Consider the following 53,747-nt stretch of genomic DNA (forward strand, 5'->3'; position numbering starts at 1 on the left):
TATTCGGCGGCAAGCCGTTCGCCCGTCACTCGCGCTTGTTCTTGCCCGGCTTCGGTGAGCTGTGAGGGGGCCCACCCTTGCATGCGTCGCTCCCGATTCCAGTGCGTCTCGCCGTGGCGGACCACCAACACTCTCATTCGAGTGGGCAGAGGGTGGGCGGAGAAAAGAGTGTTATCGCTGCGTCCAGCGCAGGAGCAACAGGGTGCCTTCGAACAGCGCAATCATCGTGGCGGCGACGATGATGGGGGCCATCCCCGTCGGGTCAGGACTGAACAGGAACGCAATCCCCGCGAACGCCCCCCAGAAGTAGAGGCGACGGTCTGCCAGCCACTTGCGGGTGGTCAGCCCCATCATGATGGCGAGCATGACCATGAGCGGAATCTGGAAGATGAGCGCGAAAAAGCCCATCAGCAACACGATGAGGTTGAACGTCTCGGTCAGGCCGTAGGCGACGGTCGCTGCTCCCTGCGTGTAGTAGGTGAAGTAGGTGAAAATCGTCGGGAGCACGAGATAGAACGCGAACGCGACGCCGATGAACGCGAGGATGAGACTCGTCGGGACGGCGGCGAGGTAGTAGCGGCGCTCGTGTTTGTAGAGGCCGGGGCGCATGAACAGATACGTCTCGTAGACGAACACGGGGAGCGCGATGACGAACCCGGCGAGCGTGGCGACCTTGAGCCGGGCGAGCAACAGCGCGAGCGGGTGGTACACCCGCGGGCGGGCAACGTCGGTGCCGGGGAGGATGTTGTTCCAGAGGAAGTTGATGATCTGGTCTGCGAAGGGAAAGACGATGCCGCTCACGACGGCCATGAGAATGAGGACGATGCCGGTGCGCCGCACCATCTCCTCTATGTGCTCTGCAAGTGGCATCTCCTTGTCAGAAGAGGGGCCCTCGCTGACGATGCCGCCGTCCTCTTCTACCGCCGGAGCCGAGAAGTGGTCAGCCATCGTCTCTCTCCTCCGCTACTCCCGTCATTACACGAGGGTAGTCCGGCCAACGTTTGTAAGCTTTCTTCTCCGCGCAGAGAACAAGATTGATAACTCAGACCGGGCTACGTTCGCCAGATACGGGGATGTCTGGAGCGATAGACGACGACACGAAACGCGCTGTCGCAAGCGGGCGCGAAACGCTTGGCGCGATGCTCAGCACCGCACAGACCCATCTACAGAAGGTGTTCATCGTGTTCGTCATCGGGCTGATGGGCACCATCTACGCCCTGCGTAAGTTCGTCTGGGTGCAACTCAAAGCCGACCTGTTCTCGAAACTCGGTGACAACGTCGCTTCCCAGACCGACGTGATTGCAGTCACGCCGTTCGACGTGATTCTGTTACAGGTGAAAATCGGCCTCGTCGTCGGCGCGCTCCTCGCGCTCCCCTTCCTCATTTACTATTCGCGCGATGCACTGCGCGAACGCGGCCTCTGGCCCACCCAGCGCATCGGCTTTTGGAAACTCGCGTTCGTGCTCACGCTCAGCTTCGTCCTGTTCGTCGCTGGCATCGTGTACGCCTACTTCCTGTTTTTCCCCCTCATGTTCGAGTTCCTCGCCGGGAACGCGATTAAAGGCGGTTTCCAGCCAACGTACTCCATCGTCCACTGGGCGCAGTTCGTCTTCTTGCTCACCGTCTCCTTCGGCCTCGCCGCCCAGCTTCCACTGGCGATGAGCGGCCTCGCCTACATCGAAGTCGTCCCCTACGAAACGTGGCGCGACAAGTGGCGTCACGCCGTGGTCGCCATCTTCGTCTTCGGCGCGCTGTTCTCGCCGCCAGACCCCTTCACCCAAATCATGTGGGCCGTGCCGCTGCTCATTCTCTACGGCTTTAGCCTCATGCTCACCAAGGTCGTCGTCTCGACGCGGCGGTCGCGGAAGGCCCCCGACGCGGCGAGCGCGGGCGACCCCGCAGACATCGACATCGAACCGCTCGACGCTGCCGCGGTCTACGCCGCACCCGCAGAAGTGTTCGCCGCCATGTCCGAAGACGAGGCGCTCCAACACGCGAGCGCCGCGATGCAAGATGACGACGCGGACAAGGCCCAAGCCATCTTAGACCGCTTCGACGAGGTACAAGAGGCGCTCGAAGCAGAGCCGGTCGAAAACGGCGCGACGGCGGCCGCGGCCAACGACATGGCCGAAGCCGACGCCGCAGAAGCGCCCGTCGAAACGGAAGCCGACGTCGAAGCGCGAGAAGAGCGGGAACGCGAAGAGTCGAGCACGCTGACGCGCACGACGACGGGCATTTTCAACGCCTTCTCAGAGGACGAGAAATCCGAAGACGACATCGGTGGCTACTACTACGACATCGCGTTCATCTTGGACAGTCTCACGTCCAAAGCGTTCTGGCTGGTCGGGACGTTCATGCTCGTCCTCGCGTCTGTGTTCGTCTTCCTCTACCAAGGTGGGATTGGCCTCATCAAGGCCGACTTCCTGCGTCGCCTGCCAGAAGCCGTGCGCCCCGAAGAGGTGGGCATCGTCGCGCTCCACCCCGTCGAGGCGCTCATCTTCGAGGTGAAAATCGCCACGGTGCTCGCCGCCGTCTCCATCATCCCCGTGTTGCTCTACTTCGCGTGGCCCGCGCTCAAGGAGCGTGGCTTCGCCCGTGGCAACCGCAACGTCCTGCTCGTCTGGGGGCTGTCGCTGTTCGTCGGCATCATCGCCGGCAGCGCCATTGGCTACTCCTACATCGCGCCAACGGTCATCTCGTGGCTGACAAACGACGCGATTCAGGCGAACATGATAATCTCCTATCGCATCAACGCCTTCGGGTGGCTGGTGTTCCTCACCACCGCCGGGGTTGGCATCCTCGCCATGATTCCGGTCACGATGTTGCTGTTCCACCGCGGGCGCATCATCACCTACCGCACCTTCCGCGGCCGGTGGCGCGAGGTCACCATCGCTGTCCTCGCGATTGCTGCGTTTGGCGCGCCCGGGGGGATGTTCATGATGTTCATCCTCTCGATTCCGACGCTGCTTGCCTACTTCATCGGGCTTGGGCTGCTCTGGGTCGTCACGCTCGGCGGCCGTCGCATCCCCGAGAAAAAGCAAGCGGGTGCGGACTAGTACAGGTTTAAGTAATCGAGTCGTAATTTTTTCATATGCCTAAAATCAGCGTTGAGGTCCCACAGGAACTTCTCTCAGACCTCGATGCCCACGTCGGAGACGAGGGAAAATTTGTCAACCGCAGCGAGGCGATTCGTGCGTCGATTCGGAAAATGCTCGATTTACTGGATGAAATTGACGACCGACACGGGAGAATCGAGGATGAGTGACGGGGACGATATCGTCGTTATCTCGCTTGCGTCTCTCTTCATCACTGCGCTCGTCACCGCCCAACTCACCGCCTCGAAGGTGCTCGCCTTTTCCATTCCTTTCTCGCTTCCCTTCACTGGCAACACGCTCACGCTCCCCGGCGCGGCGCTCGCCTACGCGCTCACCTTCTTCGCCTCTGACTGCTATGCCGAACTCTACGGCCGAGAGCGTGCGACTCGCCTCGTGAACATCGGCTTTGTGATGAACTTCATCATGCTCGCGCTCGTCTGGACGACGATTCAAGCGCCGACGTTCCAGTTTTCGCCGGTTGATGCCGGAACCTTCGCACAGGTGCTCGGCGCGAGTACGAACATCGTCATCGGCAGTCTCGCCGCCTACATCGTGAGCCAGAACTGGGACGTGTTCGCGTTCCATAGAATCAGAGAGTACACCGACGGCGACCACCTCTGGCTCAGAAACATCGGCTCGACCGCGAGCAGCCAGATTATCGATACCGTCATCTTCGTCACGCTCGCCTTCCTCCTCGTCCCCCAACTCCTCGGGACGGGCGCACCACTGCCCCTGCCGCAGGTCGCGGGTCTCATCATCGGCCAGTACGTCCTCAAACTCCTGATTGCGTTCGCAGACACGCCCTTTGTCTACGCCGTCGTCGGCTACGTCCGCTCGCGTGAGGAGGGCGCAGAAACCGGCGGCTTCGTGTTCGACTAACGCATCTTGCGTTTTCTACCCTACCGCAGCCGAGAGCGACGCCTCCCACAACCTCGGCAGTCTCGTGTTCGTAAAAATGACTGGCTCGCAGACTAGTTGTCGATGCGCTCTGCGAAGCCAAAGCGCGGCTTGATGTCCGTGACTTTGACTTCCACCGTTTCGCCTTCTTCCGTGCCCGGAACGAACAGCGTGTACCCCTCTAATTTAGCGACGCCGTCGCCTTCCTTGCCGACGCTCTCGATGGTGACTTCGACGCGGTCACCCTCGCGGACGGGCGAGGTGAGAAAGCCTTTGGCGACCAGATAGAGTTCGGAGGATTCGTCACGCGAGGCGTCGGGGTGGATGGCGCGGACGTATTTGAACTCTTTTCCCATGTCCTCGCGGAGCGGTTGGACGTCTTGGCCGTCGAAAATCTTGGCCACGAAGTCGCCGCCGGGGGCGAGGATATCGATTGCCGTCTCGAACGCTTGGCGAGCGAGGTACGCAGAGCGGGCGGAGTCCAAGCTGTACTCGCCGGTCATGTTCGGTGCCATGTCGGAGATGACGACGTCGGCCTCGCCTGCGGTCTCTCTCACCGCGTCTTTGATTTCGTCGGTCGTCATGTCGCCTTTGATGGTCTCCACGCCGTCGATGGGGTCGATGCGCTGGAGGTCGACGCCGATGACCGTACCCGAGGGGCCGGCCAACTCGCTTGCGACCTGCAGCCAGCCGCCGGGGGCGGCCCCGAGGTCGACTACGGTGTCACCTTCGTCGATGAGGTGGGCCTCGTCGTTCAGTTGTTTCAGCTTATAGGCGGCCCGCGACCGGTAGCCTTCCTGCTTCGATTTGTTGTAGTAGTGGTCTTTGCGTGGCATCTGATTGCCGTGGCGTAGGGAACGGGGCTTCTTACGCCCTTCGACCCACAGAAACGGGGCTGTGGGTGGTCGAGCGGAGCGAGAACAGCCCACTCATTCGGGCGTTGCGTCACCCGATTCTGGCTTCTCGCCCGTAATCGTCGCTGAAACGATGTAGTCGCTGAGATTGAGTGACGCGTCCCACTCGCGGATGAACTCCGCGCTCTCGTCCTTCGGCGTGATTTCGACGTTCTCGAACCCGGCCGCAGCCAGCATTGTTTCGAGGTTCTCGATAGTCGATGCTCCGGCGACGCAGGCGGCCACCGACTCGGGGTTCTCCCGAACCGATTCGGGAACTGTGGCGGTCATCACAACGTCGGAAATTGCCAGCCTGCCGCCAGGGTTGAGGACACGGTACGCCTCGCGGAACACCTGTCGCTTCTCGGGCGAGAGGTTGATGACGCAGTTCGAAATGATGACATCGATTGTCTCGTCTGCGACGGGGAGATGTTCGATTTCACCGAGGCGGAACTCGACCGTCCTCGAGCCGTTTTTCGCCACGTTGTCGCGGGCCTTCTCGACCATCTTGGGGGTCATGTCGACGCCGATGACGCGGCCCGTTTCGCCCACCTGCTGGGCGGCGAGGAAGCAGTCGAAGCCGGCTCCAGACCCCAAATCGAGGACGGTTTCGCCCACGGTGAGCGCGGCGAGCGCGGTTGGATTGCCACAGCCGAGGCCCAAATCCGCACCTGCTTCGACCGACTGCATTTCGTCGGCCGAGTAGCCGAGTCGTGCAGAGCTAGCCGGGGCTGACTCGCCATCACAGCAGCCGCCGTTCCCACAGCCCGTCTCCGTTGCGGTGGCGATGTTCGCGTAGCGAGCGCGAACCGCTCGTCGCTGTGTGGTCGCGTCGCGTTCGGTTGCGGTGTCGTCTACACTCTTTGTCTGCTCTGTCATTGTAACTCCTCCTCGATTTCGTCAAACAGCGCGTGAACGTTCGCCACAATCTCGTCTCGAATCTCGCGGACGCGCTCTACGTCTTGGCCGTCCGGGTCTGCGAGTGCCCAGTCTCGCACGTCGACGCCCGCGGCGGGGTCGAGTTCGAGTGTCGAACAGCCCATCGTCGCCACGTAGTCACACGAGGCCAGTTCCTCGGTCGTGATCTCGCGGGGAGTGCGGTCTTGGAGGTCGAAGCCTTCCTCTACCATGATTTCTACCACTTCCTCGTGGACGTGGGCTGCGGGGTGGGTGCCACCGGTCAGAATTTCGACCTCGGTTTCGAGGCCGCGGTCTGCTCGCTCACGTTCTGCGAACGCGGTTGACATCTGGCTGCGCCCGGCGTTCTGGACGCACATGAACGCGACGCGAACCGGTGTGGCGCTCATTCGTCTCCACCTCGGGTCGCGTCGAGCGCGGCGACGAGCTTCTCGGCGCGCGGCGTCGTCTGATAGTAGCGCCACGTCCCCGACTTTCGCCGCGACAGCAGTCCGGCTTCGGTGAGGTCTGACAGCGCGTGACTGACCGCGCTCTCGCTCACGTCGAACAGCGGGGTGATTTCACAGACGCACAGTTCGCCGTCTGCGGCGACGAGCAGGCGCACAATCCGGTAGCGTGTCTCGTTGCCGAGCGTTTTCAACACCGCACTGTCTGTCTCATAGGTCTCTGGCACCTGCTCGGTCAGCGAGGCGAGCGCGTCGAGTCGGGCATCCACATCCGCGTCACAACAGGTGCCGCTCTCGTCCGCGAGAAGGCGGCGAAGTCGCGTCGTATCTTGGGCCATGATTGAATAATTGAACAACTGTTCATATTAGGGTTTCGGCGCGTATCAGTGGCTCAGAAGGCAAAATCTATTGTCGGTACGCGTGAGTTCTGGAGCACTATTGTGTACTCAGTATGGGTTCTGGCCGTGGAGCGGGTTGGGGTTCTGTGGCACGCGTCGCTTTCTACTCGTACGTCCCCGCTCGCGGGGCGACAGCTGGGTTTTGATGTGAGGTCGAGTCGGCTGGTTGCTGGCCACAAAACTCACTGACGGCTATCGCGCACGCGCGGGTCCGCAGGCGCGAACGCGAGTCTTTTTATGCCGGGCTTTCGTACCCCGAAATACATGTTCAAGGCTATCGTGGGCGCTGAAACGCTCCGGACGGCCCTTGATTCCGTGAGTGTGCTGGTAGACGAGTGTAAAATCCACCTCAACGAGGACGGGTTCGCCATCCGGGCGGTCGACCCCGCGAACGTTGGGATGGTTGACCTTACGCTCGATGCCAGCGCCTTCGAGTCCTACGAGGCGGACGGCGGCGTCATTGGCGTTAATCTCTCCCGACTGGAGAACATCGCAGGAATGGCCAGCTCCGGCCAGCTTGTGCAGCTCGAACTCGACGAGGAGACGCGCAAGCTCCACATCCAAATCGAGGGCTTAGAGTACACCCTCGCGCTCATTGACCCCGACTCCATCCGGCAGGAACCAGACATTCCGAATCTGGACCTCCCTGCACAGGTCGTCATCGAGGGACGTGACATCGACCGGGCAGTCAAGGCCGCCGATATGGTCTCAGACCACATCGCACTCGGCGTCGAAGAGGCAGACGAGCTGTTCTACGTGTCTGCAGAGGGCGACACGGACGACGTGCGCCTCGAACTCCCCCGCGAAGACCTCATCGACCTCCAAGCCGGGCAAGCGCGCTCGCTGTTCTCGCTCGACTATCTGAAGGATATGAACAAGGCCATCCCGAAAGACGGGGAGGTCACCATCGACTTAGGCGAGGAGTTCCCGGTGAAACTCCACTTCGAACTCGCAGAGGGACAGGGCAGCGTCACCTACATGCTCGCCCCACGCATCCAGAGCGACTAACCACACTTCTCCCTCCTTTCGCCACGCACCATGAGCGCTGGTGCCCGTCGTGCCCATCGGCTGACCGAATTCTCAGCAAATCCATTCAATTTATTCGGACTCACCAAGAAGGTGCAGTTCAATGAAGCAACTCCACGCCAGATACCCGTTTCTCGCCACCTCACGTCAGGCGGTTCAAGAGGCGGGTGTCGACCTCGCAGAACTCGTCGCCCGCGAGGACGACCCCGTCGTCGAACGGGCGGTGGCGCGCGTGGAGGGCGCACTCACCGACGGCGACGTGGGCGAACCCGTGCGAAGCGTCCGCGACGAACTGCTCTCCTACCCGGTCGCACGCGTGCTCGTCTCACTCGTGGACGTTCACATTTGCACCCGGCGCTACGCCCGCGCAGAGGCTACTGCGGCCCACGAGCGGTTCACCGAGGAGTTCGAAGACCGAACCGAACTCAAGAGCACGCAGACCGAACGCCTCTCGTTCGACCAGTTGCTCGCCGAGTTCGACCTCACGAGTCACGTCCACGAAGACGGCGCGGGCTACCGCGTCGATGTGGCGACGTACCTCCTGCTCGCGGCCGATATGTGGGGCGACGAGTGGCGACTCGTCAACCGCGAACTCGCAGACGGGCAGGTGCCGGTGACGCAAGCCGAGTGTTATGATTTGCTCAAACAGGCCATCCAACACCGCATCGAAGACGGCCTGCCGCTGAACGTCCCCGACGCAATCGCGGAGTCGCTCACAGCGGAAGTTGAACACGTAGAAGAAGTCATCTCGGAACTCGACTTAACTCGGGAAATCGACACCGTCGTCCCCGACCTGTTCCCGCCGTGTATGACTGCGTTGCTTGACAAGATTCAGAAAGGCGAGCACTTAGAACATCACTCGCGCTTTGCCATCACCGCGTTTCTCGCGAGCATCGGGATGAACACGGACGAAATCGTCTCGCTGTACGAGGTGAACCCCGGCTTCGGTGAGGACATCACGCGCTACCAGACAGACCACATCCGCGGGGCGACCAGCCCGACCGAGTACTCAGCGCCGTCGTGTGCGACCATGCAGTCCTACGGCGACTGCGTCAACAAAGACGACCGGTGTGAGACCATCTCACATCCGATGGCGTACTACGAAAAGGCGCTCGACGACGCCGACGACGACGAACTCACCGACTGGCGCACAGAGCAGGCGGAAGCCGAGTCAGAAGAAGCCTAATCTTGCCGCGAGAGCCAGAAGCCAACCACGCCCATCAGTAGCACGAACGCGACGATTGTGCCGACGAGCGCGAGCGCGCCCTGACTCGACAGCGATTCTTTCGTGTATGTTGCCCCGATGACCACCACCGCAGCGACGAACAGCACGACCGCAAGCGTCGAGACGACGATTTCACGGACTGTGTCCCGCTCTAATTCCATGCACGGCGTTTTCTTCCCCGCTCCAAAAGCGCTTCGAACCCTGTGGCTCGCCTTCCAGTCGAAACATGGGGGGCGTTTACACGCCAATCACGTCGGAGAAAAACACTGATAAGTCCGTGAGAAGAAGCCTTTACGTCTTTTGAACACCTATGTTTCTCGTGGAGTGGTTGGCGGACGCTACGGCGAATGACGTGTCGCCACCCACACAGAAACTATGACGCCTTTGCAAGCTACACCAGCGTCACCAGCACGAAAAATCGCACTCGCCCCGGACACCTCGCGGATGGACCGCCGGTCTGCGCGTGCGTGGACGGAACGCATGGCCGTCCGACAGCTTCCTGATGGACGCTACGCCGTCGATAGCGAGAGCGGTGCGACGTACGTCGTTGACCTCGCGCACCACGAGTGTTCCTGCCCGGATTACGAACTCAGACACGCAAAGTGCAAGCACTTGCGCCGCGTCGCCCTCGAAATCACCCTCGGCCGGGTGCCCCCACCGGGCAAGTTCACCACCAAGTGTGCGGTGTGTGGCGACCGCGTCGTCGCCCGGCGGGGCGAGCCTCGTCCGTACCTCTGCAGTGACCACAAACTCGAAGCCGGTGACCGCGTGACCGACCGTGAGACGGGCGACCGACTCATCGTCTATCGCGTCACGACCGACCGCGCGGATGAGGTCGAGATTCCGTCCGCGAACACGACCGTCGCCGGGTATCCCGGCAACCACCGCTACGACGCAGCCGACCTCGTGGTCGAAGTCGTCTACCCCAGTGACACCCTGCGACGCACCCGACTGCGCCGGTACTCGTTCCCCTACTCGCGGCTCGCCCGACCCGCAGAAGTAGATGCCTCGTCGGAGTCGGCTCCGGACGTGGCGCAAGCGGCCTAGGTCTCGTCGCTCAGGTCTGACAGCCGCGTCTTCTTTGATTTTCCAATCAGTTCGTCCAAGTCTTCGCCTTCTGCGAGCGCCGTCTCCTTTTTGACGCGGTAGTTCCCGCCGTCGGTGACGTAGAGGTCTGCGGGGTGGAAAAAGTACCAGTCCTCGCGGTCAAAGCGCACCGCGATGCGCGGTTTCGCGCCGAAGTTCTGCGAGAAGTACACGAGGGCTTCGACCTCTTCGCCCGTGAGATAGATGGGTCGCCCGGAGGAGGATTTCGCCTCGATCGCGTAGAACACGTCGCCGTTGCCGGCGAGCACGTCGGGGAGTTCGCGGGTGGTCGCCGCACCGCTCGCGGGCGCGCGCATGACCGCGAATCCGGCGTCGTCGAGGAGGTTCACGAGTTCGCGCTCGCGCCGATTCCCCTTCGAGTTGGAGTTTGCCATTCGTGGCTCAGAGTGGTCGCCGGGGACGTATAAAAGGCCCTACCCGCCGGGGATGTCGGCCACCTTGGGGGCCAGACGACTTTTACTGGCAATCGGTGAACCTGCGCGTAGCACCATGAGTGGCGAACCAAGCGCGGGCGAGGAACCAGTCACGGCCCAAACCTCCTCGAAGACGATTCTCTCGCGGCAAATCGATGAGGGGTTGAACGAACTCACGCGGCCCCGCACGGGGTTGTTTCTCTCCGCGCTCTCTGCGGGTCTCGACATCGGCTTTGGCCCGCTGTTGATGGCCGTCATCATCACCATGGCGGGCGACGTGTGGAGCGAGCCACTCCTGCACCTCGCGCTCGCAAACGCCTACGCCGTGGGCTTCATCTTCGTCGTCCTCGGGCGCTCTGAGCTGTTCACCGAACACACAACCCTCGCCGTGTTGCCCGTGTTGAACCGTGATGCCACGCTCGCCCAACTCGGCCGCCTGTGGGGCATCGTGTATGCTGGCAACATCATCGGCGGCATCGTGTTCGCCGCCATCGCCGTCACCGCCGCGCCGTCCTACGGTATCGCGGACGCCGCCGCGTTCGTAGAGATTTCGGGGAAACTCACCGAACACTCGACGTGGGGGCTGTTCACCGCCGCGATTCTCGCTGGCTGGCTCATGGGTCTGCTCTCGTGGCTCGTCGCCGCCGCCCAGGAGACCATCAGCCGCGTCTTTTTCGTCTGGCTCGTCACCGTTACCATCGGGATGGCGGGACTGCCCCACAGCATCGCGGGCAACGTCGAAGTGCTCGCGGGACTGTTTTTAGTCCCCGAACTCGGGGTCCTCGACTACCTGCACTTCCTCGTGCTCGCAACGGTGGGCAACGCTATCGGCGGCGCTGTGTTCGTCTCACTGCTGAAATACGGCCACGTCGTCCGTGGCGCAAAATAGCGTCGTGACCCTACGTTCCGTGGTCCCAGCTACCGAGATAGTCGGCTTGGGCCTCTGAGAGCGCGTCGAAGTCGATGCCTTCTGCTTCGAGTTTGATTTCTGCGACGCGGCGGTCGAGTTCGTCTGGAACCTCGTGGACACCAGCGTCGTAGCTGTCCGAGTTTGCGACGAGTTCTTCGACCACGACAGCCTGCACGCCGAAGCTCTGGTCCATCACTTCGACCGGGTGGCCGAGTGCGATTGGGCTTGCGAGGTTGACGAGGCGACCTTCGGCGAGGACGTTCAGGTCGCGCCCGTCGGCCATTTCGTAGGCCATGACACCGTCACGTGCCTCGTAGACGTTCGCTGCGAGGTCGTCGAGCTGGTCGAGATTGATTTCGACGTCGAAGTGGCCCGCGTTTGCGAGCAAGACACCGTCTTTCATGACTTCGAAGTGCTCGCGGGTGATGACATCGCGGTTGCCGGTAGTCGTGATGAACACGTCACCGATTTCTGCGGCGTCGGCCATTGGCCGCACCTCGTAGCCCTCCATGTGGGCTTCGAGCGCGCGGCGTGGGTCGACTTCCGTGACGACGACGTGGGCGTTCTGGCCAGCCGCTTTCTTCGCCACACCCTTGCCACAGTAGCCGTAGCCGGCGACGACGACGGTTTTGCCGGCGTACGAGAGGTTCGTCGTCATGGCGATGGTCGCCAAACTGGACTCGCCGGTGCCGTGGATGTTGTCGAACAGGCGCTTCATCGGCGTGTCGTTCACGGCGAAGACGGGGTACTTGAGTTCGCCGTCGCGGTCCATCGCGCGCAGGCGGTGGACGCCCGTGGTCGTCTCCTCTGCGCCGCCGATGATGGTGTCGATGAGTTCGGGGTGGCTCTCGTGGATGGCGGCGACCATGTCCATACCATCGTCAACGGTGATGGTCGGCTCGTGGGCGATGACGGCCTCGATGGCGTCGTAGTACTCGTCGCTGTCGACGCCGCGGACGGCGTAGGAGGTGATGTTGTCGTTCGCGTCGAGCGCGGCGCTCACGTCGTTGTGCGTCGAGAGCGGGTTGCAGCCCGTGATGGCGACTTCCGCGCCGCCGAGGGCGAGCAGTTCGACGAGGTTCGCGGTTTTCGCTTCGACGTGCATCGCCATCCCGATGACGTGTCCGGCAAACGGCTTTTCGGCTTCGTACGTCTCGCGGAGCGCCTGGAGAATCGGCATGTGCTGGAGCGCCCAGTCCATCTTGCGGCGTCCCTCAGCGCGAGCGGTCTCGACGTCGTCGAGATGCTCGCTCACTGGCGGATAGGCTTCACTCATGGGCGAAGAATTGTACAGGCGGGTGAAAACGCTACCGAACTCGACTACCGTGCCTGAAAATTGGTGGGTGAAAATCGGGGTGTGGGAGCTCCCACGGCGGGAGCGGGGGCCTCTGAGTGAGTGTGTTTTCAGTCGCTTTCTTCGGTCTCTTCGTCGTCTTCGTCGCTGTCGTCAGCACCCTTGTCCTGTTTGTCTTTCGGGCCAGCGTGGTCGGGTCGCTTGTCTTCGTTGTCGCGGGCGTTGTCTGCGCGCTTGTCGCTGCGGTCGTCGTCGCGGTCAGCACGGTCGGATTTGTCGTCGCGGTCGTCGGTGCTATCTGCTTGGTCGTGTTTCGCAGCGCGGTCGTTCGCCTTGTCTTTCTGGTCGTGGACGAACTCGCGCACCATCTGGCCGAACGGTTTGTCGTCGTCAAGGTCGTCGCGGTCTAACAGGTGGTGGACGAACCGAGAGACGTGCTGGCCGAATGGAGCATCGTCATCGTACGTCGGTTCCCAGTCACCGAGGACGGTGGTCACCGTCGCGTTCTCGCCGTTCGCGGTGGCGACGAGTTCGACTTCGACTGCCTCGTCCGGGGTTGCGAGGGTCACCGTGCCGTTCTCGTCGGTCGTGTAGCTACCTTCGCCCGCGTAGCTGGCATCACCGAGGGAGGTGACGTTCACGGTCGCGTCCGCGACCGGCTCTGTGCCGTCGGTCACCGTGACGGTGGCGTCGTCTTCGGTCTCGCTCACGTGGATGGCGAGCGGTGCGTCGTTACCCGCCGTCGACATCGAGTCGTTTCCGGCGGTGTCGTCTCCGGCGAACGCAGCCACCGGGCCGACGGTGGCGAGCAGCATTACCAGGACGGCGGCGACTGCGAACAGCTTTGGTTTCGAGCTCATCGATTCAGTGATATTCTGGAAAAGGGATAAATACAGATTTTTGTTCAGTTCAGTTTTATGTGGTTCTTTCAGTTCACTCGAGAAAAAATAGCCACTCAAATAGGGTTTAACGGTTCAAAAACGACTCTAGACGTTTATCTCGAATGTTGTGTCTTCGGACACATACTGTCCTTGACTCACGATAAAAATCCAACAATTCGGAAACGTGGCGGAACTTAGACTCGCTCTACGAGTGCATGGGCGGCGTCGGCAGCGCGCTCACGAATGGCGTCTTCGTCTGCGACGAGTACGTCACGGTCGCGCATGAGCACCCGTCCGTCACAGACGGTGTGGCGCACGTCAGACCCGCGGACTGCGTAGGCGAGGTGGCTCACGTAGTCGTGGGCGGGCGTCAGGTGTGGCGCGTCGAAGTCCACGACGGCGATGTCGGCTTTCGCCCCTTCCTCGAGGCGACCCACGTCGAAGCCGAGCGCGTCTGCGCCGCCTTGCGTCGCCATCTCCACGACGGCTTCTGCAGGCACGGCGCTCGCATCCTGTGCGGCGAGTTTGCCGAGCATCGCGGCGTCGCGCATCTCATCGAAGAGGTCTAAGTCGTTGTTCGAGGCTGCGCCGTCCGTGCCGAGCGCGACGGTCACGCCCGCGTCGCGGAGTTTCTGGACGGGAGCCATTCCGCTCGCGAGTTTCATGTTCGAAGCCGGGCAGTGGACGACAGCGGCTTCGCGGGCTGCGAGTACGGAAATTTCGGTCTCATCGACGTGGACGCCGTGGGCGAAGAAGTCGTCTGCTTCCAGCATGCCGAGGTCGTCTGCGTACTCGATGGGGCGTTCGCCGCGTTCTTCGACGATTGGCTCGACCTCGTTCACCGTCTCGTTCGCGTGGTAGTGTAGGGAGAGGCCCGCCTCACGCACCTGCGGGATGAACTCGCGGTAGTATTCCTCGCCCACGGTCGTGAGGCTGTGGGGCATCACAGCCGTCTTGATGCGGCCGTCTGCCGCGCCGTCGAACGCGGTGGCCACGTCGAAGGATTCGTTGATGTCGTCCCATGCTGCCTCTTCATCTCTGCCAATCGTGACGATGCCGTGACCGATGCGGGCGCGGACGCCCAACTCCTCGACGGCGGCGGCAACCTCTGGAACCTCGAAATACATGTCTCCGAACGTCGTGACACCGGCTTTGAGCATCTCGACGATACCCAACTCGGCTCCGGCGCGCACGTCTTCCGGCGTCAACTCGGCCTCTGCGGGCCAGATGTCCTCTTGCAGCCACTCTCCGAGCGGCTTGTCGTCGGCGTAGCCACGCAGGAGCGTCATCGCAACGTGGCAGTGGGCGTTTACGAGCCCCGGCATGACGAGTGACCCCGAGGCGTCGAGCGTTTCGTCGCCATCATCCACGTCACCCACGGCGAGAATCGTGCCCGAGTCTTTGTCTACGAGCACGTCTGCGGCTTCGACCGAAAGGTTCGGCAGGAGGACCTTCCCGCCGGTAATCTGGAGCGTAGTCATGGCCGGAGATTCTGTGTCGGCTGGCGAAAAGCCACCGGTCTGTCACGGACGAAACACAGTTGCCCCTTCGCCTCTTTCGCCCGAACATATGCGCATCGCCGTGCCGAACAAAGGCCGACTGCACGACCCGACGATTGACCTGCTCGAACGCGCAGGGCTCCATGTCGTGGACGGCGCAGACCGCAAACTCTACGCCAGCACGGTCGACCCCGACGTGACGATTCTGTTCGTCCGCGCCGCAGACATCCCCGAGTACGTCGCAGACGGCGCGGCAGACATCGGCATCACGGGCTTAGACCAGAAACACGAATCCGGGGTCACGAACCTCACCGACCTCTTAGACCTCGGCTACGGCCAGTGTCGCCTCGTCCTCGCCGCGCCCGAAGACGGCGACATCGAGGAAATTTATGATTTGGAGGGGAAAACCGTCGCCACCGAGTTCCCGAACATCGCGCGCAACTACTTCGCAGAACGCGACATCGACCCTGACATCGTGGAGGTCACGGGCGCGACCGAACTCACCCCGCACGTCGATATGGCCGATGCCATCATCGACATCACCTCGACGGGGACGACGCTTCGCGTCAACCGGCTTGCCATCCTCGACGAAGTGCTGAACAGCTCTGTCCGGCTGTTCGCCCGCGATGACGTGGTTGACGACGCCAAGGTGGGCCAAATCAAGACCGCGCTCAACTCCGTGTTACACGCGGAGGGCAAACGCTATCTGATGATGAATGTCCCGCGCGACCAGCTAGACGCCATCCGCGAGGCGCTCCCCGGTCTCGGCGGGCCAACGGTCATGGACATCGCGGGCGGCGACGCCGTCGCAGTTCATGTGGTCGTTGACGAACGCGACGTGTTCGAGACAATCACCGAGGTCAAACAGCTCGGTGCGTCCGGGATTTTGGTGACCGAAATCGAACGCCTTGTCGAATAATCAGACGGGTGCGGTACTGAGCAGCGCCAAGAGGTTTGCGAGGACGAGCGCGATGAGCACCGTCACGGTGTAGTGGATGACCGTGATGAGGCCGCCCGTTTTGAGCCTGACGCGATAGACGAAGCGAATGGCGAGGAAGTCTGCGAGAAAACCCATCACGAGCATCACCGCGACGGGGTACTGTTGGAGCAGAATCGTCACGAGTGCGGGCACGGGCCCGACCATGAGCGCGCGGGTGACGGGCACGTCTCCGAGGACGTAGCGGGCGGCGATGTGCGCCGTGAGTGCGTAAAAAAGCGCCCCAAGGACGAACGTTCCGGCGACCGCGAGCAGGCCGCCTTCTGCGGGAGTGACCTGCAATGCGGTAGAGTCCATACTGGGTGTTGAGTGCTCGAAAAGGCTTGTGTGTGGCGAAAGTTACTCGAGCAGGCCGAGTTCTTCCAGCCGCGAGACAATTTTGTCGACGGCGTGCTCTGCGTCGACGGGCTGTTTCCCGCCGGTGATGACGAGTTTGCCGGAGCCAAAGAGAAGGGCGACGACTTTCGGTTCGTCAATGCGGTAGACGAGGCCCGGGAACTGCTCTGGTTCGTACTCGATGTTCTCTAAGCCGAGGCCGATGGCGATTGCGTTCAGGTTGAGGTTGCGCCCGAGGTCGGCGCTCGTGACGATGTTCTGGACGACGATTTCCGGGTCTTCGTCGACGTCAATGTTGAGTTCACGGAGCTTGTCGAACACGATGTTCAGGCTCTCGTGGACGTCGTCGGTACTCTTCGCGCCAGTGCAGACGATTTTGCCGGAGCGGAAGATGAGTGCGGCAGATTTCGGGTTCTGCGTACGGTAGACGAGACCGGGGAACTGCTCGGGGTCGTAGTCCGCCCCCTCAAGGTCCATTGCGACAGACTGAAGGTCGAGTTCCTGACCGATGCCTGTGGAGGCAACGACGTTCTCGATATTAATAGTCTCCTTGGGGTCAGTCATATTTCGTTTAAAAACTTGTATTTAAGGTTTATAAATGTTGGTGCCCGATTCCGACAGGTTCCGGCGTATTTAACCGATACGCTCTTTGTTCGAGGTTTCAGAGTGCGGACTGTGTACGTCCTGGAACTCGGCGGCGAAGACCACGCCTTCGCTGCCTGCGAGGCCGAAAGCGCCGCCACGAGCGTCTCTGTGATGGCCACCGGCCTCGCTCGCTGTGGCAGTATCGACCCCGATTCCGTCTCCCGACTCGCCTACACCCACCGCGCAAGCGAACTCGTTGGCCACACCGACGCCTCCATCGGAAGCGCTCGCACCCTCCTTTCTGCTGCCACATTCGACCGTGAGGGGAGCGTCGCCGTCCGCGCCCGCAACATCCAGCGCACCGCGAACGTCTCGACGCAGCAAGCAGAGCGCGAACTCGGCAGCGTGCTCGTCGAACGCGGCTTCAGCGTCGATTTAGACGACCCAGACCACACGCTTCGCGCGCTGTTCGCAGACGACGTGTGCGCCCTCGGCTGGGAGGCGGCCGCGAGCGTCCGCGACTTTGGTGACCGGAATCCGACCAATCGCCCCTTCTTCCAGCCCGGGTCGATGGCACCCCTGCTCGCCCGCGCCCTCGTCAACATCGCCGGTGGCGGCCCCGGTCGAACCATCGTCGACCCGATGTGTGGCACCGGCGGCGTCTTGCTCGAAGCTGGACTCATCGGGGCGCGCGCCATCGGTAACGACGCCCAGTGGAAGATGGTGCGAGGCACTGAGGAAAATCTCGGAGCGCTCCTCCCCGACGACGCCGACTTCGGCGTGATACGCGGGGACGCAACCGCCCTCGCGCTCCGGGACGACGTTGCAGACGGCGTGGTGTTCGACGCACCGTACGGTCGCCAGTCGAAAATCGCCAACCTCGACCTCGAAACACTCGTCGAAGGCGCGCTCAGTGAAGCCCGCCGCGTCGGGAGCAAATGCGTCCTCGTCGCAGACCGCCCGTGGGCCGAAGCCGCCCGTGCGGCGGGCTGGGAGGTCACCCACGCCTTCAAGCGCTACGTCCACGGGACGCTCACGCGCCACATCCTCGTCCTCTCTCCTCAGGACATGTCGCCGGGGTCGTCCGACTCGTAGAGTTCGCGCACTTCTCTGAAGTAGTCATCATCCGTTATCTGGTACAACTTACCGAGCTGGATGAGGTGGACGCCGTGGTAGTAGTCGTTGCCCCGATACGGGTCTGGGTACCGCTCTGTCTGGCCGAGTTCCCAGCGTCGGTGACCGTCTAAGCCATAGTAGCTCACCTCACCGGGCACGCGCAGGTTTTCTGCGTACTGTTGGATGGTCGTGACGCTCGCGTCGAGCAGACGTTTCGCCTCTGCGGATTTCGTGTGCAGCCAGTAGTCGTACAGCCCCCAGATACCGATGCAATAGCCATTCAAGACGTGCGTTGGCGGCTCAAAGGGGTACTCCTCGACCCAATAATATCCATCTGAATCGACCATCGTCGTCCACGGGCCGTCGGTGGTGCGTTTGACGGACTTGAACGTCTGGAAGACGCGCTGTGCGAGTCTCTTGTACTTCTCGTCGCCGGTGAGTTCGTGGAAGTAGGTGTACGCAGAGAGGCCCACGCCCTGGCACATGCCGGAGTACCACGGCGCTTTCAGCTCGGCGCTCGACCCTGCTTTGTCGAGGCGATAGGAGAAGTACAGGCCGTCGTTTTCGCCAACGGCGGCGTCGTCAACGAGCGCCTGTGACATCTCTTCTGCCTTTTCGAGATATGCCGCGTCGCCCTCGGTACGATAGCAGTGCAGCAGCCGAAGCAGCCAGCGCGTCGTTCGCAGCGGGAAGTGGCCGGTTTCGCCGTCCACCGTGGCCGGAATGAGGTTCGGCACGCTGTCGAGGGCGTCCGGTGAAGTCCGACATTCCGGCGGTGAATCGCGGAATGCGCCGAAAAACTGCGGTCGCTTTTCGTACGGTAACTCACGGTAGGTGTGTTCGGTTCGCTGGATGGGGACCTCGCCAACCAGCGCTTCGTGGGTTGGTTCCGGCGACTCGGTGGTCGTCTGCGTCTCCGTGGTCTGTGTCTCTGTCGGCTCGGTGGTCGTGGTTCTGGCGGTGGTCGCCCCCGAGTCGTCGCTGTTGGGGGGTAACTGCGAACACCCGGCGAGGCCGAATGCGCCCGCGAGTGCGAGCAACCGCCGCCGGGAAGTCGTGAGGCGGTTACTGGGTGGCCGCTTACCCATCGCGTCTGTTCACGCTCCTCGTTCCCATTGCTGTCAACAGTCCTGAAGTATCTCGACCCCCCACCAGGGAACCGAGAACCCGGAGGGAGGTTCGCCGGTCGTGTCGTAGCATTCACTCCACTGTGACAGACAGTCGCTGTAAATGTTTTTTGGTCAACATTTACGTCCACTAATCGGAGAGGTCACTGTACTAGTGTCACTAAAATCGCGTGACTACGGGCGGTTTTGCATTTTCGTCAAGTTGAACTGGAATGTGGGTGTGCGTCACACTCGTCGCCGGTCGCCGGTCCAAAACTCTCGATTTGAAGGTCACATTTCGTGTCGATACCCCACCCATCCGAGCAACGCTTTAGCCGGTGTCTGTCATCTCTTTGAATAATGTCTGACGCCGCGTCCGCTGGCCGGTGGCGTGCCCTCTTCCTCATCGCACTCGCCGAGTTACTCATCATGTCGCTGTGGTTCTCCGCGACGGCGGCCGCCCCCGAACTCGCCACCGAGTGGGGGTTGACGCCGAGTGAATCGGCGTGGCTCACCACCTCCGTCCAACTCGGCTTCGTCGCCGGAGCGCTGCTCTCTGCGATTTTCACCCTCTCGGACGTGATTCCTCCAAAATACCTCATCGCCGGGTCGGCGCTTGTCGGGGCGGGCGCGACCGCCGCCATCGCCACGCTCGTCTCCTCGCTTCTCCCCGCCGTCGCGCTCCGCTTTCTCACCGGGATGGTGCTCGCAGGCGTCTACCCGCCCGGCATGAAACTGCTCGCCGGATGGTTTCGCGCGGGCCGCGGCATGGCCGTGGGCGTCCTCGTCGGCGCAATCACTGTCGGCTCTGCGCTCCCCCACCTCATTCGCGTCATCGGCGGCGTTGGCAACCCACGCGCCGTCTTGTTCGGCGCGGCGGGCGTCGCCCTCGTCGGTGCGGCCATGGCGCTGTTCGTGACCGAAGGCCCCTACCAGTCGCCCGCCGCGCCGTTCGACCCGCGAGCGACGGTGCGCATCCTCCGCGACCGCCCGACCCTGCTCGCAAACGGCGGCTACTTCGGCCACATGTGGGAACTCTACGCCGTCTGGACGTGGATTCCCGTCTTCCTCGTCGCCAGCCTCGCCGCCGGGACGCCCGGAACCGCGCAAACCGCCGGCCTGCTCGCTTTCGCCACCATCGCCGTTGGCGGGTTTGGCGCGCTCTTCGCTGGCCTCGCCGCAGACCGCCTCGGCCGAACTACCATCACGAGCGCCAGCATGACAGTGAGCGGGCTGAGCTGTCTCACCGCGGGGTTCGTCTTCGGCGCACCGCTCTGGATTCTGACCCCGTTTGTCTTGCTCTGGGGGTTCGCCGTCATCGCCGATTCAGCGCAGTTCTCGGTGTCAATCACCGAACTCGCAGAAGGCAGCTACGTCGGCACGGCGCTCACGCTCCAAACCGCAATCGGCTTCCTGCTCACGATTGTCTCGATTCAACTCATCCCGATTCTCGTGGAGTTCGTTGGCTGGCAGTGGGCGTTTGCCCCGCTCGCTATCGGCCCCGCGATCGGGACGCTCTCGATGCTCAGATTGCGGATGCGCCCGGAGGCTGAGCGGCTTGCTGGCGGCCGAAAATAGCTTACCGACCCAACTCAGCGAGTAGGTGCGAAATGTGAATCCGGTCGCTCATCGCAACAGGATTCTTATCGACCCAACTCAGCGAGTAGGTGCGAAATGTGAATCCGGTCGCTCATCGCAACAGGATTCTTATCGACCCAACTCAGCGAGTAGGTGCGAAATGTGAATCCGGTCGCTCGTCCCCTCTGCCAAATCCATATCAATCTCGCCTGCAATCTCGTGGAGGTGTGCGAGGTTCTCGCCGCTGTAGCGCGAGCGCGCCACCGATAGAATATCCTGTAACACCTCGCCGCCGCTGTAGCCTTCGTCTACGAGCAGGTCGTCGAGAATCTTTCGCGCGTCGGTGAACTGGCGTTTCTCGGCCTTTGCAACCATCGTCTCGACCTGTTCTTTGTTGCCGATGTCACCGAGGGTCTCGTAGGCGGTTTGCATCGTGATTTCGCCCGCGTCCTCGTAGGTGGTTTGCGCCCCCAAAATTGCTTTTCGTAAGTCGCCCCCACCGTAGCCCGCGAGGTACTGGATGCCGTCGTCGTCGTGGTCAACTTCCTCTGCGTCAACGATGCGCTGGAGCACTTCCGCGGACTCTTTGGCGGTCGGTGCGCGCACGGGAACCGGGAAACACCGCGATTTGATGGGCGGAATCAACTTGGTGGGTTGGCGCGTCGTGATGACGAACTGCGTCGTCGCGTGGTGGCGCTCCATCACCCGGCGCAGCGCCTGCTGGAAGTCCTCGCGGATGGCTTCTGCGTTGTCGAGGAGGATGGTTTTGTAGTTCCCCGACACCGGCGCGTAACTCGCCGATTCCTTGAGGACGTGGTTTATCATGTCGCGCTTTGGGAGGTCGCTTTTCCCGGTCAGGAAGTGCTCGAAGCGCGGGTCGTTCGTGATTTCTTTCTTGGTTCGGTTGAAGAAGTCAGCGACGTTGATTTCGACCAAGTCGTTATCCGGGTCGTCATGTGCGGCCGCGGCGAGTGCGCGCACGGCGGCGGTTTTTCCGCTTCCCTGTGGCCCGTGGAGGACGAGATTGAGCGGTTCGTCCACCGCTCGCGTGAGGTAGTCGCGTACCTCCGGCTGGGGGAGCTCAGAAAGCGTTGGCGCGTGCGTATCGGTCCACAGCGGCCCGTCCATTAGTGCAAGAAAGGAACGGCGGGGGTAAGAATCGGTCGGTTATGCGGCCGTCTCGGTGCCCTGTCCGTTGCCGTTCGCCGAGGCGTTTGCCGCCGCCGAAAGCGAGACTTCCGCTTCGCCTTCTGCCTCGCCGGAGACGGCTTTCACCTCCACGTCGCCTTCGGCGGGTGCGCTGAAGGTGAGCGTTCCGTCCTCATCCGTGGTTCCGACTACTTCGCCGTTCACGGTCACGTTTGCGTCCGCGACGGGTTCGCCCGCCTGCGTGACTTTCACGGTCGCGTTCTCGTTTGCGACGACTTCGCCGACAAACTCGACGGAGAGGTCGTCTGCGTCGTCAGATTCCTCACCCTCGTCGTCTTCTTCGGCGTCGGCTTCCTCATCGTCCTTCGCGCCGATGTCGGTGTACGGAATGTTCGCGCCGGATTCGCTCACGACCGGCTTGATGACGTACTTCCCGCTGTTGCCCGCAGAGTGGACCGTGATGTCGTAGACGAAGTCGGTCTCTGACTCCGCGTCAACCGTGAACTCGGATTTGATTTTGAGCGTGTTGCTCGGGAGTTTCACGTTCACTTTCTCGCCGTCGGTGAGCGTTCCGTTCACGTCTGAGATGTGGAGGCGTACCTCGGTGTACGTGCCCGCCTCGAGGTCGAACTCGGAGAGCTTCTCTGCGTTTTCGCCCTGCAACTGCGTCAGGTCGAACGTTTTCGCGTCAACGTCGTAGGTTTCCCAGCCGTCGTCGCTCTCGGATTCGGCTTCAGTCTCATTTTCCGCCTCGGTCATCGTCGCCGTCTCCTCGGTCTCCGTTTCGTTGTCTTGAAGTGCGGCTTCCTCGGCGGTGGTTTGGGTCACCGTCGTTTCGGCGGTCGTTTGCGCCGTCGTCTCGGTCGCCGTTTCGCTCGCGGTCGTCTCCTCGGCTGTCGTCGCCGTGGTAGTCGTTTCCGTCTCCTCGTCGCCACCGGCTTTGCGGAACGACACCGCATCGACCGTGACGTTCAGGTGTTCGAAATCGCCGATGGCGTTCTCTTGGTCAGAAATGTAGAAGTTTACCGTTCCCGTCGTCGCGGCGTCGCCGCCGCTCGCCGTCGTTGTCTCGTCTGTCGGTCCCATCCCGCCGGTACACCCTGCGAGGACGAGCAGGGCGGCCATGAGCAGCGAACCAATCAGTTTCTGTGACATACGCTTCTTTCGTAGTATTCCTGCGGGATAAGAACCATCTTTCGTTCCCAACCGTTTCAATCGGTTCACGTCGGTCGGTTTTACCGATGAACAGTTCGACGGGTCGCAGGCTGTTTCCGAAGCGCGTTTAATCCTCCATCGCCCAAATTCGGGCAATGCGCGTGACGTTTCTCGGAACGAGCGGGGCGGTGCCGACCACCGAGCGCAATCCCAGTGCGCTGATGGTCAACCGCGAAGGCGAGCGACTGCTGTTCGATGCCGCCGAAGGCACCCAGCGACAGATGATGCGCTTTGGAACCGGGTTCGCCGTCTCCCACCTGTTCGTCACGCACCTCCACGGCGACCACGTCCTCGGAATTCCCGGCCTCGTCCAGACGTGGGACTTCAACGGGCGCGACGACCCGCTCATGATTCACACGCCAACCGGCACCCGCCGCGAAATCCGGAATCTCGTCGAAGCGACGGGCGCACGCCCCTCCTACCCCGTCCACATCAACGAAGTCGAACCCGACGAAGTCGCCTACGCAGGCGAGGATTACGAGGTTCGAACCTTCGAAACCGACCACCGAACCACGTCGGTCGGCTACGCGCTGGTCGAAGAAGACCGCAAAGGCCGATTCAACCGCGAAAAAGCAGAGGCACTCGGCGTCCCCGTCGGTCCACTTTTTCAAGAACTTCACGCCGGTAACCCTGTGGAACTCGAGGACGGAACCGTCGTCGAACCCGAGCAAGTCGTGGGCAAGCCACGACCCGGCCGCCGCTTCGTCTACACCGGCGACACCCGTCCTTCCCCAGCGGTCATCGAGGCGGCCACCGACGCAGACCTGCTCATCCACGACGCGACGTTCGACGACGAGCGCGCAGGCCGCGCCCGCGAGACGGGCCACTCGACGGGTACCGAAGCGGGCGAAGTGGCGAAAAAAGCGGGCGTCAAACGCCTCGCGCTGACGCACATCTCCTCGCGGTATGCCGGCAACGCGGGGCTCATCCATTCGGATGCTGTTGCCGCGTTCGATGGTGACGTGTTCGTCCCTCACGACGGCCAAACCGTCGATGTCCCTTACCCGGATGACTGATACCCGGCGCACCGTCGCCGTCATTCTCGCGTGGCAGGTCGCCGCGAGCGTCTGCTACTACAGCGTGTTCGCCGCGACGGGCCTCATCCAATCCGGATTCAGCCTCTCGAAATTCTCGCTCGGCCTGGTCGTCTCGACGCTCACCCTCGGCTACACCCTCTTTCTGTTCCCGATGGGTGCGGCCGTCGATGGCCTTGGCGAAAAACGCGTCATGACCGCGGGGCTCGTCGCGCTCGCCTTCGGCGTCCTTGGGGTCACCCTCGCCTCCTCGTTTGCCTTTTTGCTGGGCGCGGTGTTCGCCCTCGGCGCGGCCTACGCGACCGCGATGCCCTCGACCAACCGCGCCATCGTCGAGAAAGTGCCAAACTCAAAGCGCAACCTCGCTCTCGGCATCAAACAGGTCGGCGTCTCCGCCGGCGCAGGTGCGAGCGCGCTCGTCGTCACCGGCCTCGCCGCCCGCGCTGGCGTGCCGTGGGATGCGGGATTTTACGTCGCCGCCGGCCTCGCTTTTCTCGTCACCGCCGCATTCTCACAGGGCTACCGCGACGGGAGCGCTGGAACGGGCGCACTCGCCATCCCGGACGTGCGCGGCCTCGCGGGCAACCGCGCCTACGTTCTGCTCATCGTGGGCGGGGTGTTCCTCGCCGCGACGCTGTTCACGATGACGGGCTACCTCGTGCCCTACCTCACCGAATCCATCTCGATTTCGGTGGGCGTTGCGGGGCTCACTCTCGCGCTCGTCCAAGTGATGGGGAGTACGGGAAGAATCGCCTTTGGCGGCCTCGCAGACCGGCTCCCGGGGGAGTCGGTGCGCGGGAGCGCACTCATCATGGTCGTCCTCGCACTCTGCTCTGCGGCGCTGTTTTTCGTCCTTCCGCTGGCCGACGCCCGCCTCACCGCGATTGCCGTGTTCGCGCTGCTCGGCCTCTCCGTCCTCGGCTTTACGGGCCTGTACCACGCCTCGGTGACGATGCTCGTCGCGCCCGACGAGGTGGGGGCGGCCACCGCGGGCGCGCAGACCGCACTCAACTCCGGCGCGCTCGTCATCCCGCCCTTGTTCGGCTACGTCGCGGACGTGAACGGCTACGCTGCGGGGTGGCGCGTGCTCGTCGTCTTCGCCCTGCTCGCCGCCCTCTTCTTCGGCGGCGTGGTCAGACAAACCGCCTGAGGCGGGTGCCGCCGTGAGTTTAAGTAACAAGGCGCCCTAACCGACCGTGTGAGTACTCGAACGAGTGCCCTCGACGCCCTGATTTTCGGGGTTGACGTGCAAAGCGGCGACATCCGGGGTGACGCGCCTTCCTTCGCCCTCGTTGCCTTCACCGGCGAGTCACTCGACCGCGATGTCGTCACCTTCCGCAAGCTTCGTCGGCTCATCCAGCACGACCAACCGGCCATCGTCGCCACCGACAACATGTACGAACTCGCCGCGGACAAGGACGCCCTCGTCCACTTTCTGCGCGAACTCCCGAGCGAGACGAAACTCGTGCAGGTGACCGGCGACGAACGCCCCGAACCCCTTTCGAGGGTCGCCTCGCGCCACGGCGTCCCCTACGGCAAAGACCCGATGCAGGAAGCAGAAGCGGCGGCCCGACTCGCCGCTGCGAACGTCGGCTACGAGGTGTCTGCGTTCACGAACACGACGAGAATCAAGGTCTCACGCGGGCGCTCGACCGGCAAAGGCGGCTGGAGCGAAGACCGCTTTACACGGCGGATTCACGGCGCGGTTAGAACCCGTACTCGCGAAGTCGAAGCCACGCTCAAAGACGTTGGCCTCGACTTCGAGAAAGCCGTGACCGAGAAGTACGGTGGCTATTCAAGGGCTATTTTCACGGTCGAGGGCCGTCCCGCAGAGATTCCAGTGACGACCCACCGCTCCGGTGACGTGCGCGTCGAAATGGAGCGCGAGCGCCGCGACGGCATCGAGTTTCGCCCGCTCGCACAGCGCCGCGACCACGTCCTCGTGGGCATCGACCCCGGGACCACCACCGGCGTCGCCATCGTCGGCTTAGACGGCGAAGTGCTCGACGTGCTCTCTACGCGCACCGCAGATACGGCGGCGGTTATCGAGTGGATTATCGAGCGCGGCCGACCGATTCTCGTCGCCGCGGACGTGACGCCGATGCCAGAGACCGTCGAGAAGTTCCGTCGCAGTTTCACCGCGGCGGCATGGGAACCGACGAGCGATTTGCCCGTCGATGAAAAACAACACCGCACCCGCGAGGAGGGCTACGACAACGACCACGAACGTGACGCGATGGCCGCGGCGCTGTTCGCCTACGACGCCCACGAAGACCAGTTCGACCGCATCGCGCAGAAAGTCCCCGCGCCTGTAGACCGCGGCGAGGTGACCGCCCGTGTGCTCGCCGGTGGCGAAACCGTCGAAGCCGTGTTGGACGACTTACTGGCAGACGACGACCCGGAAGAGGAGCAGACGGAACACACAGAGCGCGAATTGACGCGCGAAGAAAAGCGTATCAAACGCCTCGAAGCACAAGTCGGTCGGCTCCAATCGCACGTCGAAGACCTTCGTGAGACGATTGCAACGAAAAACGAGCGTCTCACCGAGTACGAAACTGAGCTGTCACAGGCCCGCCGCGAGGAGCGAAAAGAGGCACGCGAGCGCCGCGAAATCACCCGCGTCGAACGCGATAACGAGCGTTTGAAGCGCGAACTCGCCGCACAAAAATCGACGAACGAAGAACTCGCTGACAAACTCGAACGGCTCAAAGACCTCTGGCGCATCGACCACTCGAATCTTGCAGACGTCGCGGGCGACACCGACCTCGTCTCGGTCAAACCCCTCTCACAGTTCACGAAAGGTGCAATTTCGGAGACGAAAGACCGCTACGGACTGGCGAAAGACGACGTGATTTATCTCAGAGATGCGAGCGGGGCGGGCCGGAGTACCGCGGAAGCGCTCGCCGCAACCGAGCCACGCGTCGTCCTCAAACACGGGACGCTTTCCGATGCCGCTGAAGCGGTGTTGTTCGCCCACAATATTCCTGTCGGAGATTCGACAAACGTTACGATTCAAGAGATAGACGACCTCGCTGTGGCGCGCGAAAATGACGTGAATGCCGTCATCGAGGCGTGGGAAACGCGCGCAGAAAAACGCCAGAAAGAGCAACAAGAGGCGATGATAGACCGCCTCATCAGCGAGCATCGTGCTGGCCACGGTGAGAGTGACTAGAAATTATTAAAAACTGTTGTCAACTAGGGGCACGTTTAACCCATCCACTCCCCTATGTATCCATGCTACTTCCAACAGTGTGGCATTTTTCCACGTTGGAGTGGCATTAGGTGCCGGAAACGGCCCCTCCCCCCTACCCCACTTTACACCCTGTTAGAGACACCTCTTCCCGGAGAGGCAGTTGTCTGTTACGCGCGCACCCGAACAAAGGTGATACCTATGTGTGTAGGTTCCCTCCGCCATCCCTGTCGAAAAACGCCGATAACCGCTTTCGTTGGGCCGCTCTCAGGTGTTGGTGGAACGTTGCAGAGGATATGCCCATCGACGCGGCGATTTCCTCTGCGGTCGAACCACGTGGCCAGTCGAAGTAGCCCGCGTGGTAGGCAGCGCTGAGTGCGTCGCGCTGGCGGTCGGTCAGTTGCTCGTTGAGTTTGTGCCTGTACTCGCGGGTGGTCTCGACGGGACGGTTACGCTCGCGTTTTGCGGTGAGCGTGGCGTTCGGGTAGATATCAGACACCGCGTGGACGGCGGCGTGGATGTCTGCTTCGGGCGCGAACTCGACGACGATACGGGTCACTCCGTCTTCTGACACCGTGCGCGTAATCTGCCCGCCGAGGTCCATGAGCGACTTGGTCGCAGACGGGGCCGACACGTTGAACTCGAACAGGGCCGTCCCGTTGTCTTCGCGGATGCGTCTCAGTGTTGTGACCTCGGGAAACGCGCGCGCGGTCTGCTCTACTCTGTCGGCTGGCGCACCGCTCACCTCACAGTAGAGGACGAGTCCGCCGTCGTTGCGAGTCACGAGTTGGTGTATCTCGATGTGACACGGCGCTTCGCGCGCGAGCTTTGCGAACACGGCGTTTTCGTCTGTGATTTCGAATTCGAGTTCGATGACCGAATCGGTGAACAACAGCCGCCGTGCTTGGCTGGCGTTGATGGCGTAGCCAATCGTCTCGCCGAGTTCGGAGAGCACGTCGAGTTCTCCGGTGGTGAACGCATCCTCGCGGTCGGTCGAGATGACCAACACGGCGTACACCGTCGTGTCGTACACCAGCGGGATTGCCACCGACGACGTGCCACCGAGGTGCAGTGACTGGTGTTGGATTGACTCGGGAATGGCCGTCATCTTCGAAACGTTGTCTGCGAGGTAGTACGTCCCCGTTGTGAACACCTTCGCCGAGGGCCACTGCTCTGCGTCTTCGGGGCTGTTTCGGGCGAGCGATTTCAGCGTGTCGTAGTAGGCATCATCGACGCCTGCGCTCGCTCGCGGAACCACCCCCATGCCGCTCGCGTGTCGCACGCCAATCCACGCGAACGTATAGAGGTCTGAGGCGGCGATACAGTCACAGACGGCGGTTTCGATCTCCTCCTGCGTCGTCGCCCCGACGAGCGAGTGGTTGATGTCTCTGATAACGCTGTTAATCTGATTGACCGTCTGTAGCTCCGCGTGCTGCTCGATGAGCGCTTGTTCACGCTCCTTTCGCTCGGTGATGTTTTCGACCGAGACGACGACGAACGCGACCGACCCGTCGTCGTCAAAAATCGGGGCAGCGTTCAGCGAACACCACAGCCACTCGCCGTCGCTCCGGGGGATTTGGTACTCTTGGTTGTAGAGTGGCTTCCCGGTGAGAATCACCCGCCGAATCGGGAGGTCTGCTTTCGGGACGTGGGTTCTCGTCTCGTCGTACACGGGCCACTCTTCGAGCCGGGTGATTTTCGCGACGATTTTGTCCTTTGCCGCGCCAAGCAGGTCTGCGAGACGGTCGTTTACGCGAACGATTGTCGCATCGCCATCGAAGACGGCGATGCCAACCGGACTGGTTTCGAGAATCGTCGACGTAATCGCTTCCGACTGGGCGGCGTCGGTTTCGCGCGCCACTAGCTAACGTTGTGCAAGGGAGGCTGATAAAGTCTGTGCAGGTGACGATACATCAACACTGAACACAGTCTCAGACGCTATCTAAAGGGCCAGCAAGCTTTTACCAGTTGTGCAACGATTGAGAAATATGGTTTCGTTCGCCCTCGCTGGTGGTCCCGATTTGGGGGTGTTGCTGGTTCTCTTCCTTATCTTTAACGCGGTGTTAGCGGTGCTTGCCGGGTCGTGTGTCTACAGAGACGCACAACGAAGCGGGAAAAAGCGCGCGTCGTACTGGGGGGCGTTTGTGGGCACGCTGTTCTTGCTCAACGTGATGACCGGCACGGCCGGGCTGTTCGCGTATCTGCTCTCGCGCAACTAGAACATCCCGCCCATCCCGAACGCAGAGAGCAGCCCCGAGACGAGTCCTTTTGCGACGAGCCCAACGCCGACGAGCACGAGCGCGAGTCCGGCGGCGATAAGCGGGTCTGCAACGGCAATCACACCGAGTCCGGCGACCAGCACGACGAGGCCAACGAGGCCTGCGGTACCGAGTTTGTCCAACATACTCCGGGACTTTCGGCGCGGACGCTTAAGTGCGATGATGGCGGCTCAGAACTCGTTGACGACCGGAATGCCGACCGACTCGAAGTCCGATAAGGCCGCGAGCTTCTCGGGGACGGCATCGAGCGAAACCGTCTCCGAGACGATTTTGCCGGGGTCGAGGCTCCCGTTTGCAATCATGCGGAAGATTTCGTCGTAGCGGTTTGGCTGCATCCCGAACGCGCCGTAGATCTCTTTTTCGCCCATGGCGATGGCGTCTATCGGGAGTGCGATTTCGCCCTGTTCGTCGCTCGTCGTCAGCCCGATTTGGAGGTGCTGGCCGCCTTTCACGAGGCAGTTCACCGAGTTCTGGCACGTCTCTTCGATGCCGAGCGCGTCGACCGAGACGTTCGCCCCGCCGCCCGTGAGGCGCTTTATTTCGCGGGTGACCGAATCGACCTCGGTGGCGTTCACGGTCTCGTGTGCGCCCAGCTCACGGGCCTTGTCGAGTTTGGACTCCCCGATGTCCACGGCCACGACGGTCGCGCCGAGCGCGGCGGCGATGTGGACCGCCGAGAGGCCAACGCCGCCACAGCCGTGGACGGCGACCCAGTCGCCGGCGTTTACTGAGACGCGGTGGGCGAGACCGTGGAAGGCAGTGGCGAACCGACAACCGAGCGCCGCGACCGAAACGGGGTCGACGTCGTCGGGGAGGCGGACGGCGTTGTGGTCTGCGTCGGGGAGCGCGAACTGCCCTGCGAACGCACCCTGTGCGATGCCGACGAAGCCGAGCGGGACGATGTTCTCACAGATGTTCGCCCGCCCCGCCCGACAGTGCGGACAGGTTCCATCAGAGAGGTTGAACGGCGTGGTGACGCGGTCGCCTTCCTCGAATCGCGTCACGTCCGCACCGACCTCGCGGACGATGCCAACGGGTTCGTGGCCAAAAATCTGACCGGGTTTCGGTTTCACGCCCACCCAGTCCCAGTCGCCCTGCCAAGCGTGCCAGTCCGAGCGACAGATGCCACACGCCTCCGTCTCGACGACGATGCCGTGTGGCTGGCATTCTGGTTCCGGTACGTCCTCTACGGTGAGCGGTTCCCCCGCACCCTGAAACACTACTGCGCGCATTGGTACCAGTTCACTAAACGCGCGGTTAAGTGTGCGGGAGACGGCAGTCAGCGGTGTCATCGCCCGGTCGAGGTTGCAAATCTTAAATGCCCTCCCGATAAACAGGCCCCCATGAGCGAGAACGAGAGCAATGAGGGCAGGAAGAACCTGCGGATGCCCGATGACGGTGAGGTGTTCGCGGTCGTCACGGACATGCTCGGCGCGAACCGGGTGAAAGTGCAGTGCATGGACGGGGTCGAACGCACCGCCCGCATCCCCGGTCGGATGCGAAAGCGCGTCTGGATTCGAGAGGATGACGTGGTCATCGTCGAACCGTGGGACTGGCAAGACGAGAAAGCAGACATCGTCTGGCGGTTCAAAAAGCAGGAAGCAGACCAGTTGCGCCGCGAAGGCCACATCACCGCGTGAAGTGCCATCGCTTTTAGGCGTAGACACCTTACGCTCCCGTAGATGAGCGATGACTACGGCCTCGTAGACACCGAGATGGAAGACGCCGACGAATGGGAGGAAATCGACGTCCCCGATAGCGAGGCAGACCGCATCGCAAAGAGCCACGACCGCGACTTCGAGGAGTTCGCCATTCGATTGAAGGACACAGAACAGTTCAAGGTCGAGGCAGCGGTGTTCGACGACGCGACGCTCGCGGCGCTCTACAAACTCGTCCAAGACGGCTACATCGACGCGTTTGGTGGGCCGATTTCGACTGGCAAAGAGGCGAACGTCTACCTCGCAGACGGCCCCGACGGCGAAGTCGCCGTGAAGGTGTACCTCATCAACACGAGCAACTTCCGCCAGATGCGCGACTACTTAGAAGGCGACCCGCGCTTCGAGGGGATTGGCAACCGCAAACGACAGGTCGTGATGGCGTGGGTCAAAAAGGAGTTCGCGAACCTCAAACGCGCGAAGAAGGCCGGCGTCCGCGTCCCAGAGCCAATCGCCACCGAGCGAAACGTCCTCGTCATGGAGTACTTGGGGCAGGGCGAGGACCGCGCCCGCCGCCTCGGTGAGGTACACATCGAGAATCCCGAAACCGCCTTCGACGTCGTCCGCGAATACATGCGCCGACTCTACGACGCGGGCCTCGTCCACGGCGACCTCTCTGAGTACAACATCATCGTCCACGAGGGCGAACTCACGGTCATCGACCTCGGCCAAGCGGTCACTGTCCACCACCCGAACTACCGCGACTTCCTCACCCGCGACTGTCGCAACATTGCGAACTTTTTCGCCCGACAGGGCATCGATACCGACACTGATTCGCTGCTCGCTCACGTCACCGGGCAGGACGCCTGACCCAGCGAAACGCAGTTATCGGAGAGTGACGTTTCCCCGTCATGAACGAATCTGTGGAGGACGTCGGCCCTGACGAGGCGTTCGCGCTGCTCGGCAACGAGACGCGCGTCGCCATCCTCCGTGCGCTCGCAGATACACGAGACGGTCCGTTGTCATTTTCCGACCTCCGCGAACGCGTAGGCATGCGCGACTCCGGCCAGTTCAACTACCACCTCGGAAAGCTCACGGGTGTGTTCATCGACAAAGTCGAAACCGGCTATCGCCTGCGCTACGCCGGGTCGCACGTTGTTGGCGCGATTCACGCCGGGGCGTACGAACACGCTTCGTCAGTTGGCCCGTTCACCCTGCCCGACCCGTGCCCGGCGTGTGGCGGCGCGCTCGAATTCGCCTACGAGAACGAACGCGCGTCGGTCATTTGTGCGGCCTGCGAGCGAACCAGCTTAGACGGTGCCGTTCCACCGGGCGTGTTTGACGGGTACGAGCGCGACGAGTATCCGCTCGTGTTCGACCGCTGGCTGCGCTCGAAAGCCCGCAGTGCGGTCGATGGCTTCTGTCTCTCCTGTGAGGGACGGACCACGCCCGAAGTCTTGCTCGACGTTGACGCCCGTGGCACCGATGACCGGATGGCACGATTCGGCTGTAAGCGCTGTGATGAAGCCGTCTATATGACGGTTCCAGAGGCGCTCTTGTTCAACCCGGCGGTGATTGCGTTCCACCACGACCACGGCGTGTCGCCAACTGCCGAACCGACGTGGCGTCTTCAGTGGCTCAAAGACACGGCCGTCGAAACCGTTTCGACCGACCCGCTCCGCCTGCGCGCCACGGGCCACGTCGAGGATGGCACGCTCACGGTCACCGTCGATGACTCGCTTTCGATTACCGACGAACACCGCGCATAGTCTCTCCACTCTTACAGAATATCGCTTCTGCAACGCACGCGACAGAAGTGATATTCTGCAATCATTTATGGCCGCTTTCTGCGTCACTGCAGCCATGCACTCGCTCTCTCGAAATGGGCCATTTCTCCGGCTCATGGCCGGGCGGCTCATCACGAATGCGGGCGACAGCCTCTACTATATCGCGGCGATGTGGCTCGTCTACTCGCTCACGGGGTCGTCCTTCTACACGGGTCTCGCAGGCTTTCTCACCCTTCTTCCGGGGGCGTTTCAGTTTCTCGCGGGGCCGCTCGTCGATCGGCTGTCGATTCGCCGCGTGCTCGTCACGACGCAAGTGATTCAAGGCGTTCTCGTGCTCGCCATCCCGCTCGCCCACTACACCGGCCACCTCACGGTCTGGTTCGTGCTCGTGGTGATGCCCATCCTCTCTGCGCTCAACCAGTTGGTGTATCCCGCCCAAATCGTCGCGCTGCCGCGGCTCGTCGCTGACGACGAACTGGTGGCGGCGAACTCGGCGTTCTCGTTTGCCTATCAGGGTGTGGACTTCGTGTTCAACGCCGTTGGCGGCCTCATCGTCGCCTTCTTCGGCGCTGTTGCGCTGTTTCTCGCAGATTCGGTGACGTTCGCGGCCGCAGCGTTGCTCTTTTTTTCCGTTCGCGTGCCGCCTGCGGAGGACACGACTGAGACGACGGGCTCGCCCGTCCAGAACTACCTCACCGACTTGCGCGAGGGTATCGCAGCGCTTCGCAACTCGCCCCTGTTCATGCTCATCGTGGGTGCAGTCGTGGCGAACTTCGCCTTCGGCGGGGCGTTCGCGGTGTTTCCGGCGTACGCCGACACCCTCGGCGACTCTGCGGCCTACGGTTTCTTGCTCGCCTCGCTTTCTGGGGGGATGCTCGTCGGCGCGATTGCGGCGTCGTCGGTCGATCACTTCCCGATTGGCCGCCTCTTGGTCGTAAGCTACGCTGTCTCCGGGGCACTCTGGGTGGCGGCGATTCTCGCGCCCTCGCTCTCGCTGACCGTCGCGCTCATCGCGCTCGCCTCCGTGCCCATCGGCGCGACGAACGTGCTTATCATGACGCTCGTCCAGACGGGGATGCCAGAGCGTCTCGTCGGGCGGGTCACCTCGGTGCTCACGAGCATGGCCACGGTGGCGACGCCGCTCGGGGCGCTGCTCGGTGGGGCGGCGGCTGACGTGTACGGCACCCAGCCGGTCATGCTTGCAACGGGCGCGTCGTTCTTGTTCGTCGCGTTCTACGTGACCGCCCTCCCGACGCTCCGTCGGTTGGGGCCGATTGGGGACGTGGAGTTCGGCGTCACAGCGGGCGCTGAGTGAGCGCTTCGGCCGTGTGCGAAGGCTTAAAACTGCGTGAGAAAGTAGAGTCCGCCATGCAACACGTAAAGATTCCGCAAGACCGCATTGGCGTCCTTATCGGTGAAGGCGGTGCGACCATGCGCGAAATCGAGGAGCGTGCGGAGGTACGCCTCGACATCGACTCGGAGTCTGGCTCTGTGAAAGTCGAGTCGGTTGGCGATCCCATCACCGGCCTCATAGGCCCCGATGTGGTGCGCGCTATCGGCCGGGGGTTCTCCCCGGACGCGGCGCTCTCCCTGCTCAACGACGACATGATGATGTTCGACCTCATCGACATCGACGCTCACAGCCGCAACAAAAACGACATGAAACGTCAGAAGGGCCGCCTCATCGGTGAAGGCGGTCGCACCCGGCAACTGATGTCCGAACTGTCCGGTGCGGCGGTCACCATCTACGGCTCGACCCTCGGTATCATCGGCACGCCAAAACAGGTCGAAGTCGCCCGCAAAGCCGCAGAAATGCTCTTAGATGGCGCGCCCCACGGCACCGTCTACTCCTACTTAGAACGCGCCCACAACGAACTCAAAACCGAGGGCATGGAGTTCCACCGCTTCTCCGGCTAACAGTATATAAACTGTCGTTTGTCAGTCGTTCTCACACCCGCTGGCGGTGGCTCTGTGTCACGTTTTCTCAACTGGCTGCCAACAGATTTATATAGAATCGCATTCAATCTGCTGACTGATTATGGCTCAGCGAATGGGCAACCAGCCCCTCATTGTACTTTCAGAGGATAGCCAGCGCACATCCGGTCGCGATGCGCAGTCGATGAACATCACCGCCGGCAAGGCGGTCGCCGAAGCGGTACGCACCACGCTCGGCCCGAAAGGGATGGACAAAATGCTCGTCGACTCCATGGGGTCGGTCGTCGTCACGAACGACGGTGTGACCATCCTCAAGGAGATGGACATCGAGCACCCTGCGGCGAACATGATCGTCGAAGTCGCCCAGACCCAAGAGGACGAAGTCGGTGACGGGACGACGACCGCCGTCGTCATCACGGGCGGCCTGCTCCAGCAGGCAGAAGACCTCTTAGAACAGGACATCCACGCGACGACCCTCGCACAGGGGTACCGTCAGGCCGCAGCCAAGTCCAAGGAAATCTTAGAGAACATCGCCATCGACGTCTCCCCAGACGACGAGGAGATTCTCACCCAAATCGCCGCGACCGCGATGACCGGCAAGGGCGCAGAGAGCGCTAAGGACACGCTCTCTTCGCTCGTCGTCGACGCCGTCCGCGCCGTCGCTGACGAAGACGGCATCGACACGGACAACATCAAAGTCGAGAAGGTCGTCGGCGGCTCCATCGACGAATCCGAACTCGTCGAAGGCGTCATCATCTCGAAGACCCGCGTCCACGACAACATGCCGTACGCCGTCGAAGACGCGAACGTCGCCGTTCTCGACCAGGCGCTCGAAATCAAGGAGACGGAAATCGACGCCGAAGTCAACGTCACCGACCCAGACCAGCTCCAGCAGTTCCTCGACCAAGAGGAAAAACAGCTGAAGGAGATGGTCGACAAGCTCAAAGCCGTCGGCGCTGACGTCGTCTTCTGCCAGAAGGGCATCGACGACATGGCCCAGCACTACCTCGCAAAGGAAGGCATCCTCGCCGCCCGGCGCGTCAAGAAGTCCGACATCAAACGCCTCGCCCGCGCAACGGGCGCTCGCGTCGTCTCCAACCTTGACGACATCGAGGAAGCAGACCTCGGCTTCGCTGGCTCCGTCGCAGAGCGCGACGTTGGCGGCAAAGACCGCATCTTCGTCGAGGACGTCAAAGAAGCAAAGTCCGTCACGCTCATCCTCCGCGGCGGCACCGAGCACGTCGTCGACGAAGTCGAGCGCGCAATCGAGGACTCCCTCGGCGTCGTCCGCGTCACGCTCGAAGACGGCAAAGTCCTGCCCGGCGGCGCAGCACCGGAGACGGAACTCGCCCTCGGTCTTCGCGACTACGCCGACTCCGTTGGTGGCCGCGAGCAGCTCGCCGTCGAAGCGTTCGCAGACGCCATCGACGTGATTCCACGCACCCTCGCAGAGAACGCTGGCCTCGACCCAATCGACAGCCTCGTCAACCTTCGCTCGAAGCACGACGCAGGCGAGACGACGACGGGCCTCGACGCCTACACCGGCGACATCATCGACATGGAAGCCGAAGGCGTCGTTGAGCCACTCCGCGTCAAAACCCAAGCTATCGAATCCGCAACCGAAGCCGCAGTCATGATCCTCCGCATCGACGACGTCATCGCGGCTGGCGACCTCTCCGGTGGCCAGGTCGATGACGACGATGACGACATGGACATGGGCGGCATGGGCGGCGGCATGGGTGGCATGGGCGGTATGGGCGGCATGGGCGGCGCAATGTAAGCTCCCCTCAAAGGAACACCATACACCCACCTCAACCCACGTCCAGTATCGCTGCGAAACCAAACGCCGATTTTTTGCTGCTCACCCGCGAGCGGAGCGTCCATCGCTCCTCGATTTCGATGTTGCGTATTTGCAAAAACGCCGCTCTCGGCGTGGATATTTTCTGCCTCTGTGAAAAAACGTCACGCGAAATCGCCGTGCTCGGTGCCTGGTTTCGGTGGTTATTCTTCGATTTCTAAGTCGAACTGCTCGTGCTCTGCGGCGGCGTTCAGCACGACGCTCGTGTTCGACTCTTTGATTTCGGGTTCGACGAGCAGCGCCTTGATTTGCTTGTTCATGTCGTCTGTGTCCTTGAACTTGCCAATCGCGATGATGTCGTGGTCGCCGGTGACTTCGTAGACCGACACCATCTGGCGGTGGGTGCGAAGCTGTTCGGTGATGTCGGGAAGTGCCGAGCCTTCGACCTTGAGCTGGATGACTGCGGTGACGCCGTAGCCGAGCTTGTCGTAGCTGACTATTGGGGTGTAGCCGGTGATGACACCCTCTTGTTCTAAGTTCTTCAGGTGATTTGAGACAGTTGTCACGGACACGTCGAGTTCGTCTGCGAGGCTGCGAAGACTGGCGCGGCCATCTTCGAGCAGCGCGTTGATGAGTTTGCTGTCGAGGTTTTCGTACGTCATATTCTCTACCACTTCCTCCTCCCATTAGAATTTTACGAATATCCAATTTTGGACGCAAATCAGAGACTTGCACCGACCATTAGTGTTTTAATGATTGAGGTAGTCCGAAGGCGTGTAAGAGAAAGATGACAAACGAAAATATTGCCACTGATGGCGGTCTTTCGGCAGAAGCACAGGCTGTTGTGGACAAAATCGAGGAAAACAATGTTGATTTCCTTCGCCTCCAGTTCACTGACATTCTCGGCACTGTGAAGAACGTCGCCGTCCCCGCCTCGCAGGCGGAGAAGGCATTTACCGAAGGCATCTATTTCGACGGTTCCTCCATTGAGGGATTCGTACGCATTCAGGAATCGGACATGCGGCTCAAGCCCGACCCAGCAACGTTTGCGATTCTCCCATGGCGCAACACCGAAGACAGCGCCTCCGGCCGCCTCATGTGCGACGTCGTCAACACCTCGAACAACGAGCCGTTCGAGGGTGACCCACGCTACGTGCTGAAGCAGGCAATCGCCCGTGCAGAGGAGATGGGCTATGAGGTAAACGCCGCGCCAGAACCGGAGTTCTTCCTGTTCGAAGAGGACGAGAACGGCCGCGCAACGACGATCACCAACGACGCTGGTGGCTACTTCGACGTTGCCCCAAAAGACCTCGCCTCTGACGTTCGCCGCGACATCATCTACGGCTTAGAGTCCATGGGCTTCGAAATCGAAGCCAGCCACCACGAGGTCGCAGAAGGCCAGCACGAAATCAACTTCGAGTACGACGACGCGCTCACCACGGCCGACAACGTCGCAACCTTCCGCATGGTCGTCCGTGCCATCGCCGCAGAACACGGCTACCACGCGACGTTCATGCCAAAGCCAATCGCCAAAATCAACGGCTCTGGGATGCACACGCACCTGTCGCTGTTCACCTCTGACGGCGAGAACGCGTTCCACGACGGCGACGACGAGTTCAGCCTCTCAGAGACGGCAAAGCAGTTCCTCGCAGGCATCCTCGAACACGCGCCTGCGGTCACGGCCGTCTGCAACCCGACGGTTAACTCATACAAGCGCCTCGTTCCCGGCTACGAAGCCCCAGTGTACGTCGCGTGGTCTGACCGCAACCGCTCTGCGCTCATCCGTCGGCCTGCCGCCCGCGTTCCGGCTGCAAGCCGCATCGAAGCGCGCTTCCCAGACCCATCGTGCAACCCGTACCTCGCGTTCGCCGCGCTCATCCACGCCGGTCTCGACGGCATCGAGAAAGGCCTCGAAGCGCCCGACCCAGTCCGCGAGAACATCTACGAGTTTGACGCCGATAAACGCGCAGAGTACGGCATCGAGACGCTCCCATCCAACCTCGGTGAAGCCCTCGACGCACTCAAAGAAGACGAACTCGTCCAGGAGGCCCTTGGCGAGCACGTCTACGAGAAGTTCGTTCAGGCGAAAACTCAGGAGTACGACGACTACCGCATCTCCGTCAGCGAGTGGGAACTCGACCGCTACCTCGAAACGTTCTAAGGCCGAAATCCACCGGTTTTTTACTGGCGATTACTCACGAGCGGCAGCGCCAACAGTCCCGCGATGACGGCGGCGTTGCCGAGGAGCGAGGCAACCAGTATCTCCGACACGGTCGTCGTGAGCGCGAGCAAGAGGCCGAGGACGGGCAGCCCGATGACGGCGGTGATGTAGGCTTCGCGTCTGGTCGGCGTGCGGTCGAGTCGTGGCGAGACGGCCTGCCAGGTGAACACGCCGCCGACTGTGGCTCCGAGCGCGGCGGCTCCTTCGACCCCGAACCCAGTTGTCACGAACGCGATGGCCGCAAATCCGGCGGCAATCCAGAAGGCGAGTCGCGGGTCTTCGCCCGTGATGCGCCGTTCTATGAGGAGGTAGGCCGCCCCGAGGGTGATTCCGGCGAGGATGTCCACTAAGTAGTGAACGCCGAGGATGAGCCGCGACAGCGAGATGAGCGCAACGATGCCCGCCGCGGTTGCGAGTCGGCGGCGAAACGTACTCACGGTGAGGGTGAGCGCGAGACCGCCCCAGACGACGGTCGAGCCAAGGGCGTGGCCGCTCGGGAAGCCGTAGCCGTCAGAGACCGCGAGCCACTCGTAGGCGGCGTGGTAGGTCTGTGGGATGAACTGGCTGCCGGGCACGACGTCCGGCGCGGGTGGGCGCGGCAGGGCGAACAGCCCTTTGAGCGCGAGGGTGAGCGAGAGCGCGCCGAGTGTGAGTGCAATGACGTAGGCCATCTTCTCTCGGTCGACGCCGTCGCGCCAGAGCGGGGTTCGAGGCCCGAGCCAGTAGAGCACGGAGAGGACGACGAAGTAAAACCAGAGGTCACCGAGTTGGGTGACCAGCGCGAACAGTGGTATCAGTACCTCGGGGATGAGGGCACGCAGAAAGTCGAGTTCGCCAAAGCCTCTCGTCATCTGTCTTGTCGCCACGCGCTGTAGCGGTCACGCACCCGGCCGGGGACGTTGACCGCGTTCCCGACGAGGCCGACGCCGAGCATCACGACGTAGAGGCCGAGCGTCGAGAGCCAGACGACGAGCATCGCGAGGATGGCCCAGCCACCGGAGAGGTAGAAAAACGCTCCGAGGGTCATGACGGTGCCGTAGAGCAACACGAGATACGGGCCCCAGCCGCGGGCGTGGCCGCGGCGCATTCGGCCGCGAACGTAGCGCTCGAGATCGCCTTCGACTTCGTCGCGCGTGACCGTCCGCTGTTCGATTTCCTCCTCGAACGCTTCTAAGTCCGCGCGAAGCGCGGCAAGCTCGTCGGAAACCGATTCGGAGGCCGTCTTTGTGTCGTCGCGTTCGTCGGTCATGCTCGCAGGTTGTCGCTTGTCACGTCGTGGGCCGCCTTTGTGTAACTGCCGGTCTTTCGGTGCGCCGGTTCGCCCGGCGAGAACGGCGTTGATGACCGCCCCAGCGAGCAAGACGATGCTCCCGAGATAGAACAGCGTCACGAGCAACAACACCGCGCCGATGATGCCGTAGGCCTGAAACTGCTCTGCTTGCCCGGCGTAGATGCGAAAGCCGGTCTGGAGGACGGTCCAGCCAACCGCGGCAAACACCGCCCCTGGCAGTGCTTCACGGAGTGAAACGTCTCCCGCGGGCAAAAAGTAGTACAGCGGCACGAACGCCACCGCGAGGACGATGACGAGCGCGAACGGGCCGACGAGCTGGAGGACGGGCAGGCCGGTGAACGCGATTGCCGCGCCGACGGCGGCGGTGAGTATAAGGCCGCCCGCGACCGCGATGAGCGTCACGAGCCCGTTTTTCACTTGTGCGACGATGGAGTCGGGCAGCGCGCTGTCGTAGACGCTCGAAAAGGCGATGTCGAGGGCGCGAAAGATTTTGAGGCCGCTCCACAGCAGGAAGCCAATGCCGATGATGGTCGCGCCCCCCCGTCCGGCCGCGCCGGTGAGCGCGGCGGTGATGAGGGCTTCACCGTCCGTAGAGAGCATCCCCGAGAGCGCACCGACGATGGCTTCGCTGAATGTCTCTCCACCGAACAGCGACCCGAGGGCGAGCGTGAGCAACAGCAACGGGATGAGCGAGATAAAGGCGTAGTAGGCGAGGCTGGCTGCCAGAAACGTAATCTGCTGGTCTTGTGCCTCGCGGACGATGGCCTTCCCAGTGGTAGCAATGGTTTCGGCGCGTTGATTCACAGTTCGTCAATTCGTCAACGACTACAAAAAACTCGGTGGCCGCTCTGGTTCGACGTGGCCGTTGGTCACGGCGTTGTACACCACGCCAAGGAGGAGAAAGATCGCGCCGAGATACAGCCACGTCAGCACGACGAGGGCGATTCCCGCCGCACTGTAGAGTCGTGCCTGCCCGATGGTCGTGATGTAGAGGCGAAACACGAGGAACAACAGCGCCCACGACACGGCGGCCATGAGCGCGCCGGGGAGCGCCTCACCCAGTGGAACCGTCCCCTTCGGGAAGATGTGAAACAGTGGGAGGAACACGAGCGTGAGTCCGGGGACGAGGAGCAGCGGGCCGAGATACCGCCAGAACGCGGCGTCGAAGTGAACCGCGAGGGCGAACCCCATTCCGAGGATGAGCGCGACCGCGCCGGTCACGGTGATGAACGCGAGCGTGATGTTCTGGATGCGGTCTGCAATGCCGTGTTTTTCGCGGTCGCCGTAGAGTTCGACGAACACCGAATCGAGTCCGCGAAACAGCCGGAGCGACGACCAAAAGAGAACGATGCCGGAGAGTGCCGTTGCCCGTGTGCGCCCCGCGGCGTTCATCACCATCGACCGAATCTGTTCTGACTGTGCCGGGAGCGGCTTCGAGAGGACGCTTTCGATGACAAAGGCGGCGAAGCCGTCGCCACCCCACTTCGTGAGCGCGATGATACAGAGGAGCGCGAATGGGATGAACGAGGCGACGGCGAAGTAGGCGAGACTCGCGGCTTTGACGTTCAACTGTTTTTCTTTCGCCACGGTCACGACTGCTTTCACCGTGTGGAGGGCGGCCATTCGATAGATACTCCGTTACCGATGGGACCTTTCAAGGGTTGTGGCCACACTCTGCGATTCTTGACAGTTCAGCTAAACTGCTCGCGGGCGGCCTGCTCGATTTCCGCAATCGTCGCGTCGGTGTGGAAGGTGGTGCCACCGTAGTGTGCTCGTCGCGCGTCGTAGCCAGCCTCACGGAGTACGTCGAGGAAGTCGTCCATCGCGGGTGCCGAAACGCCCCACTGCTTGCAGACTTTGTGTTGGTCGAAGTGGAAGGGAACGTTGAGTTCGTCTTCGACGATTGCGAGCATGCGTTCGGCTTTTTTCGCTCGCCCCATCTCCTCGCTGAGGTGGTCGCGGACGGCCGCGGTGAAGTGTGGGTCGCGGATGGTTCCGAGCCAGACCGGGCCTGCGCTCACCATGCCCGTCTCGCAGTTCGGGCATGCTTCGGGTGGGTGGGCGATGAGGCCCTGCTCCCACTCGCGGTGCATGCACTCGTTGCAGTGGTGGACGTAGCCAAGTTCATCGACGGCGTGGTTCGCGTCCGTGGCGCGGGGGCTGCATTCGAGATACACGCGGACGTAGTGGCGGGTGACGTGGCTCAGGATGGGGGTGACGCCCACGTCGTAGCGGGCGGCGGTGCGAGCGAGCATCGAGAGGAGGATGCGCAGCCCCATCTCGGCGTGGTAGTCGGTGTTTCGCGGCACCGCAGAGTACTTGCGGACGCCGGAGTTGAAGTGTGCGCCACAGAGCGGGGCGGTGTCGGTCGCGGTCACGCAGACGAGATTTCGCGCGCTGTTGAACGCGGCGTCTGCAAAGGGCGTGGGCGTCCCGAACGGGTCTATGTCCACGACGTCGAAGCGTTCCTCGTGCATCAGTGCGTTCGCGTTTCGACGGACGGCGGTTCCCGTGAGGTCGTTTCGCGCGAAGTTTTCCTCACAGAGCGCGACGGCGTCATCGTCTACGTCACAGCAGGTGACCTCCCAGCCGTCGTTCGCCGCGCGGACGCCGCGAATCCCGCTCGCTGCGGTGGCGTCTAAGTAGGAACTCGCGTACTCGTTTCGCTCGGCGTAGGCTCTGAGGACGGCGATGGTGATGTCACGGTTCAACTCCTGATTTGGATTGAAGAACACGGCGTCCTCTATCGAGTCGCCTGACTGTTCTGGTACGGCGACCTCGATGTCCCCTTCCCGGACGTGCATATCTGTTCTCGCCGGTGGTGGACGAAAAGGGACACGCTCTCGGGACGAGTGAACAGGATTTTCTTCCTCCACCTGTGAGCACGGCTATGGGCCGGACCGTCCAGACGAGTCTGTACGCGGGGGTGCTGTTCAGCGTCCTTGCCGCGCTCGCGTGGGCGTCCGGCAACCCGTTCATCTTCCCGAGTCTCGGTCCCTCCGCGTTCATGCTCGCGGCCGATGATGACACGCTCTCGCCCCGTCGCGTCGTCGGTGGCCACCTCGTCGGCGCGCTGTCCGGCCTCGTCTCCTATATGCTTCTCGCAGGCGGCGTCACCATCACGGCCACCTTTGCTCCGGCGTCGCTCGCGGGGGGACAGCTCGTCGCAAGCGCGATTCTGTCGATTGTCCTCACGAGCATCGGGATGTTCGAAACCGACACCGTCCATGCCCCGGCGTGTGCGACGACCCTCATCGTCTCGCTTGGTGTGCTTTCCTCGCCTGAAGAAGCCGCGCTCATGGTGGTGAGCGTCGCGGTGCTCGTGGCGACACACCTCGTTTTCACGCGGTCTGTCGGCTGGGTCGACGCACGCACGACGAGCCAGACCTAACCCGGCCATCGCATGGGTTTTTGGTGCGCGACCCGTAGGGAACCTCGTGAACGCGGTCGAACGGTGGCAGGCCGATTTAGCAGAGTCCGGAGCACTCGCTCCGCCCATCGTCGACCGCATTATTTCGATACACGGCTCGCGCGGGGTGCGTGCCATCGAAGCCGTCTCGGAACTCAGAGTCAAACAGTACCGCGACTTCACCGTCGTCGTCGGCCATGAAGACGAGTACGTAATCGAGGGGCGCGCTTGCGAGTGTCAGGACGCGGCGTTCAACCTCGATAAAGCCGACCCAGAACAACTCTGCTGGCACGTCCTCGCCGCAGAAATCGCCCGCCGTATCGACATGGTGGACGACCACGACATGTGGTATTCGGACGTGCGCGAATTTCTGTAATCAGTCTGCGATGCAGATGTCCACGAAGTTTTTGAGGATGCGGAGGCCCGCCTCTCCGCTCTTCTCGGGGTGGAACTGCGTGCCGAAGACGTTGCCCGCTTCGTTTGCGATGATGGCGGGGAACTCGATGCCGTAGTCGGCGGTCGCCACAACCGCGTCCTCGTCGTCGGGGACGGCGTAGTACGAGTGGACGAAGTAGGCGTACTCTCCATCGACGCCTTCCACGAGTGGATGGTCGCGTTTCACGGTGAGTTGGTTCCAGCCCATGTGGGGAACCTTCTGGCCCTCGCGGAACTTAACGTTGTTTCCGGGGATGAAGTCGAGGCCGGTCACCTCGCCCTGTCCGGCGCGGTCTGCTTCCTCGCTTGCGGTCAGGAGCATCTGCATCCCGAGACAAATCCCGAAGACGGGCTGGCCGCGGTCTGCGGCGGCGCGGAGTGCCTCGCGGTAGGGGCCTGCGTTCTCGACACCCTCGCGGAACGCGCCGACGCCGGGGAGGACGATGCCGTCTGCGTCGGCAAACCGGTCGGGGTCGTCGGTGATTTCGACCGCCGCCCCGGCGCGTTCTAGCCCGCGGGTGACGCTTCTGAGGTTGCCAAGACCGTAGTCCACGACGACGATGTCCGCCATCGCCGTCTGCTGTGGGGCGCGCTGGCTCATACGTGAAGGTTCGCGGTGCAGAACAAGTCGCTTTCCGTTGCGGTGGGTTCTGCGCTCGTCAGAAGTCGCCGAGGCGTTTTTGCCCGCCCGTGTCGGTGGTGAACTCCGCGGCCTTCGTGAGCGTCTCGACGAAGGTGTCGGTCTGGCTGCGGTCGTACAACGTCGCCGCCGGATGTACCGAAATGAGGATGCGTCGGGGCTTTCCGGCGATGGTTTTGTCCACAAGACTCCCGGCCTCGCTCGTCACCGCGACCGACCGCCCCAAGAGGTGTTCTGAGGGAACTTTCCCGAGCGTGACGACGAGTTCGGGGTCAACGCGGTCGATTTCTGTCTCTAAATACTCGCGGCAGTTTGCGAGTTCCGCTTTGCGAGGGTTGCGATTGTCCGGCGGGCGACACCGCACGCAGTTGGTGATACGGACGATATCGCGTTCTAAGCCCACGTCGCGGAGCGTGTCAGAGAGGACGGTTCCGCTCCGTCCGACGAAGGGTTCGCCCTGTTCGTCTTCCTGTGCGCCGGGGCCTTCGCCCACGAACAGAATGTCCGCGTCCGCCGGGCCAACACCGTTCACGATTTGCGACCGACACTCCACGAGGTCGGGGCACTTCGTACACTCGGTGACGGTGAGGCCGTCCATTTTTCCCATTGGCAGACTCTGGGCGAGCGGGCTACTTAATTCTCCCACTCGTCGGCCGCCCGCGCCGCGAGTCTGGCCACCCGGAGCGGTTCTGGCCGCCCGCCTTCGGGCGTGAACCCGCGGACGACTTCGGCGGCTTCCTCGGGGGAACAGCCGACCGACCGCACCCACACCGTCTCCGTGCCCACTGAGAGTTCGTGGCGCGGCGGTTGGGCGTCGTAGATTGCCATGCGCGTCGCTAACTCGTCGCCCGAGAAGGCGTCTCGGAGGCCCTGCTCAAGTCCGTCGCTGGCTTCGTAGGTCACCGAGATGACCGGTCGCCCGGTTTCCTCGTGCACCCGGTGTAAGTCCACGAGGTTGTACCATGCGAGTGCGATGCCGGAAATCATGACGTAGCGTACGTCTTCGCGGTCGAGGCGCTTGTAGAGGGTACAGAGTGCTTCTGTGGCGTCGAGGCCGCCGACCGTACACGTCTCGAAAGAAAAGCCGTCGACGACGCAGCTGGCGCGTGTGACGACGCCAGCCAGCGTACTTCGCTCATTGCGGAACGACTCGGCGATGCCGAGCGCCCGCACGCCCTGTTTCACTGCTCCTTTATTTCCTGTAACCGGTCGAGCAGTTCGTCCGAAGACGCGCCGTTTTCGTAGTCGATGCTTCCATTGTGGTGTGCATCGCTGGTCGCTACAGCTTCACCAGCTTCTTCGTCACTATCAACCTCTTGTCGTGACTGCTCGGTTTCATCGTAGCTCCCAAATCCCATACTGGACCATTGTGGATTCACGCGGAAAAAGGCCACGACAACTGTTGTATTCTGAACAACTCTGTTCGCGCTGTCGAACAATCCTCTTTCGTGACGAAAGCCGTCGCGTCTCTCACTTGCCTCCCCCGGTAGCCTCAAGAACCCCCGGGTCCACGGGTTTGTATGCACGTTATCAATATCACCGAAGACGCAGAGGCGTTCACCTCTAACGTCTACCTCGTCATCGGTGAGCGGACGGTGCTCGTCGACGCAGGTGCGATGGATGGCGTCGTAGAAGCCGTCCGCGAGCACACAGACCACCTCGATGCGGTCGTGCTCACCCACCAGCACGGCGACCACGTCGCAAAGCTGGACGAAGTTCTCTCCGCGTTCGACTGTGAGTGTTACGCCTACGGCGAACACGACCTGCGAACCCACCACTTAGACGACGGCGAGACCGTCGAAATTGGCGACGAGTCGTTCGAGGCTATCTACACGCCGGGTCACGCTGCAGACCACATCTCTCTCGTGAGCAATTCGACCATCTTCTCTGGCGACGTGGTCGTTCACAACGACGCCGCCTTCGACTACGGCAGCTTCGGGCGCACGGACATGCCCGGCCAGTCGCGAGAACGCCTCATCGAGAGCATCAAAGAGATTCTCGAGCGCCTCCCCGAAGGCGTCGAACACATGTACTCGGGCCACGGCGACGAGTTCCACGGCGACGTGCGCGATGTCATCGAGACGGCGCTCTCTCGGGCAGAACAGCGCAAGTCGAAGTACCCCGAATAACCGCGCCGAGCAACTTTTTTGGGTCAGTTCTGCGTCCTGAGCGTCATGCCTGGCGCACTTTACATGGAAGGCGACGGCCTGTCGCTCTATACCATCGAAGAAGCCGACCTCGAATTTCTCCGCGACACCATCAATCACCCGCAGATTCGCCCAACGCTCTACAGTCGCGCGCCCATCAATCTCAAGCAGGAAACGAAGTTTTTCGAAGAAAGCATCTCTGCAGAGACTGCCGCAAACCTCCTGATTTGTGTCGATGGCGAACGCGCCGGAACCATTGGCCTCGGCCCGTTTGAGGCGGGAGACGGGAACGCAGAAATCGGCCTATTTCTCGCCCCCGAGTTCTGGGGGTCGGGCCACGGCACCGAAGCGAGTCGATTAATGACCGACTACGCCTTCCGCGAACGCGGCCTCCACCGCGTCTACACGGACGTGCTCGCGCCGAACGAGGCGTCTGCACGCATCTGGCAGGGCCTCGGCTATCGGCACGAAGGGACGTTCGAAGAAGCGGCGATTCTGGACGGCGAGCGCGTCGCAATCGAGCGCTACGCCATCCTCGGCCGCGAGTGGCAGCCTTAGGCTGCGCGCCGTTCTTTGCTCTTCGGTCGAAGCCTTGCGTAGCCGCATTTGCGGCATTTCTCTGCGCGTTTTGGGTTTCGTGCGTTACACCGCATGCAGATCATCTTTTCGAGAATCCGCTTTTCCGCGGCTTCAAAGCTGGCCATACTGGCGGGTTACCGCCTGTGGCGGTTAAAAGTTTCCGAGTTGCCCCGGGCTCACTCGCCGCGGTCTAAGTACTCTTGTTGCACCGCGACGATTTCCGTCGAATCGGCACACTCGGCATAGCGCCGGAGCGGTTCCTCGTTCAGTTCGAGGAAGGTGTGGCCCCACCGGAACTTAGAGAGGATGTCTTCTGCGTGCTCGCGCTCGCCAAGAATCGTGAGTCCGGCGGCGAACGCCTCGACCGTGTTCAACTGGAACGGCTTCCCGTAGTTCACCGGGTTCGCGGCGACGAGGAAGGGCAGGGCACGGTGTTCGCCGCGCATGGTGAACATCGCCTCGCCCGCCGTTTCCCACGAGCAGTCGAGCGCGACGAGGTTCGTGTGCTCGGCGTCCGCAGGCGAGAGCGCCTGCTCTGCGTGGGGGTTCAAGATAACGCCGTAGGGCGTTGCCCGCGCCGAGCGATGTAGCTCACAGCGGTCGAACCGTGCGAGTTTGCGGGCGGTACACTTCTTCGGGTCGTCGTCGCCCTCGTAGCGGACGTGCAGCTTCACTGCTCGCCGGTAGGGGGTGAGAAAGTAAAGGCGCTCCGTTCAGTCGTCGCCGGGGGCTGGGTTCTCGCCGTCTTCGCGCACGTCGATTTTCACGCCCGCGGAGTCGCGGTTCTCACCGAAACCGGCGGAGAGGACGCGAATAAGCGCGTCTTCTACCTTCTCGTCTACCTCCTCGAAGCGGTCAGACTCCGCTTCGATGACGAAGCCAGTCGTGATGTTCGGAGAGGTCGGTAAAAAGAGCACTTCGCGGCCATCAGGAGCGATTTTTCCCGTCTTGAACGCGGTCATCCGAAGCCCGTCCCACGTCTCGACTTTCACGGGCTTTTGGAGGTCTTCGGTGCCGGTTAGCGCGGTTTCAATTGCCATCTTCGAGGCGTTGTAGACGATGCGAAGGCCCGGCAGTCGATTCATGAGCCCGTCGATGGTCTCCTCTACGAAGCTCCCGAATGCGGTTCGCATCAGGTAGCCTACTGCGAGGACGAACAGCGAAAAAACGAGGAGCGTCAGAATGACGCCGAGCCAGATTGGTTGGATGTTGGCAACGCCTGAAATCGACGCAATCAGAATGTACAGTCGGAAGACCACGTACGCCACGACGAGGATAGGGATGAGGACGACCAGGCCACTGGCCATGTCGCGTTTCCAGGAGGCCATTTAGCGTACCAACACGCCCCACGATTATCAGCCCTTTCCTTCGTACCTCTCGGCTCAGCGACCAACAATCGCCCGCACCGCGAACAGCAGGTTCTCCTTTCGTTCCATCACGCGGCGGTAGAAATACTGCGCCCAGCGGTCGCCGTAGGGGACGTACTGCCACACGTCGTACTCCTCTGCGAGGTCGTACTGCGCGTCGGTGCGGACGCCCATCAGCATCTGAATCTCGAAGTCCGTGCCGTACTCGTCGTGGAGTTCCTTTGCGTAGGCAATCATCTCGGGGTCGTGGCTCCCGACGGCGATGCCGCCCTCGAACTCCTCGAACATGAACTGCAGATACTCTTTGTACGCACGATTCACCGCGGCTTTGTCCTTGTACGCGATTTCTTTTGGTTCGTCGTACGCGCCCTTGACGAGTCGAATCTTCCCGGGGACGTCGGCGAGGCGTTCTAAGTCCTCGCGCGTGCGCTTCAGGTTCGCCTGAATCGCAAGCCCGACGCCGCCTTCGTGTTTGCGCGCGAGGCTCTCGAACACGTCGAGGGTGTCGTCGGTCGTCGTGTGGTCTTCCATATCTAACCAGACGAACACACCCTTCGGCGCGGCGTGGTCGACGATACGCGTGACGTTTTCTGCGAACACGTCCGCGCCGAAGTCGATGCCCACCTGCGAGGGCTTTACCGAAATACACGCATCGAGATTCGCCGCGGCGATGTCGTCCACGAGGTCGATGTACACATCAGCATCGGCGTCTGCCTCCGCGCGCTCCGCATAATGTTCACCAAGGAGATTGAGAATGGCCTTTACCCCCCGTTGATTGAGCGTTCGTGCGTGGTCGAGGGCTGTCGCCTCCGTCTCCCCTGCCACGAATTTGCTCGCGATGGGCGGAATCATACCGGCACTTTTTGCGCTCCCCTATTCAGAATGTTGCTTTTCGTCTGTGACAGATGAAAACCACCTCCGATTAAGGTAGCCGCCCGAGTCAGGGCAGATATATGGGTATCTTTGCGGTGATTGCGATTGCCTTCTGGGCGATGTTGCCTGCCTACATCCCCAACAACGCCGCTGTCCTCTTTGGCGGCGGTCCGCCCATCGACGGCGGCCGGACGTGGAACGGAAAGCGCCTCCTCGGTGACGGGAAAACGTGGCGCGGAACCGCCGCCGGAACGGCCATTGGCATCCTCGTCGCCCTCCTCCTCAACGCCATTCGTCCCAGCCTCAACCACCAACTCGACTTCATGCTCCCGGCGTTCCCGCTCGTGGCGGGCTTTACGCTCGCGTTCGGCGCGATGCTCGGTGACATCCTCGCCTCGTTCATCAAACGCCGCTCCGGGCGCGAACGCGGCGCGGCGTTCCCCCTCCTCGACCAACTCGACTTCGTCGTCGTCGCCCTCCTGTTGACCTTCCTTGTCACTCCCGGCTGGTTCCGCCAGACGTTCACCCTCTCCATCATCGTGACCGTCCTCATCCTCACCCCACTGCTCCACATCATCACGAACGTGATTGCGTATCTGCTGGGGCTGAAAAACGAGCCCTACTAACGCGCATCTTTTTACAACTCGGGTTCGCCAGAGGCGAACCGCTCGTTGCAAAACCATGCTCTGGCGAATCGAAGATTCGCGGAGGCAGCGAGACGCTGTGCGTCTCGCCCGCCGTGAAAAAGGCCGAATGCGCCGCTGGCGCATTCGGATGCTGTGCTGGACGGCCTCCGCACCGCACAGCAACCGAACTACAACCCCACAGCACAGCCACCGCACCACAACCGCCGCACAACCGCCAAACTCCTCTCATAACCCCAACACGACGTGCCCATGCTAATGCACGCAAATGGTTACTTCCGGCCCGACAGTCCATCGATGTATTCATAACTGTGCAACCGTGAGGTACAGGGCATGAATCGCGCGGAGAAAGCCGCAATCCAGTTGCAGGCGGTCGCCGTCCTCCGAATGCTCAAGCAGAGTCGGACGTACGACGAACTCGCCTCCCTCACCGGCCTCCCCGCCGGTGACCTGAATCGCTACGTCAACGGCCACGTCCTCCCCGGCGTCGAACGCGCCCGTGAGGTCGTCGGCGGCGTCGGCCACGACGAACTCGCCCGCGAACTCCACGCCCGCATCCGCGTGGACAGCGAGGGGTACGTCGATAACTCCGGTGTCGTCTTCGACCAGTCATTCCTCGACCTCGTCGCCCCAATCGCCGCCGACACCTTCGAGTTCGAGACGCCTGACGTGGTGCTCACCGCCGCGACCGACGGCATCACGCTCGCCGCCGCGATGGCGAGTTACTTCGGCGCGCGCCTCGCGTATGCGAAAAAGTCCAAAGAAACTGCCGTAGAGGAGTTCATCGAAGCCCGCCAACGCCTCCAGTCTGGCATCGAACTCACCTACTACCTCCCGGCCTCGGCTATCGACGCGAACGACACGGTGCTCGTCGTAGACGACCTCATCCGCTCTGGGGAAACTCAAGAGCTCCTCCTCGACATCGCGGCGAGCGCGAACGCCGACGTCGGCGGCGTGTTTGCGCTCATCGCCGTGGGCGAAGAAGGCGTCTCTCGCGCCCGCGAACTCACCGACGCCCCGGTCGGCGCGCTGACCCAGCTCGAATCCTAACCTATACACGTTTGTGCTGATTTACGTGGCAGTGAGAGGATAACTTTTAAGTCAATTTCAGGCACTGTGCTTAAACGTGCATTATGGCGATACCTGACACAATTGCCGAGTATTTCGGCTTCGAGGAACACAACACAGACCTCAGAACCGAGGTCCTCGCCGGGCTCACGACGTTCCTCACGATGTCGTACATCGTGGTCGTCAATCCCGCAATTCTCAACCTCGCAATCGACGTCCCGGGGCGCACCGACGCACAAACATTCCAGATGATTGCTGTGGTCACTATGATTTCAGCGGCCATCGCAACGCTCGTGATGGCGTTCTACGCGAATCGACCGTTCGCCCAAGCACCGGGCCTTGGGCTGAACGCCTTTTTCGCGTTCACCGTCGTCCTCGGTCTCGGCGTTCCGTGGCAGACCGCGCTCGCCGCCGTCGTCGTGGAGGGTGTCGTGTTCATCGCGCTCACCGCCGTCGGGGCGCGTGAGTTCATCATCGGGCTGTTTCCCGAACCCGTCAAGTTCGCTGTCGGGACCGGGATTGGCCTCTTCCTTGCGATTATCGGCCTCGAAGCCATGCGCGTCGTCGCGGGCGACGCTGCGACGTTCGTGTCGTTCAATCCGGTGTTCGCCGCAGACCCCATCGCCATCATCTCCGCGGTGGGCCTGTTCGTCACGTTCGCGCTCTACGCTCGTGGCGTCCGCGGCTCCATCATCATCGGCATCATCCTGACCACGCTCGCCGGGTACGCCGCCCACGCGATGGGCTACCGCGCCCTGCCCGCAGAGCAGGTTCCAGACGGAACCACGCTCGCTGCAGGCTCACTCGTCGGTTCCACGCAAGTCACCTACTCCGCGGCTGGTTACGACATCACGCCGCTCGTCGGCGCGTTCGTCCAGGGCTTCCAGAACGTTGACGCCCTCGCCTTCTCGCTCATCGTCTTCACCTTCTTCTTCGTGGACTTCTTCGACACCGCGGGGACGCTCACCGGCGTCGCGCAGGTTGCGGGTTTCCTCGATGAGGACGGCGACCTTCCTGACATCGACAAGCCGCTCATGGCAGACGCCATTGGAACCACCGCCGGTGGGATTCTCGGCACCTCGACGGTCACGACGTACATCGAATCCGCGACGGGTGTCGAAGAAGGCGGTCGGACGGGTATGACCGCCCTCGTCGTTGCCCTCCTGTTCCTCGCGTCGCTCGCCCTCGTGCCGCTCGCCGCGGCCGTGCCGCTCTACGCTTCACACATCGCACTCGTGGTGGTCGCGGTGCTCATGCTCCGCAACATCGCGGACGTCCAGTGGGACAAAATTTCACACGCCGTTCCCGCAGGCCTGACCATCCTCGTGATGCCGTTTACGTTCTCTATCGCCTACGGCATCGCCGCAGGCATCATCTCCTACCCGCTCGTGAAAGCCGCCACCGGCGAAGCACGTGACGTGCACGCTGGCCAGTGGATTCTGGCTGGCCTGTTCGTCTTTTACTTCTTCGTCCGCACGAGCGGCCTGCTCGCCGGTCAACTCTAATCTGCCGCTGTTGTGTGCGCGGCACACACCTCCGTTCCCCTTTTTACGAACGACTCCATAGGAGGGGTCGATGAGCACGATTCAAGTTTACAATCTTCCCGGCTGCCCGTTCTGTGCGAAAGTCACGAACAAACTCGACGAACTCGGACTGGAGTACGACACAATCGACGTCCCTTCGGCGCACGCAGAGCGCACCGAAGTAAAGGAAGTAAGCGGCCAGACCGGCGTTCCCGTCATCGTTGACGAGGAACACGGCGTCTCCGGGATGGCAGAGAGCGGCGACATCGTTCAGTACTTAGAAGAAACCTACGCGTAAGCACCGATTTCGCGGTCGCTGCTGGCGTTCGCCAACGCAACCCACACCCCCTTGTTTCGACTGGAACACGCCCCCAGTGACACCTGTGTTTTTACCCGTCTCACGCCAATGTACACCCAATGGGTTCAACGGTTCGGGCACGCGCCGGAAAAAACGCCGCCGGTATCGCAAGTCTGCTCGTTACCGGTATCTGGCTCGCCGCCATGTTCACCGGGCAAAGCTGGTGGCTCGCGGCCATGCTGTTTGGCTACATCGTCGTCGTCCCAATCGTCGCGCTCCTCTTTGGCGATGACGAGGACGGTCTCGAGACGTGGTGGGACGACCAGTGGAACGCCCCGAGCGAGCGCGAACAGGCGGACGAGCCAGCAGAAAACAAGCGTGACGCGCTCGAAACGCTCAGAGACCGCTACGCACGCGGCGAACTCACCGACGAACAGTTCGAGCGCAAGCTAGAGCGCCTGCTCGATACCGATACGCTCGAAAGTGCAGA

Annotated in this window: 61 protein-coding genes and 1 pseudogene (2 of these 62 running past the window's edge); 30 read left to right on the forward strand and 32 right to left on the reverse strand. The window is 62.1% G+C overall.

What is annotated here, in order from left to right; genetic code table 11:
- On the reverse strand, positions 1–137 hold the 5' portion of the coding sequence (locus V5N12_RS02950) for a histidine phosphatase family protein (RefSeq protein ID WP_332897661.1). It extends 472 nt beyond the left edge of the window; only the first 137 of its 609 coding nucleotides appear in the window; its start codon is at positions 135–137; its stop codon lies off the left edge, out of view.
- 34 nt (positions 138–171) lie between these two features.
- The gene (gene tatC, locus V5N12_RS02955; protein ID WP_332897662.1) at positions 172–948 is read right to left on the reverse strand and encodes a twin-arginine translocase subunit TatC; all 777 of its coding nucleotides are present in this window, start codon (positions 946–948) and stop codon (positions 172–174) included.
- Positions 949–1,073: 125 nt separating this feature from the next.
- On the opposite strand from tatC (V5N12_RS02955), the gene tatC (V5N12_RS02960) reads away from it, so the two are divergent.
- Genes tatC (V5N12_RS02960) through V5N12_RS02970 form a run of 3 tightly spaced genes read left to right on the forward strand, consistent with a single transcriptional unit; the run spans position 1,074 to position 3,974 of the window.
- Positions 1,074–3,056 carry a twin-arginine translocase subunit TatC gene (gene tatC / locus V5N12_RS02960; RefSeq protein WP_332897663.1) on the forward strand — a complete coding sequence of 661 codons (1,983 nt, stop codon included), beginning with the start codon at positions 1,074–1,076 and terminating at the stop codon, positions 3,054–3,056.
- Positions 3,057–3,091: 35 nt separating this feature from the next.
- Positions 3,092–3,265, forward strand: a complete 174-nt coding sequence (locus V5N12_RS02965) for a ribbon-helix-helix domain-containing protein (protein ID WP_332897664.1) — start codon at positions 3,092–3,094, stop codon at positions 3,263–3,265.
- Positions 3,258–3,974, forward strand: coding sequence for a queuosine precursor transporter (locus V5N12_RS02970; RefSeq protein WP_332897665.1), 717 nt, complete (start codon positions 3,258–3,260; stop codon positions 3,972–3,974). Before V5N12_RS02965 ends, V5N12_RS02970 begins: the two co-directional genes overlap by 8 nt.
- Before the next feature lie 92 nt (positions 3,975–4,066).
- Here V5N12_RS02970 and V5N12_RS02975 read toward each other — a convergent pair whose 3' ends face one another.
- The 4 genes from V5N12_RS02975 to V5N12_RS02990 form a co-directional block, all read right to left on the reverse strand.
- Positions 4,067–4,828 carry a 23S rRNA (uridine(2552)-2'-O)-methyltransferase gene (locus tag V5N12_RS02975; RefSeq protein WP_332897666.1) on the reverse strand — a complete coding sequence of 254 codons (762 nt, stop codon included), beginning with the start codon at positions 4,826–4,828 and terminating at the stop codon, positions 4,067–4,069.
- Positions 4,829–4,921: 93 nt separating this feature from the next.
- The gene (gene arsM, locus V5N12_RS02980) at positions 4,922–5,764 is read right to left on the reverse strand and encodes an arsenite methyltransferase (protein WP_332897667.1); all 843 of its coding nucleotides are present in this window, start codon (positions 5,762–5,764) and stop codon (positions 4,922–4,924) included.
- Positions 5,761–6,192: an arsenate reductase/protein-tyrosine-phosphatase family protein gene (locus V5N12_RS02985; RefSeq protein WP_332897668.1), complete on the reverse strand. Its 432-nt coding sequence runs from the start codon at positions 6,190–6,192 to the stop codon at positions 5,761–5,763. The genes arsM and V5N12_RS02985 overlap by 4 nt, the downstream gene beginning before the upstream one ends.
- Positions 6,189–6,587, reverse strand: a complete 399-nt coding sequence (locus tag V5N12_RS02990; RefSeq protein WP_332897669.1) for an ArsR/SmtB family transcription factor — start codon at positions 6,585–6,587, stop codon at positions 6,189–6,191. The genes V5N12_RS02985 and V5N12_RS02990 overlap by 4 nt, the downstream gene beginning before the upstream one ends.
- 324 nt (positions 6,588–6,911) lie before the next feature.
- Between V5N12_RS02990 and V5N12_RS02995 the strand changes: the two genes are divergently transcribed.
- Complete coding sequence (locus tag V5N12_RS02995; protein WP_332897670.1) at positions 6,912–7,655, forward strand: DNA polymerase sliding clamp; 744 nt, start codon at positions 6,912–6,914, stop codon at positions 7,653–7,655.
- Positions 7,656–7,776: 121 nt separating this feature from the next.
- A complete protein-coding gene (gene priL, locus V5N12_RS03000; RefSeq protein ID WP_332897671.1) occupies positions 7,777–8,859 on the forward strand; it encodes a DNA primase regulatory subunit PriL in 1,083 nt (360 codons plus the stop codon).
- On the opposite strand, the gene V5N12_RS03005 is transcribed toward priL, so the two are convergent.
- Entirely contained in the window at positions 8,856–9,059 is a 204-nt protein-coding gene (locus tag V5N12_RS03005) for a DUF7472 family protein (RefSeq protein WP_332897672.1), read from the reverse strand. The two genes, priL and V5N12_RS03005, sit on opposite strands and share 4 nt — an antisense overlap.
- 214 nt (positions 9,060–9,273) lie before the next feature.
- On the opposite strand from V5N12_RS03005, the gene V5N12_RS03010 reads away from it, so the two are divergent.
- Complete coding sequence (locus V5N12_RS03010) at positions 9,274–9,945, forward strand: SWIM zinc finger family protein (protein WP_332897673.1); 672 nt, start codon at positions 9,274–9,276, stop codon at positions 9,943–9,945.
- Here the strand turns inward: V5N12_RS03010 and hjc are convergent.
- On the reverse strand, positions 9,942–10,379 hold the full coding sequence (gene hjc, locus V5N12_RS03015) for a Holliday junction resolvase Hjc (protein ID WP_332897674.1): 438 nt from the start codon (positions 10,377–10,379) through the stop codon (positions 9,942–9,944). The two genes, V5N12_RS03010 and hjc, sit on opposite strands and share 4 nt — an antisense overlap.
- A gap of 115 nt (positions 10,380–10,494) precedes the next feature.
- Between hjc and V5N12_RS03020 the strand changes: the two genes are divergently transcribed.
- Positions 10,495–11,307 carry a formate/nitrite transporter family protein gene (locus V5N12_RS03020; RefSeq protein ID WP_332897675.1) on the forward strand — a complete coding sequence of 271 codons (813 nt, stop codon included), beginning with the start codon at positions 10,495–10,497 and terminating at the stop codon, positions 11,305–11,307.
- A 10-nt stretch (positions 11,308–11,317) separates the two neighbouring features.
- Here V5N12_RS03020 and V5N12_RS03025 read toward each other — a convergent pair whose 3' ends face one another.
- From V5N12_RS03025 to V5N12_RS03035, 3 genes are all read right to left on the reverse strand, one after another.
- Complete coding sequence (locus tag V5N12_RS03025; RefSeq protein WP_332897676.1) at positions 11,318–12,604, reverse strand: adenosylhomocysteinase; 1,287 nt, start codon at positions 12,602–12,604, stop codon at positions 11,318–11,320.
- A gap of 128 nt (positions 12,605–12,732) precedes the next feature.
- Positions 12,733–13,482 (reverse strand): hypothetical protein, encoded by a 750-nt coding sequence (locus V5N12_RS03030; RefSeq protein ID WP_332897677.1) that lies wholly within the window; start codon positions 13,480–13,482, stop codon positions 12,733–12,735.
- A gap of 215 nt (positions 13,483–13,697) precedes the next feature.
- Positions 13,698–14,984 (reverse strand): amidohydrolase, encoded by a 1,287-nt coding sequence (locus tag V5N12_RS03035; protein WP_332897678.1) that lies wholly within the window; start codon positions 14,982–14,984, stop codon positions 13,698–13,700.
- A gap of 88 nt (positions 14,985–15,072) precedes the next feature.
- Here V5N12_RS03035 and hisG point away from each other — a divergent pair, with 88 nt between their 5' ends.
- Positions 15,073–15,921 carry an ATP phosphoribosyltransferase gene (hisG, locus tag V5N12_RS03040; RefSeq protein WP_332897679.1) on the forward strand — a complete coding sequence of 283 codons (849 nt, stop codon included), beginning with the start codon at positions 15,073–15,075 and terminating at the stop codon, positions 15,919–15,921.
- Here hisG and V5N12_RS03045 read toward each other — a convergent pair whose 3' ends face one another.
- On the reverse strand, positions 15,922–16,296 hold the full coding sequence (locus tag V5N12_RS03045) for a DUF7473 family protein (RefSeq protein ID WP_332897680.1): 375 nt from the start codon (positions 16,294–16,296) through the stop codon (positions 15,922–15,924).
- Between the two features lie 42 nt (positions 16,297–16,338).
- Positions 16,339–16,899, reverse strand: coding sequence for a TATA-box-binding protein (locus V5N12_RS03050; protein ID WP_332897681.1), 561 nt, complete (start codon positions 16,897–16,899; stop codon positions 16,339–16,341).
- Positions 16,900–17,010: 111 nt separating this feature from the next.
- Between V5N12_RS03050 and V5N12_RS03055 the strand changes: the two genes are divergently transcribed.
- Positions 17,011–18,015, forward strand: coding sequence for a THUMP domain-containing protein (locus V5N12_RS03055; protein ID WP_332897682.1), 1,005 nt, complete (start codon positions 17,011–17,013; stop codon positions 18,013–18,015).
- Here V5N12_RS03055 and V5N12_RS03060 read toward each other — a convergent pair.
- Positions 17,982–19,124, reverse strand: a complete 1,143-nt coding sequence (locus tag V5N12_RS03060; RefSeq protein ID WP_332897683.1) for a D-glucuronyl C5-epimerase family protein — start codon at positions 19,122–19,124, stop codon at positions 17,982–17,984. The genes V5N12_RS03055 and V5N12_RS03060 overlap by 34 nt on opposite strands.
- A 378-nt stretch (positions 19,125–19,502) precedes the next feature.
- Between V5N12_RS03060 and V5N12_RS03065 the strand changes: the two genes are divergently transcribed.
- Entirely contained in the window at positions 19,503–20,720 is a 1,218-nt protein-coding gene (locus tag V5N12_RS03065; RefSeq protein ID WP_332897684.1) for an MFS transporter, read from the forward strand.
- A 129-nt stretch (positions 20,721–20,849) separates the two neighbouring features.
- Here the strand turns inward: V5N12_RS03065 and V5N12_RS03070 are convergent, their stop codons facing one another.
- Both V5N12_RS03070 and V5N12_RS03075 read right to left on the reverse strand, forming a co-directional pair.
- A complete protein-coding gene (locus tag V5N12_RS03070; RefSeq protein WP_332897685.1) occupies positions 20,850–21,848 on the reverse strand; it encodes an AAA family ATPase in 999 nt (332 codons plus the stop codon).
- A gap of 39 nt (positions 21,849–21,887) precedes the next feature.
- The gene (locus V5N12_RS03075) at positions 21,888–23,024 is read right to left on the reverse strand and encodes a DUF4382 domain-containing protein (protein ID WP_332897686.1); all 1,137 of its coding nucleotides are present in this window, start codon (positions 23,022–23,024) and stop codon (positions 21,888–21,890) included.
- A 155-nt stretch (positions 23,025–23,179) separates the two neighbouring features.
- Between V5N12_RS03075 and rnz the strand changes: the two genes are divergently transcribed.
- The 3 genes from rnz to V5N12_RS03090 are packed head-to-tail and all read left to right on the forward strand — an operon-like array spanning position 23,180 to position 27,290.
- The gene (rnz, locus tag V5N12_RS03080) at positions 23,180–24,100 is read left to right on the forward strand and encodes a ribonuclease Z (protein WP_332897687.1); all 921 of its coding nucleotides are present in this window, start codon (positions 23,180–23,182) and stop codon (positions 24,098–24,100) included.
- Positions 24,093–25,268: an MFS transporter gene (locus tag V5N12_RS03085; RefSeq protein ID WP_332897688.1), complete on the forward strand. Its 1,176-nt coding sequence runs from the start codon at positions 24,093–24,095 to the stop codon at positions 25,266–25,268. The genes rnz and V5N12_RS03085 overlap by 8 nt, the downstream gene beginning before the upstream one ends.
- A gap of 48 nt (positions 25,269–25,316) precedes the next feature.
- The gene (locus tag V5N12_RS03090; RefSeq protein WP_332897689.1) at positions 25,317–27,290 is read left to right on the forward strand and encodes a DUF460 domain-containing protein; all 1,974 of its coding nucleotides are present in this window, start codon (positions 25,317–25,319) and stop codon (positions 27,288–27,290) included.
- 217 nt (positions 27,291–27,507) lie between these two features.
- Here V5N12_RS03090 and V5N12_RS03095 read toward each other — a convergent pair whose 3' ends face one another.
- Positions 27,508–29,169, reverse strand: coding sequence for a bacterio-opsin activator domain-containing protein (locus V5N12_RS03095; protein ID WP_332897690.1), 1,662 nt, complete (start codon positions 29,167–29,169; stop codon positions 27,508–27,510).
- A 127-nt stretch (positions 29,170–29,296) separates the two neighbouring features.
- On the opposite strand from V5N12_RS03095, the gene V5N12_RS03100 reads away from it, so the two are divergent.
- A complete protein-coding gene (locus tag V5N12_RS03100) occupies positions 29,297–29,527 on the forward strand; it encodes a hypothetical protein (protein ID WP_332897691.1) in 231 nt (76 codons plus the stop codon).
- Here V5N12_RS03100 and V5N12_RS03105 read toward each other — a convergent pair.
- Positions 29,524–29,712 (reverse strand): DUF7470 family protein, encoded by a 189-nt coding sequence (locus V5N12_RS03105; protein WP_332897692.1) that lies wholly within the window; start codon positions 29,710–29,712, stop codon positions 29,524–29,526. The genes V5N12_RS03100 and V5N12_RS03105 overlap by 4 nt on opposite strands.
- A gap of 45 nt (positions 29,713–29,757) precedes the next feature.
- Positions 29,758–30,819, reverse strand: a complete 1,062-nt coding sequence (locus V5N12_RS03110) for a zinc-dependent alcohol dehydrogenase family protein (protein ID WP_332897693.1) — start codon at positions 30,817–30,819, stop codon at positions 29,758–29,760.
- A gap of 111 nt (positions 30,820–30,930) precedes the next feature.
- Here V5N12_RS03110 and eif1A point away from each other — a divergent pair, with 111 nt between their 5' ends.
- The 6 genes and pseudogenes from eif1A (at position 30,931) to thsA (ending at position 36,744) form a co-directional block, all read left to right on the forward strand.
- A complete protein-coding gene (eif1A, locus tag V5N12_RS03115) occupies positions 30,931–31,227 on the forward strand; it encodes a translation initiation factor eIF-1A (protein WP_332897694.1) in 297 nt (98 codons plus the stop codon).
- Positions 31,228–31,269: 42 nt separating this feature from the next.
- Positions 31,270–32,185, forward strand: a pseudogene (gene rio1 / locus V5N12_RS03120) (serine/threonine-protein kinase Rio1).
- A complete protein-coding gene (locus V5N12_RS03125; protein ID WP_332897696.1) occupies positions 32,154–33,011 on the forward strand; it encodes an ArsR/SmtB family transcription factor in 858 nt (285 codons plus the stop codon). The pseudogene rio1 and the gene V5N12_RS03125 overlap by 32 nt, the downstream one beginning before the upstream one ends.
- Before the next feature lie 94 nt (positions 33,012–33,105).
- On the forward strand, positions 33,106–34,344 hold the full coding sequence (locus V5N12_RS03130) for an MFS transporter (protein ID WP_332897697.1): 1,239 nt from the start codon (positions 33,106–33,108) through the stop codon (positions 34,342–34,344).
- A gap of 53 nt (positions 34,345–34,397) precedes the next feature.
- On the forward strand, positions 34,398–34,946 hold the full coding sequence (locus V5N12_RS03135) for a KH domain-containing protein (RefSeq protein ID WP_332897698.1): 549 nt from the start codon (positions 34,398–34,400) through the stop codon (positions 34,944–34,946).
- Positions 34,947–35,079: 133 nt separating this feature from the next.
- Positions 35,080–36,744, forward strand: coding sequence for a thermosome subunit alpha (gene thsA / locus V5N12_RS03140; RefSeq protein WP_332900066.1), 1,665 nt, complete (start codon positions 35,080–35,082; stop codon positions 36,742–36,744).
- 221 nt (positions 36,745–36,965) lie between these two features.
- On the opposite strand, the gene lrp is transcribed toward thsA, so the two are convergent.
- A complete protein-coding gene (gene lrp, locus V5N12_RS03145) occupies positions 36,966–37,436 on the reverse strand; it encodes an HTH-type transcriptional regulator Lrp (RefSeq protein ID WP_332897699.1) in 471 nt (156 codons plus the stop codon).
- 113 nt (positions 37,437–37,549) lie between these two features.
- On the opposite strand from lrp, the gene glnA reads away from it, so the two are divergent.
- On the forward strand, positions 37,550–38,923 hold the full coding sequence (gene glnA / locus V5N12_RS03150) for a type I glutamate--ammonia ligase (RefSeq protein WP_332897700.1): 1,374 nt from the start codon (positions 37,550–37,552) through the stop codon (positions 38,921–38,923).
- A 20-nt stretch (positions 38,924–38,943) separates the two neighbouring features.
- Here glnA and V5N12_RS03155 read toward each other — a convergent pair whose 3' ends face one another.
- The 4 genes from V5N12_RS03155 to V5N12_RS03170 form a co-directional block, all read right to left on the reverse strand.
- Entirely contained in the window at positions 38,944–39,834 is an 891-nt protein-coding gene (locus V5N12_RS03155; protein ID WP_332897701.1) for a phosphatase PAP2 family protein, read from the reverse strand.
- Positions 39,831–41,078 (reverse strand): YhjD/YihY/BrkB family envelope integrity protein, encoded by a 1,248-nt coding sequence (locus V5N12_RS03160; protein WP_332897702.1) that lies wholly within the window; start codon positions 41,076–41,078, stop codon positions 39,831–39,833. Before V5N12_RS03160 ends, V5N12_RS03155 begins: the two co-directional genes overlap by 4 nt.
- A gap of 21 nt (positions 41,079–41,099) precedes the next feature.
- Entirely contained in the window at positions 41,100–41,897 is a 798-nt protein-coding gene (locus V5N12_RS03165) for a YihY/virulence factor BrkB family protein (protein ID WP_332897703.1), read from the reverse strand.
- Positions 41,898–41,965: 68 nt separating this feature from the next.
- Positions 41,966–43,078 (reverse strand): tRNA (guanine(26)-N(2))-dimethyltransferase, encoded by a 1,113-nt coding sequence (locus V5N12_RS03170; protein WP_332897704.1) that lies wholly within the window; start codon positions 43,076–43,078, stop codon positions 41,966–41,968.
- Between the two features lie 86 nt (positions 43,079–43,164).
- On the opposite strand from V5N12_RS03170, the gene V5N12_RS03175 reads away from it, so the two are divergent.
- Both V5N12_RS03175 and V5N12_RS03180 read left to right on the forward strand, forming a co-directional pair.
- Entirely contained in the window at positions 43,165–43,665 is a 501-nt protein-coding gene (locus tag V5N12_RS03175) for an HPP family protein (protein WP_332897705.1), read from the forward strand.
- Between the two features lie 46 nt (positions 43,666–43,711).
- A complete protein-coding gene (locus V5N12_RS03180; RefSeq protein ID WP_332897706.1) occupies positions 43,712–44,059 on the forward strand; it encodes a hypothetical protein in 348 nt (115 codons plus the stop codon).
- Here V5N12_RS03180 and hisH read toward each other — a convergent pair whose 3' ends face one another.
- The 4 genes from hisH to V5N12_RS03200 are packed head-to-tail and all read right to left on the reverse strand — an operon-like array spanning position 44,060 to position 46,116.
- Positions 44,060–44,719 carry an imidazole glycerol phosphate synthase subunit HisH gene (hisH, locus tag V5N12_RS03185; RefSeq protein WP_332897707.1) on the reverse strand — a complete coding sequence of 220 codons (660 nt, stop codon included), beginning with the start codon at positions 44,717–44,719 and terminating at the stop codon, positions 44,060–44,062. It lies immediately after the preceding gene.
- A gap of 58 nt (positions 44,720–44,777) precedes the next feature.
- Positions 44,778–45,365 carry a uracil-DNA glycosylase gene (locus tag V5N12_RS03190; RefSeq protein WP_332897708.1) on the reverse strand — a complete coding sequence of 196 codons (588 nt, stop codon included), beginning with the start codon at positions 45,363–45,365 and terminating at the stop codon, positions 44,778–44,780.
- 26 nt (positions 45,366–45,391) lie between these two features.
- Positions 45,392–45,943, reverse strand: a complete 552-nt coding sequence (locus V5N12_RS03195; protein ID WP_332897709.1) for an endonuclease dU — start codon at positions 45,941–45,943, stop codon at positions 45,392–45,394.
- Positions 45,940–46,116 carry a DUF5786 family protein gene (locus V5N12_RS03200; protein WP_332897710.1) on the reverse strand — a complete coding sequence of 59 codons (177 nt, stop codon included), beginning with the start codon at positions 46,114–46,116 and terminating at the stop codon, positions 45,940–45,942. The genes V5N12_RS03195 and V5N12_RS03200 overlap by 4 nt, the downstream gene beginning before the upstream one ends.
- A 162-nt stretch (positions 46,117–46,278) precedes the next feature.
- On the opposite strand from V5N12_RS03200, the gene V5N12_RS03205 reads away from it, so the two are divergent.
- Both V5N12_RS03205 and V5N12_RS03210 read left to right on the forward strand, forming a co-directional pair.
- Positions 46,279–46,887 carry an MBL fold metallo-hydrolase gene (locus tag V5N12_RS03205; protein ID WP_332897711.1) on the forward strand — a complete coding sequence of 203 codons (609 nt, stop codon included), beginning with the start codon at positions 46,279–46,281 and terminating at the stop codon, positions 46,885–46,887.
- Between the two features lie 45 nt (positions 46,888–46,932).
- A complete protein-coding gene (locus V5N12_RS03210; RefSeq protein WP_332897712.1) occupies positions 46,933–47,463 on the forward strand; it encodes a GNAT family N-acetyltransferase in 531 nt (176 codons plus the stop codon).
- Here the strand turns inward: V5N12_RS03210 and V5N12_RS03215 are convergent.
- Genes V5N12_RS03215 through V5N12_RS03230 form a run of 4 tightly spaced genes read right to left on the reverse strand, consistent with a single transcriptional unit; the run spans position 47,460 to position 49,703 of the window.
- Complete coding sequence (locus V5N12_RS03215; RefSeq protein ID WP_332897713.1) at positions 47,460–47,609, reverse strand: 50S ribosomal protein L40e; 150 nt, start codon at positions 47,607–47,609, stop codon at positions 47,460–47,462. The genes V5N12_RS03210 and V5N12_RS03215 overlap by 4 nt on opposite strands.
- A gap of 51 nt (positions 47,610–47,660) precedes the next feature.
- Positions 47,661–48,158, reverse strand: coding sequence for a DUF367 family protein (locus V5N12_RS03220; RefSeq protein WP_332897714.1), 498 nt, complete (start codon positions 48,156–48,158; stop codon positions 47,661–47,663).
- A 39-nt stretch (positions 48,159–48,197) separates the two neighbouring features.
- Complete coding sequence (locus tag V5N12_RS03225) at positions 48,198–48,812, reverse strand: DUF502 domain-containing protein (protein ID WP_332897715.1); 615 nt, start codon at positions 48,810–48,812, stop codon at positions 48,198–48,200.
- 54 nt (positions 48,813–48,866) lie between these two features.
- Positions 48,867–49,703 carry a proline dehydrogenase family protein gene (locus V5N12_RS03230; RefSeq protein WP_332897716.1) on the reverse strand — a complete coding sequence of 279 codons (837 nt, stop codon included), beginning with the start codon at positions 49,701–49,703 and terminating at the stop codon, positions 48,867–48,869.
- A 101-nt stretch (positions 49,704–49,804) separates the two neighbouring features.
- Between V5N12_RS03230 and V5N12_RS03235 the strand changes: the two genes are divergently transcribed.
- The 5 genes from V5N12_RS03235 to V5N12_RS03255 all read left to right on the forward strand — a co-directional run.
- Positions 49,805–50,350 (forward strand): CDP-2,3-bis-(O-geranylgeranyl)-sn-glycerol synthase, encoded by a 546-nt coding sequence (locus V5N12_RS03235; RefSeq protein ID WP_332897717.1) that lies wholly within the window; start codon positions 49,805–49,807, stop codon positions 50,348–50,350.
- A gap of 351 nt (positions 50,351–50,701) precedes the next feature.
- Positions 50,702–51,418: a phosphoribosyltransferase family protein gene (locus V5N12_RS03240; protein ID WP_332897718.1), complete on the forward strand. Its 717-nt coding sequence runs from the start codon at positions 50,702–50,704 to the stop codon at positions 51,416–51,418.
- A gap of 83 nt (positions 51,419–51,501) precedes the next feature.
- A complete protein-coding gene (locus V5N12_RS03245) occupies positions 51,502–52,941 on the forward strand; it encodes an NCS2 family permease (protein ID WP_332897719.1) in 1,440 nt (479 codons plus the stop codon).
- A 70-nt stretch (positions 52,942–53,011) separates the two neighbouring features.
- Positions 53,012–53,257 (forward strand): glutaredoxin family protein, encoded by a 246-nt coding sequence (locus V5N12_RS03250; protein WP_332897720.1) that lies wholly within the window; start codon positions 53,012–53,014, stop codon positions 53,255–53,257.
- Positions 53,258–53,376: 119 nt separating this feature from the next.
- On the forward strand, positions 53,377–53,747 hold the 5' portion of the coding sequence (locus V5N12_RS03255) for an SHOCT domain-containing protein (RefSeq protein WP_332897721.1). The gene runs 37 nt beyond the window's last position; 371 of the gene's 408 nt are visible here — the first part of the coding sequence; it begins with the start codon at positions 53,377–53,379; its stop codon lies off the right edge, out of view.

It is taken from the genome of Haladaptatus sp. CMSO5, from assembly GCF_036689885.1.
In the GTDB taxonomy this organism is placed as follows: domain Archaea; phylum Halobacteriota; class Halobacteria; order Halobacteriales; family Halococcaceae; genus QDMS2.

What these genes read in the sequence shown, in the direction of transcription:
- V5N12_RS03165 (WP_332897703.1), bottom strand. Translation starts at nt 41,897, where the DNA reads ATGGCCGCCCTCCACACGGTGAAAGCAGTCGTGACCGTGGCGAAAGAA.
- V5N12_RS03125 (WP_332897696.1), top strand. Translation starts at nt 32,154, where the DNA reads ATGAACGAATCTGTGGAGGACGTCGGCCCTGACGAGGCGTTCGCGCTG.
- V5N12_RS03045 (WP_332897680.1), bottom strand. Translation starts at nt 16,296, where the DNA reads ATGGACTCTACCGCATTGCAGGTCACTCCCGCAGAAGGCGGCCTGCTC.
- V5N12_RS03010 (WP_332897673.1), top strand. Translation starts at nt 9,274, where the DNA reads ATGACGCCTTTGCAAGCTACACCAGCGTCACCAGCACGAAAAATCGCA.
- V5N12_RS02965 (WP_332897664.1), top strand. Translation starts at nt 3,092, where the DNA reads ATGCCTAAAATCAGCGTTGAGGTCCCACAGGAACTTCTCTCAGACCTC.
- V5N12_RS03230 (WP_332897716.1), bottom strand. Translation starts at nt 49,703, where the DNA reads ATGATTCCGCCCATCGCGAGCAAATTCGTGGCAGGGGAGACGGAGGCG.
- V5N12_RS03245 (WP_332897719.1), top strand. Translation starts at nt 51,502, where the DNA reads ATGGCGATACCTGACACAATTGCCGAGTATTTCGGCTTCGAGGAACAC.
- V5N12_RS03225 (WP_332897715.1), bottom strand. Translation starts at nt 48,812, where the DNA reads ATGGCCTCCTGGAAACGCGACATGGCCAGTGGCCTGGTCGTCCTCATC.
- V5N12_RS03205 (WP_332897711.1), top strand. Translation starts at nt 46,279, where the DNA reads ATGCACGTTATCAATATCACCGAAGACGCAGAGGCGTTCACCTCTAAC.
- V5N12_RS03060 (WP_332897683.1), bottom strand. Translation starts at nt 19,124, where the DNA reads ATGGGTAAGCGGCCACCCAGTAACCGCCTCACGACTTCCCGGCGGCGG.
- V5N12_RS03035 (WP_332897678.1), bottom strand. Translation starts at nt 14,984, where the DNA reads ATGACTACGCTCCAGATTACCGGCGGGAAGGTCCTCCTGCCGAACCTT.
- V5N12_RS02995 (WP_332897670.1), top strand. Translation starts at nt 6,912, where the DNA reads ATGTTCAAGGCTATCGTGGGCGCTGAAACGCTCCGGACGGCCCTTGAT.
- rnz (WP_332897687.1), top strand. Translation starts at nt 23,180, where the DNA reads ATGCGCGTGACGTTTCTCGGAACGAGCGGGGCGGTGCCGACCACCGAG.
- V5N12_RS03025 (WP_332897676.1), bottom strand. Translation starts at nt 12,604, where the DNA reads ATGAGTGAAGCCTATCCGCCAGTGAGCGAGCATCTCGACGACGTCGAG.
- V5N12_RS03110 (WP_332897693.1), bottom strand. Translation starts at nt 30,819, where the DNA reads ATGCGCGCAGTAGTGTTTCAGGGTGCGGGGGAACCGCTCACCGTAGAG.
- V5N12_RS03050 (WP_332897681.1), bottom strand. Translation starts at nt 16,899, where the DNA reads ATGACTGACCCCAAGGAGACTATTAATATCGAGAACGTCGTTGCCTCC.
- V5N12_RS03190 (WP_332897708.1), bottom strand. Translation starts at nt 45,365, where the DNA reads ATGGGAAAAATGGACGGCCTCACCGTCACCGAGTGTACGAAGTGCCCC.
- arsM (WP_332897667.1), bottom strand. Translation starts at nt 5,764, where the DNA reads ATGACAGAGCAGACAAAGAGTGTAGACGACACCGCAACCGAACGCGAC.
- V5N12_RS03020 (WP_332897675.1), top strand. Translation starts at nt 10,495, where the DNA reads ATGAGTGGCGAACCAAGCGCGGGCGAGGAACCAGTCACGGCCCAAACC.
- hjc (WP_332897674.1), bottom strand. Translation starts at nt 10,379, where the DNA reads ATGGCAAACTCCAACTCGAAGGGGAATCGGCGCGAGCGCGAACTCGTG.
- V5N12_RS03065 (WP_332897684.1), top strand. Translation starts at nt 19,503, where the DNA reads ATGTCTGACGCCGCGTCCGCTGGCCGGTGGCGTGCCCTCTTCCTCATC.
- hisG (WP_332897679.1), top strand. Translation starts at nt 15,073, where the DNA reads ATGCGCATCGCCGTGCCGAACAAAGGCCGACTGCACGACCCGACGATT.
- eif1A (WP_332897694.1), top strand. Translation starts at nt 30,931, where the DNA reads ATGAGCGAGAACGAGAGCAATGAGGGCAGGAAGAACCTGCGGATGCCC.
- V5N12_RS02970 (WP_332897665.1), top strand. Translation starts at nt 3,258, where the DNA reads ATGAGTGACGGGGACGATATCGTCGTTATCTCGCTTGCGTCTCTCTTC.
- V5N12_RS02975 (WP_332897666.1), bottom strand. Translation starts at nt 4,828, where the DNA reads ATGCCACGCAAAGACCACTACTACAACAAATCGAAGCAGGAAGGCTAC.
- V5N12_RS03030 (WP_332897677.1), bottom strand. Translation starts at nt 13,482, where the DNA reads ATGAGCTCGAAACCAAAGCTGTTCGCAGTCGCCGCCGTCCTGGTAATG.
- glnA (WP_332897700.1), top strand. Translation starts at nt 37,550, where the DNA reads ATGACAAACGAAAATATTGCCACTGATGGCGGTCTTTCGGCAGAAGCA.
- priL (WP_332897671.1), top strand. Translation starts at nt 7,777, where the DNA reads ATGAAGCAACTCCACGCCAGATACCCGTTTCTCGCCACCTCACGTCAG.
- V5N12_RS03075 (WP_332897686.1), bottom strand. Translation starts at nt 23,024, where the DNA reads ATGTCACAGAAACTGATTGGTTCGCTGCTCATGGCCGCCCTGCTCGTC.
- V5N12_RS03200 (WP_332897710.1), bottom strand. Translation starts at nt 46,116, where the DNA reads ATGGGATTTGGGAGCTACGATGAAACCGAGCAGTCACGACAAGAGGTT.
- V5N12_RS03210 (WP_332897712.1), top strand. Translation starts at nt 46,933, where the DNA reads ATGCCTGGCGCACTTTACATGGAAGGCGACGGCCTGTCGCTCTATACC.
- V5N12_RS03235 (WP_332897717.1), top strand. Translation starts at nt 49,805, where the DNA reads ATGGGTATCTTTGCGGTGATTGCGATTGCCTTCTGGGCGATGTTGCCT.
- V5N12_RS03250 (WP_332897720.1), top strand. Translation starts at nt 53,012, where the DNA reads ATGAGCACGATTCAAGTTTACAATCTTCCCGGCTGCCCGTTCTGTGCG.
- V5N12_RS03130 (WP_332897697.1), top strand. Translation starts at nt 33,106, where the DNA reads ATGCACTCGCTCTCTCGAAATGGGCCATTTCTCCGGCTCATGGCCGGG.
- thsA (WP_332900066.1), top strand. Translation starts at nt 35,080, where the DNA reads ATGGGCAACCAGCCCCTCATTGTACTTTCAGAGGATAGCCAGCGCACA.
- V5N12_RS03100 (WP_332897691.1), top strand. Translation starts at nt 29,297, where the DNA reads ATGGTTTCGTTCGCCCTCGCTGGTGGTCCCGATTTGGGGGTGTTGCTG.
- V5N12_RS03085 (WP_332897688.1), top strand. Translation starts at nt 24,093, where the DNA reads ATGACTGATACCCGGCGCACCGTCGCCGTCATTCTCGCGTGGCAGGTC.
- tatC (WP_332897663.1), top strand. Translation starts at nt 1,074, where the DNA reads ATGTCTGGAGCGATAGACGACGACACGAAACGCGCTGTCGCAAGCGGG.
- V5N12_RS03135 (WP_332897698.1), top strand. Translation starts at nt 34,398, where the DNA reads ATGCAACACGTAAAGATTCCGCAAGACCGCATTGGCGTCCTTATCGGT.
- V5N12_RS03070 (WP_332897685.1), bottom strand. Translation starts at nt 21,848, where the DNA reads ATGGACGGGCCGCTGTGGACCGATACGCACGCGCCAACGCTTTCTGAG.
- hisH (WP_332897707.1), bottom strand. Translation starts at nt 44,719, where the DNA reads ATGAGCCAGCGCGCCCCACAGCAGACGGCGATGGCGGACATCGTCGTC.
- V5N12_RS03240 (WP_332897718.1), top strand. Translation starts at nt 50,702, where the DNA reads ATGAATCGCGCGGAGAAAGCCGCAATCCAGTTGCAGGCGGTCGCCGTC.
- V5N12_RS02985 (WP_332897668.1), bottom strand. Translation starts at nt 6,192, where the DNA reads ATGAGCGCCACACCGGTTCGCGTCGCGTTCATGTGCGTCCAGAACGCC.
- V5N12_RS03175 (WP_332897705.1), top strand. Translation starts at nt 43,165, where the DNA reads ATGGGCCGGACCGTCCAGACGAGTCTGTACGCGGGGGTGCTGTTCAGC.
- V5N12_RS03105 (WP_332897692.1), bottom strand. Translation starts at nt 29,712, where the DNA reads ATGTTGGACAAACTCGGTACCGCAGGCCTCGTTGGCCTCGTCGTGCTG.
- V5N12_RS02990 (WP_332897669.1), bottom strand. Translation starts at nt 6,587, where the DNA reads ATGGCCCAAGATACGACGCGACTTCGCCGCCTTCTCGCGGACGAGAGC.
- V5N12_RS03170 (WP_332897704.1), bottom strand. Translation starts at nt 43,078, where the DNA reads ATGCACGTCCGGGAAGGGGACATCGAGGTCGCCGTACCAGAACAGTCA.
- V5N12_RS03215 (WP_332897713.1), bottom strand. Translation starts at nt 47,609, where the DNA reads ATGGCCAGCTTTGAAGCCGCGGAAAAGCGGATTCTCGAAAAGATGATC.
- V5N12_RS03155 (WP_332897701.1), bottom strand. Translation starts at nt 39,834, where the DNA reads ATGACGAGAGGCTTTGGCGAACTCGACTTTCTGCGTGCCCTCATCCCC.
- V5N12_RS03005 (WP_332897672.1), bottom strand. Translation starts at nt 9,059, where the DNA reads ATGGAATTAGAGCGGGACACAGTCCGTGAAATCGTCGTCTCGACGCTT.
- tatC (WP_332897662.1), bottom strand. Translation starts at nt 948, where the DNA reads ATGGCTGACCACTTCTCGGCTCCGGCGGTAGAAGAGGACGGCGGCATC.